General features: G+C 49.0%; 49 protein-coding genes and 1 tRNA gene (1 of these 50 running past the window's edge). 26 read left to right on the top strand and 24 right to left on the bottom strand.

Going from position 1 to position 57,671, the window contains the following annotated elements; all coding sequences use genetic code 11:
- The 9 genes from LZD49_RS23680 to LZD49_RS23640 form a co-directional block, all read left to right on the top strand.
- Positions 1-1,542 carry the 3' portion of a TonB-dependent receptor gene (locus LZD49_RS23680; protein ID WP_234670160.1) on the top strand. Its footprint begins 684 nt before the window's first position, so 1,542 of the gene's 2,226 nt are visible here — the last part of the coding sequence; its start codon lies off the left edge, out of view; the stop codon is at positions 1,540-1,542.
- Positions 1,543-1,958: 416 nt separating this feature from the next.
- Positions 1,959-2,525 carry an RNA polymerase sigma factor gene (locus LZD49_RS23675; RefSeq protein ID WP_234670159.1) on the top strand — a complete coding sequence of 189 codons (567 nt, stop codon included), beginning with the start codon at positions 1,959-1,961 and terminating at the stop codon, positions 2,523-2,525.
- Positions 2,526-2,529: 4 nt separating this feature from the next.
- Positions 2,530-3,240 (top strand): hypothetical protein, encoded by a 711-nt coding sequence (locus tag LZD49_RS23670; protein WP_234670158.1) that lies wholly within the window; start codon positions 2,530-2,532, stop codon positions 3,238-3,240.
- A 22-nt stretch (positions 3,241-3,262) separates the two neighbouring features.
- Positions 3,263-3,832 carry an FHA domain-containing protein gene (locus tag LZD49_RS23665; RefSeq protein ID WP_234670157.1) on the top strand — a complete coding sequence of 190 codons (570 nt, stop codon included), beginning with the start codon at positions 3,263-3,265 and terminating at the stop codon, positions 3,830-3,832.
- Between the two features lie 87 nt (positions 3,833-3,919).
- Positions 3,920-4,687 (top strand): hypothetical protein, encoded by a 768-nt coding sequence (locus LZD49_RS23660; protein ID WP_234670156.1) that lies wholly within the window; start codon positions 3,920-3,922, stop codon positions 4,685-4,687.
- Positions 4,688-4,711: 24 nt separating this feature from the next.
- Entirely contained in the window at positions 4,712-5,287 is a 576-nt protein-coding gene (locus LZD49_RS23655) for an FHA domain-containing protein (RefSeq protein ID WP_234670155.1), read from the top strand.
- Positions 5,288-5,294: 7 nt separating this feature from the next.
- A complete protein-coding gene (locus tag LZD49_RS23650) occupies positions 5,295-6,335 on the top strand; it encodes a PP2C family serine/threonine-protein phosphatase (RefSeq protein WP_234670154.1) in 1,041 nt (346 codons plus the stop codon).
- 53 nt (positions 6,336-6,388) lie between these two features.
- The gene (locus tag LZD49_RS23645; protein ID WP_234670153.1) at positions 6,389-8,332 is read left to right on the top strand and encodes a serine/threonine-protein kinase; all 1,944 of its coding nucleotides are present in this window, start codon (positions 6,389-6,391) and stop codon (positions 8,330-8,332) included.
- Positions 8,333-8,372: 40 nt separating this feature from the next.
- Positions 8,373-9,254, top strand: a complete 882-nt coding sequence (locus tag LZD49_RS23640) for a caspase family protein (RefSeq protein WP_234670152.1) — start codon at positions 8,373-8,375, stop codon at positions 9,252-9,254.
- Between the two features lie 128 nt (positions 9,255-9,382).
- Here LZD49_RS23640 and LZD49_RS23635 read toward each other — a convergent pair whose 3' ends face one another.
- The 3 genes from LZD49_RS23635 to LZD49_RS23625 form a co-directional block, all read right to left on the bottom strand.
- The gene (locus tag LZD49_RS23635) at positions 9,383-10,927 is read right to left on the bottom strand and encodes a hypothetical protein (protein WP_234670151.1); all 1,545 of its coding nucleotides are present in this window, start codon (positions 10,925-10,927) and stop codon (positions 9,383-9,385) included.
- Positions 10,927-11,460 (bottom strand): RNA polymerase sigma factor, encoded by a 534-nt coding sequence (locus LZD49_RS23630; RefSeq protein ID WP_234670150.1) that lies wholly within the window; start codon positions 11,458-11,460, stop codon positions 10,927-10,929. Before LZD49_RS23630 ends, LZD49_RS23635 begins: the two co-directional genes overlap by 1 nt.
- Positions 11,461-11,526: 66 nt before the next feature.
- Positions 11,527-12,171: a hypothetical protein gene (locus LZD49_RS23625; protein ID WP_234670149.1), complete on the bottom strand. Its 645-nt coding sequence runs from the start codon at positions 12,169-12,171 to the stop codon at positions 11,527-11,529.
- A 195-nt stretch (positions 12,172-12,366) separates the two neighbouring features.
- Here LZD49_RS23625 and LZD49_RS23620 point away from each other — a divergent pair, with 195 nt between their 5' ends.
- On the top strand, positions 12,367-13,542 hold the full coding sequence (locus tag LZD49_RS23620) for an alpha/beta fold hydrolase (RefSeq protein WP_234670148.1): 1,176 nt from the start codon (positions 12,367-12,369) through the stop codon (positions 13,540-13,542).
- On the opposite strand, the gene LZD49_RS23615 is transcribed toward LZD49_RS23620, so the two are convergent.
- The 4 genes from LZD49_RS23615 to LZD49_RS23600 all read right to left on the bottom strand — a co-directional run bounded on the left by LZD49_RS23615 (position 13,543) and on the right by LZD49_RS23600 (position 18,557).
- Positions 13,543-13,959, bottom strand: a complete 417-nt coding sequence (locus tag LZD49_RS23615) for a hypothetical protein (protein WP_234670147.1) — start codon at positions 13,957-13,959, stop codon at positions 13,543-13,545. It abuts the gene before it with no gap.
- Positions 13,960-14,014: 55 nt separating this feature from the next.
- Positions 14,015-16,462: a TonB-dependent receptor gene (locus LZD49_RS23610; RefSeq protein WP_234670146.1), complete on the bottom strand. Its 2,448-nt coding sequence runs from the start codon at positions 16,460-16,462 to the stop codon at positions 14,015-14,017.
- A 91-nt stretch (positions 16,463-16,553) separates the two neighbouring features.
- The gene (locus LZD49_RS23605) at positions 16,554-18,161 is read right to left on the bottom strand and encodes a M56 family metallopeptidase (protein ID WP_234670145.1); all 1,608 of its coding nucleotides are present in this window, start codon (positions 18,159-18,161) and stop codon (positions 16,554-16,556) included.
- A 12-nt stretch (positions 18,162-18,173) separates the two neighbouring features.
- Complete coding sequence (locus LZD49_RS23600) at positions 18,174-18,557, bottom strand: BlaI/MecI/CopY family transcriptional regulator (protein ID WP_234670144.1); 384 nt, start codon at positions 18,555-18,557, stop codon at positions 18,174-18,176.
- A 181-nt stretch (positions 18,558-18,738) separates the two neighbouring features.
- On the opposite strand from LZD49_RS23600, the gene LZD49_RS23595 reads away from it, so the two are divergent.
- Positions 18,739-18,966 (top strand): hypothetical protein, encoded by a 228-nt coding sequence (locus tag LZD49_RS23595; protein WP_234670143.1) that lies wholly within the window; start codon positions 18,739-18,741, stop codon positions 18,964-18,966.
- Here the strand turns inward: LZD49_RS23595 and LZD49_RS23590 are convergent.
- Together LZD49_RS23590 and LZD49_RS23585 are read right to left on the bottom strand one after the other, a co-directional pair.
- Positions 18,963-19,361: a hypothetical protein gene (locus LZD49_RS23590; RefSeq protein ID WP_234670142.1), complete on the bottom strand. Its 399-nt coding sequence runs from the start codon at positions 19,359-19,361 to the stop codon at positions 18,963-18,965. The genes LZD49_RS23595 and LZD49_RS23590 overlap by 4 nt on opposite strands.
- 277 nt (positions 19,362-19,638) lie before the next feature.
- Positions 19,639-19,712 (bottom strand) — tRNA-Ile (locus LZD49_RS23585).
- Positions 19,713-19,819: 107 nt separating this feature from the next.
- Between LZD49_RS23585 and LZD49_RS23580 the strand changes: the two genes are divergently transcribed.
- The 4 genes from LZD49_RS23580 to lpxA all read left to right on the top strand — a co-directional run bounded on the left by LZD49_RS23580 (position 19,820) and on the right by lpxA (position 24,423).
- Positions 19,820-21,055, top strand: coding sequence for an HD domain-containing protein (locus LZD49_RS23580; protein WP_234670389.1), 1,236 nt, complete (start codon positions 19,820-19,822; stop codon positions 21,053-21,055).
- Between the two features lie 80 nt (positions 21,056-21,135).
- Positions 21,136-22,176, top strand: a complete 1,041-nt coding sequence (lpxD, locus tag LZD49_RS23575; protein ID WP_234670141.1) for a UDP-3-O-(3-hydroxymyristoyl)glucosamine N-acyltransferase — start codon at positions 21,136-21,138, stop codon at positions 22,174-22,176.
- 46 nt (positions 22,177-22,222) lie between these two features.
- Positions 22,223-23,614, top strand: coding sequence for a bifunctional UDP-3-O-[3-hydroxymyristoyl] N-acetylglucosamine deacetylase/3-hydroxyacyl-ACP dehydratase (locus tag LZD49_RS23570; protein WP_234670140.1), 1,392 nt, complete (start codon positions 22,223-22,225; stop codon positions 23,612-23,614).
- Positions 23,611-24,423: an acyl-ACP--UDP-N-acetylglucosamine O-acyltransferase gene (gene lpxA, locus LZD49_RS23565; protein WP_234670139.1), complete on the top strand. Its 813-nt coding sequence runs from the start codon at positions 23,611-23,613 to the stop codon at positions 24,421-24,423. Before LZD49_RS23570 ends, lpxA begins: the two co-directional genes overlap by 4 nt.
- 57 nt (positions 24,424-24,480) lie before the next feature.
- Here lpxA and LZD49_RS23560 read toward each other — a convergent pair whose 3' ends face one another.
- The 4 genes from LZD49_RS23560 to tsaD are packed head-to-tail and all read right to left on the bottom strand — an operon-like array spanning position 24,481 to position 29,285.
- Positions 24,481-25,284 (bottom strand): MOSC domain-containing protein, encoded by an 804-nt coding sequence (locus LZD49_RS23560; protein ID WP_234670138.1) that lies wholly within the window; start codon positions 25,282-25,284, stop codon positions 24,481-24,483.
- A 2-nt stretch (positions 25,285-25,286) separates the two neighbouring features.
- Positions 25,287-26,624, bottom strand: a complete 1,338-nt coding sequence (locus tag LZD49_RS23555; RefSeq protein WP_234670137.1) for an IPT/TIG domain-containing protein — start codon at positions 26,622-26,624, stop codon at positions 25,287-25,289.
- Complete coding sequence (locus tag LZD49_RS23550) at positions 26,621-28,255, bottom strand: T9SS type A sorting domain-containing protein (protein WP_234670136.1); 1,635 nt, start codon at positions 28,253-28,255, stop codon at positions 26,621-26,623. The genes LZD49_RS23555 and LZD49_RS23550 overlap by 4 nt, the downstream gene beginning before the upstream one ends.
- A 31-nt stretch (positions 28,256-28,286) precedes the next feature.
- On the bottom strand, positions 28,287-29,285 hold the full coding sequence (tsaD, locus tag LZD49_RS23545; protein WP_234670135.1) for a tRNA (adenosine(37)-N6)-threonylcarbamoyltransferase complex transferase subunit TsaD: 999 nt from the start codon (positions 29,283-29,285) through the stop codon (positions 28,287-28,289).
- Positions 29,286-29,354: 69 nt separating this feature from the next.
- Here tsaD and LZD49_RS23540 point away from each other — a divergent pair, with 69 nt between their 5' ends.
- On the top strand, positions 29,355-33,956 hold the full coding sequence (locus LZD49_RS23540; protein ID WP_234670134.1) for a translocation/assembly module TamB domain-containing protein: 4,602 nt from the start codon (positions 29,355-29,357) through the stop codon (positions 33,954-33,956).
- Here the strand turns inward: LZD49_RS23540 and LZD49_RS23535 are convergent.
- Positions 33,946-34,473, bottom strand: a complete 528-nt coding sequence (locus LZD49_RS23535; protein ID WP_234670133.1) for a thioesterase family protein — start codon at positions 34,471-34,473, stop codon at positions 33,946-33,948. The two genes, LZD49_RS23540 and LZD49_RS23535, sit on opposite strands and share 11 nt — an antisense overlap.
- A 28-nt stretch (positions 34,474-34,501) precedes the next feature.
- Positions 34,502-34,897 carry a hypothetical protein gene (locus tag LZD49_RS23530; RefSeq protein ID WP_234670132.1) on the bottom strand — a complete coding sequence of 132 codons (396 nt, stop codon included), beginning with the start codon at positions 34,895-34,897 and terminating at the stop codon, positions 34,502-34,504.
- A 211-nt stretch (positions 34,898-35,108) separates the two neighbouring features.
- Between LZD49_RS23530 and LZD49_RS23525 the strand changes: the two genes are divergently transcribed.
- The 3 genes from LZD49_RS23525 to pafA (LZD49_RS23515) all read left to right on the top strand — a co-directional run bounded on the left by LZD49_RS23525 (position 35,109) and on the right by pafA (LZD49_RS23515) (position 41,474).
- The gene (locus tag LZD49_RS23525; protein WP_234670131.1) at positions 35,109-37,919 is read left to right on the top strand and encodes a pitrilysin family protein; all 2,811 of its coding nucleotides are present in this window, start codon (positions 35,109-35,111) and stop codon (positions 37,917-37,919) included.
- 130 nt (positions 37,920-38,049) lie between these two features.
- Positions 38,050-39,744, top strand: a complete 1,695-nt coding sequence (pafA, locus tag LZD49_RS23520; RefSeq protein WP_234670130.1) for an alkaline phosphatase PafA — start codon at positions 38,050-38,052, stop codon at positions 39,742-39,744.
- A 104-nt stretch (positions 39,745-39,848) separates the two neighbouring features.
- On the top strand, positions 39,849-41,474 hold the full coding sequence (gene pafA / locus LZD49_RS23515; protein ID WP_234670388.1) for an alkaline phosphatase PafA: 1,626 nt from the start codon (positions 39,849-39,851) through the stop codon (positions 41,472-41,474).
- A gap of 74 nt (positions 41,475-41,548) precedes the next feature.
- Here pafA (LZD49_RS23515) and LZD49_RS23510 read toward each other — a convergent pair whose 3' ends face one another.
- From LZD49_RS23510 to LZD49_RS23495, 4 genes are all read right to left on the bottom strand, one after another.
- Positions 41,549-41,983, bottom strand: a complete 435-nt coding sequence (locus tag LZD49_RS23510; RefSeq protein WP_234670129.1) for an NfeD family protein — start codon at positions 41,981-41,983, stop codon at positions 41,549-41,551.
- 2 nt (positions 41,984-41,985) lie between these two features.
- Complete coding sequence (locus LZD49_RS23505; RefSeq protein WP_234670128.1) at positions 41,986-42,897, bottom strand: SPFH domain-containing protein; 912 nt, start codon at positions 42,895-42,897, stop codon at positions 41,986-41,988.
- Positions 42,898-43,018: 121 nt separating this feature from the next.
- Positions 43,019-45,736 carry a glycoside hydrolase family 9 protein gene (locus LZD49_RS23500; protein WP_234670127.1) on the bottom strand — a complete coding sequence of 906 codons (2,718 nt, stop codon included), beginning with the start codon at positions 45,734-45,736 and terminating at the stop codon, positions 43,019-43,021.
- A gap of 144 nt (positions 45,737-45,880) precedes the next feature.
- A complete protein-coding gene (locus LZD49_RS23495) occupies positions 45,881-47,047 on the bottom strand; it encodes an acyl-CoA dehydrogenase family protein (protein WP_234670126.1) in 1,167 nt (388 codons plus the stop codon).
- A gap of 213 nt (positions 47,048-47,260) precedes the next feature.
- On the opposite strand from LZD49_RS23495, the gene LZD49_RS23490 reads away from it, so the two are divergent.
- Together LZD49_RS23490 and LZD49_RS23485 are read left to right on the top strand one after the other, a co-directional pair.
- Positions 47,261-48,577 (top strand): UDP-glucose/GDP-mannose dehydrogenase family protein, encoded by a 1,317-nt coding sequence (locus LZD49_RS23490; RefSeq protein ID WP_234670125.1) that lies wholly within the window; start codon positions 47,261-47,263, stop codon positions 48,575-48,577.
- A gap of 36 nt (positions 48,578-48,613) precedes the next feature.
- Complete coding sequence (locus tag LZD49_RS23485) at positions 48,614-49,606, top strand: UDP-glucuronic acid decarboxylase family protein (RefSeq protein ID WP_234670124.1); 993 nt, start codon at positions 48,614-48,616, stop codon at positions 49,604-49,606.
- Positions 49,607-49,715: 109 nt separating this feature from the next.
- Here the strand turns inward: LZD49_RS23485 and frr are convergent, their stop codons facing one another.
- The 4 genes from frr to dusB all read right to left on the bottom strand — a co-directional run bounded on the left by frr (position 49,716) and on the right by dusB (position 52,596).
- Positions 49,716-50,276 carry a ribosome recycling factor gene (gene frr, locus LZD49_RS23480; RefSeq protein ID WP_234670123.1) on the bottom strand — a complete coding sequence of 187 codons (561 nt, stop codon included), beginning with the start codon at positions 50,274-50,276 and terminating at the stop codon, positions 49,716-49,718.
- 24 nt (positions 50,277-50,300) lie between these two features.
- Positions 50,301-51,023 carry a UMP kinase gene (gene pyrH, locus LZD49_RS23475; RefSeq protein ID WP_234670122.1) on the bottom strand — a complete coding sequence of 241 codons (723 nt, stop codon included), beginning with the start codon at positions 51,021-51,023 and terminating at the stop codon, positions 50,301-50,303.
- A gap of 62 nt (positions 51,024-51,085) precedes the next feature.
- Positions 51,086-51,613, bottom strand: coding sequence for a biotin/lipoyl-containing protein (locus LZD49_RS23470; protein ID WP_234670121.1), 528 nt, complete (start codon positions 51,611-51,613; stop codon positions 51,086-51,088).
- On the bottom strand, positions 51,607-52,596 hold the full coding sequence (dusB, locus tag LZD49_RS23465; protein ID WP_234670120.1) for a tRNA dihydrouridine synthase DusB: 990 nt from the start codon (positions 52,594-52,596) through the stop codon (positions 51,607-51,609). Before dusB ends, LZD49_RS23470 begins: the two co-directional genes overlap by 7 nt.
- Before the next feature lie 188 nt (positions 52,597-52,784).
- Between dusB and LZD49_RS23460 the strand changes: the two genes are divergently transcribed.
- The 4 genes from LZD49_RS23460 to LZD49_RS23445 all read left to right on the top strand — a co-directional run bounded on the left by LZD49_RS23460 (position 52,785) and on the right by LZD49_RS23445 (position 55,724).
- Positions 52,785-53,744 (top strand): CPBP family intramembrane glutamic endopeptidase, encoded by a 960-nt coding sequence (locus LZD49_RS23460; protein ID WP_234670119.1) that lies wholly within the window; start codon positions 52,785-52,787, stop codon positions 53,742-53,744.
- A gap of 31 nt (positions 53,745-53,775) precedes the next feature.
- On the top strand, positions 53,776-53,997 hold the full coding sequence (locus LZD49_RS23455; RefSeq protein ID WP_234670118.1) for a DUF2007 domain-containing protein: 222 nt from the start codon (positions 53,776-53,778) through the stop codon (positions 53,995-53,997).
- Positions 53,969-54,802 (top strand): phosphatidate cytidylyltransferase, encoded by an 834-nt coding sequence (locus LZD49_RS23450; RefSeq protein ID WP_234670117.1) that lies wholly within the window; start codon positions 53,969-53,971, stop codon positions 54,800-54,802. Before LZD49_RS23455 ends, LZD49_RS23450 begins: the two co-directional genes overlap by 29 nt.
- A 166-nt stretch (positions 54,803-54,968) precedes the next feature.
- Entirely contained in the window at positions 54,969-55,724 is a 756-nt protein-coding gene (locus LZD49_RS23445; RefSeq protein ID WP_234670116.1) for a carboxypeptidase-like regulatory domain-containing protein, read from the top strand.
- Here the strand turns inward: LZD49_RS23445 and LZD49_RS23440 are convergent.
- Entirely contained in the window at positions 55,721-56,530 is an 810-nt protein-coding gene (locus LZD49_RS23440; protein WP_234670115.1) for a UDP-2,3-diacylglucosamine diphosphatase, read from the bottom strand. The two genes, LZD49_RS23445 and LZD49_RS23440, sit on opposite strands and share 4 nt — an antisense overlap.
- Before the next feature lie 216 nt (positions 56,531-56,746).
- On the opposite strand from LZD49_RS23440, the gene LZD49_RS23435 reads away from it, so the two are divergent.
- Positions 56,747-57,490, top strand: a complete 744-nt coding sequence (locus LZD49_RS23435) for a hypothetical protein (RefSeq protein WP_234670114.1) — start codon at positions 56,747-56,749, stop codon at positions 57,488-57,490.
- Positions 57,491-57,671: the final 181 nt, after the last annotated feature.

Here is a 57,671-nt window from a genome sequence, read left to right as displayed (position 1 = left end):
CGCAAGAATGCGAAATCCGATGCGGAATCGCAATATGTGAGTTTGATATACGAATTCAGCAAATCGTTCCGCATTAAAGCGGAGCTGGGCCGTTCGGAATATGTATACCAAATCCCCGGCCCGCTGACCGACGCGATGTTCAACGAAGATCCGAGGCAGTCGACGCGCTCGCGCAACTATTTCAACCCGGACATTTATGTGCCTTCGATCGTCATAGATTGGAAAGTCAATCCGAATACGCAAATCAAGTTCACGAACTCTGGAGTTTACGGCGCACGCAACAGTGTAATGTTCGATGCATTTGCCAACGTGCCGGATACCATTAGCCGGGTAACGAATGCGTACCGCGCTCGCCAGGTGGATATCGATAATTTCAAGAGTTTCACTTCGGAACTGCGGCTCACGCACCAGTACGATATCCTCGGTTTCCGAAATGTAGTTTCTGGCGGCATTCAGTATATGCACAACAAACTTCGCCGCCGCCAGCTCGGCAAAGGCACCACCGGAAGCGATTTCGATCTGGCGGTAACCGACCCGCAGTTCGGCCGTGATATGTACATGACTACCGATAACATCGCTTTGTTTGTAGAAAACCTCATTTTCATCACCCCGCGCCTCAGCTTTTCGCCCGGCGTCCGTGTCGAGAAAGGCAGCACGGATATGACCGGCAAGATCACCTATTACGATCCGCAGAACTTGCCGAACACGATCAAGCATAGCTTCCCGCTATTCGGGATCAGCTCGCAATACAAGCTCGGCACCGACGGCCGCCTTTATGCAGGCTTCTCGCAGGCTTACCGCCCGGTCGTTTTTAAAGACATTATCCCCGGCTCCGTTTTGGAACAAGTTGATAAAAACCTGAAAGATGCCACCGGCTATAACCTCGAAGCGGGCATCAACGGGAATATTAAGGACGTGTTGAAATACGACATCGGCCTGTTCCAGGTGCTGATCAACAACCGCATGGGAACTGTATCGATGAAGGATGCAAGTGGCAATGCCTATCTGTACCGCACTACCACCGGCGACAGCAAAACCCGTGGCGTGGAGGCATATTTGGAATACACCGCATTCAAACGGTACAACGGTGCGGAGGCACAGACCGAACTTTCATTCTTCACGGCGACGTCCTATTTCGACGCCAAATATATCCGTGGCAACGCAGTGCAAAACAATGAAAACAAAAGCGTAGCCGGCAACCGCGTGGAAGGCGTCCCGACCTGGATTTCAAGAAATGGTATTCAGTTCCAGCACAAGAAACTTTCGGTAACCGCCCAATACAGCTACGTAAGCTCCAACTTCGCCAATCCGCTTAACACGGAAAAGCCCTCGGCAAATGGTACTATCGGAAAAGTATACGGATACGGCCTCCTCGACGTGAATGCAACCCTGTACCTCGGTCAGAATTACAAGCTACGTTTCGGCGTGAACAACATCACCGACAAGCAATACTTCACCAAACGCCCGACCATGTACCCCGGCGCGGGTGTGTGGAGTTCGGATGGCAGAAGCCTGGGGATTTCGTTTGGCGTTAAAATCTAATTTTGAATGACTGAATGAGTAAATGACTGAATGACTGAATGAGTGAATGAGTGAATGAGTGAATGAGTCAGGAGGTCAGTAATAGTTATGTATTGTTCAAATAAGCAATAAAACAGCTCGCAACGCCAGACAACACTTGACAGCCCCTTGCTATTCATCATTCCAAGGCGAACCATTCACTCATTCAGTCATTCACTCATTCAAAAATAGTTAGAACTAAGTATTGACCCTTACTTCAAAGACGGGCAAATTTACATAGCCTCGCACGAAGGACAATCCGATATAAACAGGTTACTTTTTGTAACCGATTTTGTATCAGATTGTCCTTTAATTATTTATAATCAATGTGTTATGGTTGTTTGACTAAAATAGTTTTAAATCAATAGTGACGTTTTCCTCTTCTTCACGACCTACCCATGATAACAGAAATCGGTTCTCCGGATTTTCCATTGATCCAGGCTATCAAAAGTGGCAATGAAAAGGCTCTTGGGCTTTTTTATAAGGATAACTATGGGAAAATCCTGCACCTGGTCCTGAAAAACAGCGGAAGCGACGACGACGCACGCGACGTGTACCAGGATTGCATGACGGAGGTGGTTTTACAGATCAGGCGTGGTCGGCTGGATCAATTGGGCAGCAGGCTTTCCACCTATTTGTATTCGGTTTGCTATTACAAATGGATCGACCGGTTACGGCAGAAAGGGAAAATGATGCAGGCGGGTTATGGCGACGATCTGGAAACGGCGGTGATCGAGGAGGACGACAGCTCACCTTACCTCCAGGCGCTTGAAAAAGTGCTCGGGCAGATCGGTGAAAAGTGCATGATGTTGCTGAAAGCCTTCTATTACGAAAAGCTGACGATGACCCAGATCGCTTCGAAGCTCGGTTTTGCGGACGAGAATTCTGCCAAAAGTCAGAAGAACAAGTGTATGGACAAAGCGCGGTTTCTGGGAAAAAATGTGCTGAAACAACATTACAGCTGACCAGATGGAAAACGAAGACAGAACCGAGCGCATCGACCGTTACCTCGAAAACACGCTCTCCCCCGCGAAAAAAATCGCATTTGAAAACGAAATGGCGGCCAACGCCGACTTCCGGCTGGAAGTGGAAGCGCAGGAAGCCGTGCGGAACCTCATCAGCAGCCAGGCGGAAAAAGAGAATCTCCGGCAGCTCTTCGCGACTTTTCATGCGGAAATGGAAGCGATGCCGACCGGCAAGGAAGAAAGTCAGGTTAATGAGTATTTGCAGAATAAGAAAGGCATACAGCGGCAGTTGCAATGGAGCAATTGGTCGTATATGGCTATCGCAGCGTCCGTGGCGATCCTGATCATCGGTGTGTGGACTGTTTGGAATAACACAAAACTCACGGGCGGATTGACGGGCAACAAATCGGAAATCCGTGTAGACGAACGCAATGAAGTTTTTCGCGTGCCCATGCTGAGCTGGAAAACGGAGGGGTTTAAACCGGTTTTGCAAGACCGGCGAATGATCGACGTGACGATCGTCCGAAGCAAGGAATACCACTCGCATTACCGTTTCACCGACATTCTTGAAATATACTCCGACAAGCTGACTGAAAAGCAGCAGAAGATCAGCATTGCGTATGATGTGGATTTGCAACAATACCGCCTCCACATCGGGAAAAGCAGTTACACCATCCGCAAAACGGAGCAGATTGCGCCTTTGAGGCAACCCTGAAAAATATAGACCCAATTCTACCATGAGTCCGCAGAAATTACGCATTGGCCGCAAGCCGGATAATGATATTGTGGTGGACCATCCGAGTGTGAGCGGTTACCATGCTCTGGTGACGCTCGGGCCTGATCGCTCCGGCATTCTGGAAGATAATGACTCTTCGAATGGCACTTTCGTGGACGGCGTTCGGATTCGCAAAACACAGCTTACTCCGCGCAGCAGCATTCTGCTGGGCAAAATGCCTTTTGAGGCCAGCAAGATTTTTCGCTTCGACAAACAGCCCGACGACTACGCATTTGAATTTGGTGAAATGCAGTACGTGTGGCAGAAATTAGAAGACGAGCGCGTTGCGATGATCAATATTCAGAAAAAGATCGATGTCATGCTCGCCATTCCGTATATCGGCCGGGTGATCATTCTGCTGATGAACAGGCATTACGGGCTCGAAAACCGGCGGGTGAAATGGAAGGAAGATATGCGCCGCCTGTGGGTGTGCCCGGCCTGCCAGCAGCCGCTCCGGGATTATGACTGGCTTACATGGAACGACTGCGAGCACCTCAAAAAATGCCCCAAATGCAAGGTGAGATGGTTTTAGAAAAATTTTGAAAAAAAATCGGTGACCTTCTCCGAGTGCCGCCGATAAAGGTTCAAATGATCTGAAAACTTCTAAAATCTAACGACCATGTCAGAGCAAACACAAATTATCGGCGAAGACAGCGAGCTGCTGCCCGAAGCACTGGTAACCCCTAAAAGAGCAAAAAGTAAGGCAGGTGGTGCTATCGCGGCGGGTGCCGCCGCGGGTGTAGGTGCCATTGCATACGACTCCTATGCTGGAGATGACACCAAAAAGGATGAAACAACACCGTCGGGCATTCCCTCGGCGGACACCGAAAACAAAACAGACAGCACCGCTACCGTACCTGCCGACTCGGAGGTGATTGAAAACAATCCTGCGCAAGACACCATTCCAGCCCACCAGCCAACGGCTGTTTTGATCCCCGATCACCTTAGCATCGTGAATGCGCCGGACAATATGAGTTTTGATGAAGCATTTGCCTGGTCACGCGAGGAGGCGGGGCCCGCACAGCTCTTCGAATGGAAAGGCGAATTGTACCACACCTGCCATGCCCATGAATACGCTGCACTCCCGACCGAAATGAAGGAGCTGTTCCAGGATATGTGGTTGGACAATGCATTCGGTTTTTCGGAACTGCCTGCGGAAGGTTATATGGTGAGCTACGATTACGATATGAGCCCGGCCGTTGAGTCGAGTGAGGTAGCGGCAGACACGACTACCACAGATTCTACTGCAACCGATGCTACCATTGTGGCTGAGCAGGACAGCGTGAGCATGGACACCGACGAATACGGCATCGTATACACGCAGGAGGATTATGATAATGATTTCGAAGGTGTGGACGAATGGGTTAACCCTGAGGACATTGCTTGATAGCCACATTCAACCGCTGAACTTATGATCGTCGTTTGTCCATCGTGCCAGGCCAGGTTGAGGGTGAATGAAAAGGCATTGTCGCCGCAGAACCCTGTGATTGCATGCGTCCGTTGCCATTCACCCGTTCGCATTGGGCTACCTGCGGCAGAACGCCAGGCTTCTGAGGAGGCCACATTGATATTCGAACCTGCGGAGGTAGGTTGGGTGATCGTCCATGATGAATATACCGAATCGCAGACCCTTCCCCTGAAACCCGGCTTGCAGATCGTGGGCCGGTTTTCGGAGAGCAAGCCCTGCGAAGTGATGATCCAGTCGCAGGACCGCTATATGAGTCGGCGGCATTTGGTGATCGAGGTGGTGAAGAGCAGGGAAGGGGTTTACAAATATTGGGTGTCCGAACATCCCGATTGTACCAATCCTACCTTCATCGATACCTATCCGCTCAAACGTGGGACGACAGTCGAACTCGTGGACGGCGTGATCATGCAATTGGGCAAAACCAAAGTGGCATTGAAAACCGCCGCCGCTGCCGGAACTGCCAGGAATGCCTCTGAAACCGTAGCGAGCAGCGATTTTGCTAAAACAGTATTATTCTGACAACCTTATGAAAGTTCAGATAAATCAGCCCGTCTCGGTATATGGACTCGGTAAACGGACCAATAATGAAGATAACCTTTTTCCCCCGCCGGGTGCAGCTTCCGTCAGTGACACACTGTTTATGGTATGCGATGGAGTAGGGGGTAGCGAGAAGGGTGAGGTGGCCAGCGAACTGGCGTGCCGGTCGGTTTCGGGCTACTACCAACGTCACCGCATTACGGTGAGCGACGATGCCTCGGTGTATAATGCCATTGCTTTCGCACAGGCCGAAATGGAACGGTATGGAAGGGATAATCCCGGATCGCAGGGAATGGCGACGACGCTTACGTTCCTGCATCTGCACGAGCGTGGGGCCACGGTGGCGCACATCGGCGACAGCCGCGTATACCATGTGCGTAACGGGAAAGTGCTATGGAGCACCCGCGACCACAGCTATGTGAACGACCTCGTTAAAGCCCGTGTGATCACCGAAGAGCAAGCCCGTACACACCCGCGTCGCAACGTGATTATGCGTGCGCTGCAAGGTGGCGATCCTGATACACAAGCTGATGTTCATCATATTGCCGACCTGGCTGGGGACGATTACTTCTTCCTTTGCTCCGACGGCATCCTCGAAAGCTTGGATGAAAACGCGCTGCTGGAAATCCTGTCGGCGCCTGCGTCGGACGATGCGAAAATGGAACAGGTGCGCAAGCTATGCGAGCAGTTTAGCAACGACAATTTTACGGCCTATCTCGTGCCCATTCATTCCGTGGAAATGCTTACGGTAGAATTGCTGCCTCCGGAAACATCTTCTAAAAAGAATGAAACGGAAAACGAATCGGCACAGAAGCCTTTGAACATGCGTGTGTGGGTAATATTTGCTGTGCTGATGTTTTCGTCGGGTTGGTATTTCTGGCACCACCGCAAGCCCGAACCGGTTCCTGTAAAACCTCAGCCTGCTCACGTAGCCGTTGCCAGGGATTCGGTCGTCGTATTGCAGCCGGTGAAGCCGGTCAAGCAAGGCAAGCAAAAACCGCATTTGAAAAAAGATAAAAAAATCCGGTGACCTCGCGACCATGCCTTCGATAAAGGGCAAAAGAACTTCAAATCCCTAGCATCATGACTTACGAAGAATTTTTGAAACGATACGAGTTCGATACCCAGGATCAGAAAGCGATGCTCGGCGCGGGTGGTTTCGGCTCAGTTTACAAGGCCTTCGATACGGTACAGAAACGTTTTGTGGCCATTAAAGTGGCCGAAGTGAAGCATGAGAAATTTAATTTGCTTTATGAAAAACAGATCGTCGACGAGCTCGACTCCCACGAGAATGTGGCGCGTTACGGCAACTGCTACCGGTTCCAGTTCATGCCTGTTCGATACGATTTTGCCGTCCTGACTTTTTATCAGGAAGGCAACCTGGCCGACGTTCTGAGGAAATACGCACTGACCATCCCGCAAAAATACCAGATCCTCGAAGGAGTGCTGAAAGGCGTGGGGCATTTGCATAAACACCACATCATCCACCGCGACATGAAGCCTCAAAACGTGCTCATGGAACGTCAGGGTGATCGCTGGGTGCCTAAGCTAACCGACTTTGGATTGAGCAAACTGACCGATACCAATACCCGTTCGGTGGAAAATTCATCAATCGGACTGTCGATCGCTTACGCCGCTCCGGAGCAGATCCAAAACCGCGAGATCCGGCATAATGTCGATTTGTGGGCCGTGGGGATCATCGCTTACCAGATGTTTATCGGCGACCTGCCATTCGACGCTTCCCGATCGATGAGCCAGGAAAGCTGGAACCTGGAAGTGAGCAAGCTGATCGTGAAAGCGAAAGTATCTGATAAAGTAAGTCAGATACCGGAGCCATTCAGGACCATTATCAAAAAATGCCTCGTGCCCGATAATGCGAAGCGTGTACAGCAGGCGGAGGAGTTGCTGGAAATACTTGGTAGCCCTCCTAGTCAATCGCAGGAAAAAGTGCCCGCGAATGATGAGAACACGATCCGGATCGATGAACCTTTTGCCAATACCCAAGAGCTCACCATCCGCGCCGATCATCTCGTTCAACTCGCAGAATCGAAAAAGGGTTTTGAAAAAGAACAAACATTGCGCGATGCCATCGGTTTGTATGAAGAAATCCTCCGCATCGATCCCGGGCATATGCACGCCCGGTTCCAGATCGGGCAATGCAATAGCAAGCTGAAACAGAAAACGTCTTTTAAAATACCAAGGTTACTCTCGAAAAAAGTAATGCTCGCAGCTGCGGCGGTGATGGTCGGAATGGGCTCGGTGTATTTTTTTTTATGGCGCTCTGCTGCCCGTAAAGAACTGGCTTGGGCAAAGTCTGCAAACAATTCGAACATCCTTCCTGCCGACTCTGCGAATACTTATCAGCAAATGTTCCAAATCCTTGACAAATATGCCGGTACGTTCGCGATGGACGACACTACGAACAACATCCTCGGAATTTTTTACCAGAATGGCCGGGGAGGAGCGCAGCAAAGCTTTGAAAAAGCAATGGAGTTCTACGAAAGAGGTGGTGACTTTGAATGGGCGAAATACAATATCGGCTATCTCCATTTCTGGGGAAAAGGGACGCTTAAAAATTTCGAAACTGCTGCGGAACATTTCAAAGAAGCTTACGACAAAAAACAGCTTGCTGGCGCAGCCGATTACCTGGGATACATTTATGAAGAGGGCGGCTACGGTGTTACCAAAGATTATAAAATTGCCAAAAGCTGGTTTGAAAAGGCGGTAGCGGGTGGTTCGAGCTACGGACAGTTTGAACTCGGGAAAATGTACCAGTTGGGGCGCGGGATGGCCGCTAACGAAGCGCGCGCCAAATATTACTACACATTAGCGGCCAATCAGGGTAATTCCAATGCCCAGCAAGCATTGAACAATATCAATCGCGGCCGCCCGAACAGCGCTCTGGCGCACGCATCGAGCCCCTATCAATATAACAACAAACCCAAACAGGCGCGGCAGAAAAACAATGCCGGTGCATTCTGGGAAAAAGTGGGTAACGAGCTTTTCAAACAGGCCGTACGGAGATAATAACTTAAACGGAATCGATCACTTTTTGACCTTTACTACAATGAAAAATATAACCAATATCCTCATTTTCGTTGCCGTAGCTGCCGGGGTTTTCTTCGGGTACAAATGGCTGAAAGGCGCGAAGTTTGTCGGAACCCAGGGTCACACCTACGCCGTGATTGTCGGGATCTCCGACTACCTCAATGGCTCCGATCCGCAAAGCGGCATCCAGGCCCAGCTCAACGACCTGCGGTACTGCGACGATGACGCACGCATTTTCTATGATTTCCTCAAAAGCCCCGCAGGAGGTTCGGTGCCTGCTGAAAATATTGCATTGCTAATAGACGGACAGGCCAGCAAGTCGCAGATCATCAGTCAGATGGAAGTATTTTTTGCTAAATCCGGCCCCGACGACCGCGTGATCTTCTATTTCGCAGGCCATGGTGCCAACGGTTTTTTTGCGACTTACGATATCGATATGCGCAACATGAATACCAGCCTGAGGCACAAGGATGTAAAAGAAGTGTTTAAAAAATGCCGCGCTAAAACCCGGCTGTGCTTTGCCGATGCATGTATGTCGGGAAGCATGAAGAACCGTGCGAGGGAAATGGAGGAGGCGAAGCCGGTCCCCGTGTCGGTGCGGTCATTTGAAGATGAAGAATCCGGCCTGGTGGTGCTGATGGCGGCGAGATCTTACCAGTATTCCAGCGAAAACGATAAAATTCAGCACGGCTATTTTACCAAATATCTGGTCGATGGCTTGCAGGGAGAGGCCGACAAGAATAAGGACGAACTGGTGACGATCAAAGAGGCATTTGACTATCTTTACCTGCATTTGGCATCGCTTCCTAAAAGTGGCCCCGAAGATAAAGGACAGATCCCGGTGATTTTCGGAAAATATGACCCGGAAATGCCGGTGGCGAGGTTGAAGGGGGCGGCGTGAGGCCGCGATGGCCGACGGCTGACCGCCGACCATGGACCGCCGACCATGGACCGCCGATTGCGGTGTGTGATAATGAAAGTAGGTCGCCAGAATGGCTTTATCGGGGCTGTTCTGACGACTTTTGGTTGTTAGCGGATGAGGAACCTTAGGAATAACTGGCCGTTGAATGTGTTTATTTTGATTGCCTTGTTCTGGGAGAGGTTTGATACCGGTAGGATTGCGTTGGCACCGATTTGTAGTTTTCCATTTAATGCAAAAGGTGGATGGAACAGTATCCCGGCGCGTATTGTCCACTGTTGCTGGCGGATATAGTTTCGGGTGGCTTCTCCGCCACTGGTACTGAGTAGCGAGCCTGGAATGAATACACCGAGACTGTTTTCCGATTCTTTTCGGAATAATGCACCTGAAAACCTGGCGTAGGAAAAACCGGTTGTGGCCGAAAACCAAGGTGTGATTTCATATTGATATTGCAATGTGAAATTCAGGCCCGCCGCTTTGATGAAGTTGGTATTGATGTAATATTTAACAATTGACGAATCAGGTGCCGATTGTATGGAATCCAGTTGCTGAACGAGTTGTTCATTCTTGCCAAAATAAGTGTGGGTAGGTGCGAATGAGAATGTCAATGCATGTCTGTTCCAGCTATTGGAAATAAAGAAACCGGGAATTGCCAGTCGGGCAGGGCGTTTGATGCTGTCGGCTCCGGTAAATAGAAATGGGCTTGCGTCGTTGGTAGCGGGCCATTGCATATTCCATTCAGGGCCAAAATGAATGCTTCGCAGAAAGGATTTTTGAACTTTGGCAGGTGATTGATGTGCCGGTGAAGGCTTTTTAATCATTCCATTCCAATTGAAGGGTCTATTATTAAAATGCCCCGGCCGCGGGTCCAGGTTCTTCACGAGATATTGAGGCGATGTGCTATGGCTGCCTGATGCGTGACCTGTCGGACCAGTTTCTGGAATGGATGCGCCATTCCTCAAAGTCGTTGGGGACACGGGCTTATAGTCGCTATTCAATAGCTCGCTGGACGAGTGTCCGGCAATTTGGTCGGACTTCCGGATCGACTTCGCTTGCTGTCTGCCATTTTTCGTCACTGTTGGACGATTAGATACGTGTTTTGCATTAAATGGGAGGTGGTTAGAAGACGATTTATTGGAATGAGAAAGGCTTTCACGCACTTTTCGAGGATTATGTGTTCCTGATCGGGAATTATGTACTCCTGATTTGGCATCGGGTACTCTAATCTCTTCTCCATTTGCGGGCACAGTTGTCTCCGCGCTTGCTATGGGTTTTTCCACTTCGTGCTTTTCCGGGGCGGCAGATGTTGCAGGTGTATTTTTCACGTCCTTATCGATTTCGTGTACAATGGCAGTCGAAGCAGGTGAAAGTGAAATGGACCGTGTTGGGGCTGATTGATTGTCCGAAGGCTCAACGAAAACGAAAAGGGTAACCAATACCGCCGATAGGAGCATGATGGGCAATGCAATGAGCAGGCCTTTGAAGCTGGTTGCTGAGCTCAGTAACTTTTGTACTCCACGAACGTCTGAATGTGCACCGGCCTCCGCACCATTCAATACCTCGTTCATATTGGCCCAGGCCTCATCGGCCGGTATTTCTGGATCGGGAAACGAGCCTTTGCGATATTGGTCGATATGGTTGTTTTTCCTTTTCATCAGAGAGGGTTTTCGAGGATTGTTTTTAGCCGGTTCCTGCTCTCATTCAAATGCCATTTGACGGTGCCTTCGCTGATCTCCACGGCTTGCGCTATTTCTTTTATCAAAAACCCATCCAGATAATACAGGCTACAAATCCTTCGGGTGGCAACGGGCAGTTGCATGAGGTATACGTGAATATCATTGCCTGAGAGTTGTTCAAAAGGGTTCTCTCGGGATACAAATCCCATCGTGTCGTTCAGTTCTACATAGTCGAATGTCTGTGTCTTTCGGTCGCGGAGCATGGTGAGCGCCGCATTACGGACGGTCGTATACATCCAGCTGAAAAATTCACCTTTCTCGGGATTGTATTGATGGATATTTGCAAACACTTTAAGCATACCATTGTTAATCGCCGTAAGGATATCATGCTTGTCGTCGAAGAAGTTTTTGCATAATGCAAACAGGACAGGGTAAAATTGGCGGTACAATTTTTCCTGCGCCTGGCGTTCCCCGCGACGGCATCCTTCCAATGTGCGGTTCAATGTATTCAACTGGCATTATTTTGCATGGCTGGCAAAATAACGCCAGCCATGCGATTGTGATATTATAAAGATCGTTTACAATGATTTTTTGGTAATAACGACACGGCTTTCATCGGGCCAGGTGAATTCATAGGTTGATACCCCTGTACGTTTGATAAAACCCTTGTATACCTTCTGATTTAACCGAATTTCGAGGCCGCCGCTGAATTTGGCAGGCATATCGGTAATAACCGCCGTCCCCAGTCCCTGGGACTCACTGCCCGGCGAGCAGTTGAAACCCTGGATGATGTTATCGAAATCAATCAGATAGGCGTTTTCTGCCGCTGTTAAATGCGTGACCAGAATGTTGTAGCCACATGGGTATTTCTTATCTGTGGCGCATTGAAATAACAGCCAATTTGCGGACGAATCGGGTTCTACAATGGGTGTTATTCGCACGATATCATCAGCAAGCATCGATTTCCCTTTGCTAGGGTCGTAATGGGAACTATCGGTTCCTGTGCTGTCATTGGTCCAGGTGCTGTCAATAATAATCGTGTCTTTCCCTATGCTATCCTTTACGATGCTATCTTTCCCTATGCTATCTTTTCCGACGCTATCCGCATTCGCCCGCGCCGCAATCGGTGCCGGCGCATCTTCGTTCAGTTTGCCCTTTTCACAAGCGACCAATTGCACAACCCATAACACAATGCACAATACCAGCCATTTTTCTCTTTTCATGACATTAAATGTTTAAAATTTAAATAATGGAAATCAGGAGGCCCCCTGTCAATAAAATAAACTACACGGGATGGCCGGGAGGTTGGGTGGCTATTGAAAAAATCTTTGGAAAGGCTGATTAGCATTTGCATTGTCAGTAAAAACGAGTCATCCGGGCGTTTTTGTTTTGAATTGAATAACCTGACTAACCGCCTCATGAGAAAGGGAATTATTTACTGTCTGCTGCTGCTTGCATCGTTTTCGGCAGCGCTTGCCCAGAATTACGATGAATCGAAAGTACCGCTTTATGTCCTGCCCGATGTTTTGAAGACAACCGGCGGAAAAGTGATCCGTAGTGGAGAAAAATGGGAAAAGTTGAGACGCCCGGAAGTGTTAAGGCTTTTCGAAGATAATATTTACGGCCGAATGCCGGTGGATTATGACAGCATCCGTTACATGCTCACACAAGACGACGTCCCCGAAATGGATGGGAAGGCGGTTTTGAAACAAGTGACAGTAACCGTTTTCAGGAACAAGCAATCGGTGCAGATCAATGTGGTGCTATTTGTACCCACGCAACCGCGCAAACCGGTGCCGGTATTTCTGTTGATCAATAACCGGGGCAAGGACAACACCGATCCTACACGGGTTAAAAAGAGCGAATTCTGGCCGGCTGAAATGGTGGTCGACAGCGGTTTTGCCATCGCGGCCTTCCACGTGAGCGATCTCGCCCCGGACGATAAGGAGACGTACATGACCGGTATTTTGGAAAAACTCTACCCTGAGCAACTGAACATGGATAATGGCATGAAAGCGATAGGCGCCTGGGCCTGGGGCGCAAGCCGGGTGATGGATTATTTCGAAACGGACAGGGATATCGACGCCAAAAAGGTCATTGTGGTAGGGCATTCAAGAGGTGGAAAGACCTCATTGTGGGCCGCCGCGCAGGATCAACGCTTTGCCGCTTGTGTCACCAACTGCTCGGGCAATACGGGTGCGGCGTTGGCGCGGAGGCAGTTTGGGGAGCGGATTAGTCGGATCAATACTACATTCCCACATTGGTTTAATAACAATTACAAACAGTTCAACGACAAAGAAAGCGCCCTGCCGGTTGATCAGCATATGCTCATAAGCCTTATTGCGCCGCGCCCTGTGTACGCGACCAATGCTTCCAAAGACCTCTGGGCCGATCCCACAGGCACTTTTCTGGCGATGAAGGCGGCTGAGCCGGTTTATGCATTATACAATATCAAGCCGGAGCTCCCCAAAGATCCTCCGGGCATTAACACGCCGGTAATTGGTTCGCATTTCGGTTACCACAACCGCGAAGGCGAGCATAACATGACCGCTTACGATTGGGGAAATTTTATCCGTTTTGCAAAGAAGTTCTGATTACTTGCGCAGGGCTTTCTTTTTCGTAAAGACAATAGGTGAATCGAGCGTCGCGCTGAACCGGGCCTCTTTATGGGGGATAATCATGGGATCGATGTAAATGAAGGAATTGAACGCGTATCTTACATAGCCTTCATTTTTGACCACCTCAAAGGGTTCTCTTTTAAACATTCGATAAAGACGGCCCTTCTTGTCCCTAAAGCCCCAAACAGCGTCTTTAGGGACTTTTGTTTTTACACCATTTTTGTATTTGATAACCATATACCTGCCAAATTTTTGAGGCCAGATGTTGCGTATGGAACTATCCGGTTGGGTGGTCTCTATGTCGGTGCTGCGATATAACAATGCGGCACGCTGTCCCAGGGCATTTCCAGCCACGAGCAGGGCGAATCCGAAAATGAGTTGAGATGCTTTCATGTTTCAGTTCATTGATTTACATAAAATTAACGGATTATAAGTGACTTGTCAATGCCTAATTCTTAACCCGCTGTTCCTCGGTGCCCGAGCCACCAACACTTCGTTTGCGCTTGCTGGAAGTGCCTTTGCTGAAATTATAGGTAAATGAAGCTACTACCGCTCGGGTGTCGGCGTCGTTGTTGTAAGATGCCCGTGCATTTGGGATGTTGAGAATCCGACCGTTGGGTTCCAGGGAGCTGAAAACGTCGCGAAGCGCAAGTTTGAAGATTCCTTTGTCCTTCATGACCTTTTTCTGGACAGCGGTATTGACGAGGAAAAGGTCGTTTTTATCAAATTGGGCGCTCTGGCTTCTGGTGATGTAAAAGCCGCTCAGTTCGGCGCTCCATCCGTTTTTGAACAAAAACTGGTTATTGGGGCTAATGTAGCCGTATGTCGAACCCGTGGTACGGTCGGGGTCGCCGGGCATGCCGCGGAAATTGTTCCGGATCAGTTCCGCGTAAAAGTTGCAAGTCCACCAGTTGCCCGCTTTGAGCTGCGCTGACAGGGTAATACCGCCCCAGATAAGTCTGCTGATATTTCCTGTCCGGCTGATGAAGACATTCCCGGATTGCTCGATTACCTCACCCTGCATATTTCGGACATAATTATACAGAAACGACAGGTTAAAGCGGTTTTTGTAGCTCAGTGAAACCTGGAATTTGTTGCCTAGCTCGGGTTTCAAATAGGGGTTTCCGGCGAAGTAGGAGAATTTATCCAACAAAAAAACAAAGGGATTGAGGTCCTGATAATAGGGGCGCCCGATTCTTCGTCCATAGGAAAAATTCAGACGGGTATTATTGGTGTCGAGTTTGTAGCTTACATAGAGCGTCGGGAACAGACTGGTATAATGCAATGTAAATGAAGAATCCGACTTAAATGCATTGCCCAGTTGATGTCCATGGACATTGGTATTTTCGGCGCGGAGCCCTGTTTGCAAGGAAAATCGGTTAAAATCCCTATTGAAATTTACATAACCTGCATTGATGTTCTCGGAATAACGGAAGCGATTGGTTTTATCATAATCTATGGAAATGATCTCTGCCTCGTGTAAAAAGTAATTGGCTGCATTGTCTGTCTTCACCAGACTTGTTTTAAAACCGCTTCCCAGCTTACCTTTTCGTAGCGGGTGCTCATAATCGGCTTTGGCGGAGTAAATGTTGATGGAGGAGGGCAGGTCTGTGGTGATCTTTTCCTGCCTACTAAAATTTTGATCGCCGTCGTAAAAATTGTTTAGGAAAGTCTGCCGTGCATGAATGCGATAATTGATGTAATCGGCATCGAACGTGAGCAACCGACCGGTACTGTCAAATTGATGGCTGAAATTGAGGTTAATACCGTTTTGCCGGAAGCGGTTCCTTTCGCTATTGTCGGCCTGGATCAGTGAGTCGATGCTACCAGCCGCATTCCGCACAATGCTCGCGACAGGGCGTTGCTCTCGCGAATGCGTATACGCGCCGGTATAGACCAGTCCCCAGGTTGTCTTTTCATTCGCATAGAAATCGACACCGGTTTTCAGGTTGACAGTCCTGCTTTTGGGATAAAAATAGGTGGTTTGATCAAATGAGGAACGCAATGCCCCGGTTTCATCGTAGTATCGCCGCTGGACATCGAGTTGTCGCCACTGGTCTACGCTGTTGAAACTGGCATTGGCAAACAGGTTGAAACGGTTGTTGCGATAATTAACATTGGTACTCTCATTATGCCGCCAATACCGCGACCGCGCCGGACTGAGGGTGATGCTCCCATTGAGGCCGTGAACTTTGTTTTTACGCATCCTGATATGGATGATCCCCGCGCTCCCGGCTGCATCGTAACGCGCCGGCGGGTTCGTGATGAGTTCGATCTTTTCGACAGAATTGGCCGGTAATGAGCGCAGATATGCGGCCAGCGCCGTTGCGACCAGGTAAGTAGGTCGGTTGTCGATCATCACTAAAACGCCCGGTTGTCCTTTCAAACTGATATTTCCGCTCTGATCTACCATCACACCTGGCGATTTTTCCAATACTTCGAGTACGTTGGCGCCTGCATTGGAAATGAGTGCATCGACGTTTACGATCGTCCGGTCGATCTCATACTCTACAAAATTCTTTTGTCCGGTCACCTTTACTTCATTGAGCTTGATGTTGGATGCTGATAAAGTGATGATTCCCAGGTCAGTGCCGACGTTGTGTCCTGCGATTTCAAATTTTTGACTATTAAAACTGATATATCCCAGCATTGTGACGGATGCGAAATAACTTCTGTTGTTGAGATTGGGAATGCTGAACGTACCGTCCCGACCAACTAATGCGGTTTTTACAAGACTGGAATCCGTCGCCGAGAGTACCGATACAACTGCGCCTTCCAGCGGGTTACCATCCTTCGTAACAACTTTTCCTTTCAATTGAGCATGGGCATTTCCAAACGCTGCCAGCAAGGCAACAGCGAGCCATAGGGTGAATTTCACCCGATCAATGGTTTTCATGATGGACTATTAAGGTTATTTATTTTCGTGACTAGCGGGCGTAGCTTTCCCGCCCTACTGCTGTAAGTTTTTTAAAATTATTGAGGATCAATTACTTGTGACTTCCGTATGTAAAATTGATGATGTCGCCGGGGCCACTCAGGACGGCGCTCAATATGCCCTGATGAATAGTCTCAGGTTGTTTGATTCCGTTGATAATGAGCTCTGTATTAGTGATTTTAAATGTGATGTCAGTTCTGGAAATGACTACTCCCTGCAATTCAATTTCAGCAAGGATCTTCTCGCTAATGGAAAGCGATTTTGTGGAAAGCGGCTTGTCCTCGAACAATGGCTGATAGGTTTGCAGCGGTTGCATTTCATAGGTCTGAACGTATGGCTGCCTCAAGACAGGTGCCACTCTTCCCTTACCAGATGAATCCGACAGTGTCAATGATGCGGGCTCATAAATCGGCGACAACGTATTTCGCAAGGGCCGTAATGTGTCGTGAATTGAGAGGTTTGCAGGGTTAGGGGTATTTTTAGTATTTTGATTAACTAGGTTATTGGCAGCTTTTTGTGTGCTGTTTTTGTCTGTCGTTACTTTTACTCCTGAAGTGTTTTTTAAAGGCACCTGTTGCGACGTAACTTTTTCGAAACGATGGACAGGCGTGTCAATTTTCTGCGGCTCGTGTGATTGCGCATACAGAATGGAAAATGTAAAAAATGCGAGCATAGTGAATGCCAATACGGTTTTTTCGACTGTACCCAATGTCGAATTCGAGCGCGATGCGATTCTTTTTGCCCGTTGTATCAGACCACTTTTTCCTGTGAACGCTAATTCATATACGCCGTTAGAAAGCTGGTATTCCCGGAAAGACAGGAGCGCATTGATATAAACCGCCTGATTGCCGGAGTACCTGAGTGCCATGTCGTCGCAGCAATGCTCCCGCTCTTCCCGGATAAGTCTGGAAATCCAGAGAATGCCCGGATTAAAGAAAAAAAGCAGCTCGGTAATCCGTTGTATGAAATTAACAAAGAAGTCGAGGCGGCGGATGTGTGCCAACTCGTGCAGCAGCACCATTTCGATCTGGTCGGCCGGAATGGAGGTAATGGCCCCCAGCGGAACAAGGATAACCGGTTTGAAATGCCCCAGTACCATAGGCACCTGCGCCAGACCGGACTGTAGTATGCGGACAGGCCGCATGATTCCCATAGCGGCTGCAAACTTTCCGACACGTTGCTCCCAATGCCGTCCGATGCTGTAAATCTGTTGGGTTTTGAGTTGATATAAGCGATAAAAACCCAACACAAGGCCAGCACTCCTGGCGATTACTACTATAAGCCATAGCAGTGTGATGAGATGGATATTTGTCGCCAGGAACTCTCTAACGATCGCAATGGAACCGGGTTGCCGTAGCTGAGCTTGTGGAGAGGTTGTGATCGTTGCTGATTGGTAAGAAGATGCCTCGCCAAGTAGCTTGGCGCTGGAAGAGAAGGCTTCTCCCGATCGCAGGAATGCAATGGTGGTGGCAGCAAGGAACATTAGCATAAGGCCGGTAAGCAAGTTGTACCGTACTTCCGGTCTGCTACGGCGGGTCAGTATAATGACCATTGCGGCAAGGGTAGCGACAACTGCGCCGATCCAAAGCGAATGACCAAGTGCAATACCGATCCTTTGAATGAGCGCGCTGACGTTTTCTGAATTAAGATAGCTGTTCATGGCTGACACGGTTTAAGAATTCTTTCTTTCCAATTGATCCAAAACTGCGCGGATCTCATCCAGTTCGGCCTTGGAAGCCTTCTTATTATCTAGCAACTGCATTACCAGATTGCTGGCCGAGCCGCCATAAATATGATCTACAAAACGGTCGAGCAGCAGGCTTTTGGTTTTTTTCTCCTCTTCGATGGCCTCGTAAATGTGTTTCATGCTGCTTTCATCCCGACGGAGCAGCCCTTTTTCCGCCATCAGCTGCATCTGTTTAAGGGTAGTCGTATAATTTACTTCCTTAAAAGCATTGAGCTGGTCGTGCACGAAGCGGACAGTCGAAGGGCCGTGCTTCCAGAGTATTGTCAGGATATCCAACTCCGCTTTGGTCGGTTCGTTTTTCTCATTCATGGCAAGGGAAATTCAGTACATTACAAAGGTACGATTAAAATCGTACGATGCAAATGGTAGTTAAGAAAATACTGGTGATCATCATTTTAATCCTGCCAAATGTCGATCAGGCATAAAATTTGAGCGTTTTGGAAGTAAATAAAGAGGGGATTAACTTCTTTTATACATAAAAAGCAAAGTGATGAAAGACAAAAAGCTTCCAGAAGATCAGTCGCTGGTACTGTTTACAGATCTAAACGGAATACCCCGGGAGGGGATTTACAAAAAGGCCTCAAAGGCATTTATTGAAGCCATCGGCGACGAGGGGCCGGAAGACACAGGGAATATTTATCCCGAAGAAGATATCGTTACCTGGGAATATCTTGAAAAAAAGGACCGGCCCAATCCGGACATTATGGTGATTCTCTAATTGGCTGGCAAGGGAATTTCACCTGTTGTTGCCGACGGTTTGGATTGTATGGACGATTTTCGGACGATCATCACATTACGGTGATCGGCAGGATCGATATCTACGGTGATCACTTTGCCGGTCATTAGTTCGCGGTATTCGGGATAGGAAGCATCGTGATCAAATTCAACGACGACCGGTTTTTCTCCCAGAAGCTGCACCCTCAATCTTAGATTTTCGGTGCTGAATATGGAAGGCTTGATAGGCTGCGTGTCGAGTATCAGTGCCTCATATTCACGGCCATCCCTCAATACTTTTTTCAATTTTCTGCTTTCATGGGCCCGAAGCCATTTGCCGCCGCTGATCAGCGTCACCGTGGCAAAAGCCAATGCAGCGATAGTGTAGAGTGTGAGCATTTCCATAGTGGATAATCGTGTAAAGGAAATGCGAAATTGCAGCGCTGGCAGCAAAGTGGCAAGAAACAGTTACTGAACGGGTGCCGTATGTTTGCGATCTCGGACCTTTAACATCACACAACCCCTTAATCCATCTAGAATTCGGGATGATGTTTTGGGGCAATTTTGTCGCGATGTTTTTGTTCGCATCCTATTAATCTGGGCCAAATAAGCGATCTATGTTTGCAAACAAAAAAGCACTTACAAGATATTCTCTCGTAAGTGCTTGATTTTCAAGTGGGCCCACCTGGAATCGAACCAGGCACCTACTGATTATGAGTCAGTTGCTCTAACCGAATGAGCTATAGGCCCATTTCTTTGGAGTGCAAAATTAGCGAATCGCTTCAATTCTCCAAACGAATACAACAAGATTAGCTTCTTTTGTCCGTTGCTTGTTTATTACTTTTGCCAAAAAATCGATTTTGAATAAAAGGAAAATCATTAACGACCCGGTTTACGGATTCATTTCCATCGCATCGGATCTGCTCTACGATCTGGTCGACCATCCTTACTTTCAGCGTCTCCGCCGCATTCGGCAATTAGGCCTCGCCGATATCGTTTATCCCGGTGCCCTGCATACCCGTTTCCATCATGCCCTCGGTGCCATGCATCTGATGAGTCAGGCATTGCGTGTATTGCAGGAAAAAGGGCATATGATCTGGGAATTGGAGGTGGAGGCTGCACAGGCGGCGATTTTGTTGCATGATCTCGGTCACGGTCCTTTTTCACACGTGTTGGAAAGTGTGGTCATTCCCGACGTTCCGCACGAGGCGATTACGCTGGCAATGATGAAGGATTTGAACCGGCAGATGAACGGCAGGCTTGATATAGCTATCCAGATGTTCGAAGGCACTTATCCGAGAAAGTTTTTCCATCAGATGATCTCAAGTCAGCTCGATATGGACCGGATGGATTACCTGAACCGCGATAGTTTTTACACGGGTGTCGTCGAAGGATCCATCGGTGCCGACCGGCTGATCAAGATGCTGGATATCGGTCACGATCAACTGGTGGTGGAGGAAAAAGGTTTGCTAAGCATCGAGAATTTTCTGCATGCGCGCAGGCTCATGTACTGGCAGGTGTACCTGCACAAGACGCTCCTGAGCGCCCAGGCTATGCTAACGCAGATCATGCACCGCGCCCGCGAACTGGCGGCGGCAGGAGATCAGCTTTTCGCAACGCCCGATTTTGCTCGCTTCCTGTATCATCGGGTTGCACTCTCGGATTTTTATGGTGAACCCGATTTGCTCGAAGCATTCAACGGATTGGATGATAATGACGTATGGGCATCAGTGAAAGGATGGAAAACCCATCGTGACCCCGTATTGTCAACCCTGTGTGAGATGCTTCTCAACCGAAATCTATTCAAAATCAGCTTTTTCAGTGAACCACCGGGAGAGGACGTACTGACGCCGATCAGGGCACAGCTGATGGCAGCAGGGGTGTCTGAAGATGACCTGGATTATTTCCTGATCACCGGCGAAACCACCAACTGGGCCTACGCGAAAGAGCAGGATCCGATCCGGGTAAAAATGAAAAGCGGAAATTTACTCGACATTGCCGACGCATCTGATCTCCCAACCATCGAAGCCCTGACTAAGATTGTACGCAAGTACTATGTATGTTGGGGTAAAAATGTATCTTTGCGTGGTTAATCAGGACGCTAAAAAGAAAGCTGAATTAATAAAATACACGACGTACTCGAATACTATTACCTGAAATTAGCCGATAAAATATGAAATTTACTGTCAGCGAGATTGCTCAAATGCTGAATGGAACTGTTGCTGGAAATGATCAGATTACGATCAATTCGGCTGCAAAAATTGAAGAGGGCCTGCCAGGTTGTATTTCTTTTCTGGCCAACAGCAAATATGAGCAATATATTTACTCCACACAGTCTTCGGCAGTAATTGTCAGTAAAGATTTTGTCCCTAAAAAAGAGGTCTCCGCGACGTTAATCTACGTCGACAATGCCTATACTGCCTTCACGATCCTGCTGGAAGAATATCAGAAACGTCTCTCCGATAGCAAGTCAGGCGTAGAACAACCCAGTTTTATCGGGGAAAACAGCGAGACAGGTGAGAACTGCTACCGCGGCGCCTTTTCCTACATCGGCAAAAATTGTGTCATCGGAAAAGGGGTTAAGATCTATCCGCATGCCTATCTGGGCGATGGCGTTGAAGTAGGCGACTATTCGGTAATCCACCCCGGTGTGAGGATCTATGACAATACCTTGATCGGGAAGAATTGCACGATTTTTGCCAACACAGTGATCGGCAGCGATGGCTTCGGCTTTGCACCGCAGCCCGATGGAAGCTATAAAACGATTCCGCAGCTTGGAAATGTGATCATTGAAGATAATGTAAGTATCGGTTCCAATGCAACAATCGATTGCGCAACGATGGGCTCCACGATAATCCGCCAGGGCGCAAAAATTGATAATCTGGTTCAGATCGCACATAATGTAGAGATTGGAAAAAATACCGTAATTGCGGCCCAGTCGGGAGTTTCCGGTTCCACCACTGTCGGCGAGCAATGCATAATCGCGGGTCAGGTGGGAATAGTAGGCCACATTACGATAGCAAATAATACGAAAATCGGTGCACAAAGTGGTCTGGGCAAATCCATTAAGAAGGAAGGCCTGTCGCTGTCGGGCTCTCCGGCCAGGGACCTGAACGAACATTTACGGTCCATGGCATTGGTGCGAAGGCTACCTGAGCTGGAAGAACGGCTGAAAGACCTGGAACGCAAGCAGGAAACCTCCGATTTTCAGTGAAGTGATCCCGCCGAACGCGCCTTATTTAGAAAAGGAAATAAATATAATGAACGAAAAACAACAAACCATTTCCAGGTCTGTATCCGTAACAGGAGTGGGTTTACATACCGGTGTTGTGGCTACAATGACATTTGTGCCCGCACCAGCCAACCACGGATATAAGTTCCAACGTATTGATTTACCGGACCAGCCGATCGTCGATGCAGATGTCGATAATGTTGTGGACCTTTCACGTGGTACAACCATCGAGCAGAACGGGGCCAGGGTTCATACTGTTGAACACACATTGGCAGCGCTTGTAGGCTTGCAGATCGACAACGTCCTCATTCAGCTCGACGGCCCGGAACCTCCGATCATGGACGGCAGCTCGATCAAATTCGTAGATGCATTGCTGGACGCGGGTATCGAAGAGCAAAATGCTTACCGCAATTATTTCGAAGTTCCGGAATACGTACATTATAAAAATAAAGAGAAGGATACCGAACTGGTAGCCCTTCCGCTCTCGGATTATCGTCTGACAGTGATGGTAGACTACAATTCAACCGTCATCAGCAGCCAGCACGCTTCTCTGAATGATATTACGCTTTTTAAAGACGATATCGCAGCCTGCCGCACGTTCGTGTTTTTGCATGAGCTCGAAGCACTTTACAAGCAAAACCTGATTAAAGGCGGTGACCTCACGAACGCGATTGTGATAGTGGACCGTGAAGTCCGGGATGGCGAACTCGATCATCTGTCGCAGTTGCTCAACAAACCGAAGGTGAGTGTCGACAAAACAAAGGGTATCCTCAACAATGTAGACCTGCATTATTCCAATGAAATGGCGCGGCACAAGCTGCTCGATCTCATCGGTGACCTTGCATTGGTTGGACGACCTATTAAAGCACAAATTCTTGCCGCCCGCCCGGGGCATGCGGCCAACGTAGCATTAGCGAAAAAGATCAAAAAGCTGATCAAATCGGGCAAAGGCGATATTCCGCAATACGATCCTAACAAGGCCCCGGTCTTCGATATCAGCCAGATCGGCCAGTTGCTGGCGCACCGTTATCCTTTCCAGATGATCGACAAGATCATCGCATTGGACGAGAACAGCGTCGTAGGCGTAAAAAATGTAACGATCAACGAACAATTTTTTCTGGGGCACTTTCCGGGTAACCCTGTAATGCCTGGCGTCTTGCAACTGGAAGCGATGGCTCAAACGGGCGGTATCCTCGTCTTGTCTAGTGTTCCCGATCCGGATAATTACTGGCCGTACCTAATCGGTATCGATGCCTGCCGTTTCCGGCGCAATGTTTTTCCCGGTGACACAGTTATTTTTAAATGTGAATTCACGTCTCCCATGAAGAGGGGGATCGTTAAAATGAGTGGCCGGGGGTATGTAGCCGGACAACTGGTATGTGAAGCGGATATGATAGCAAGCCTGGTAAAGAAAAAATGACTCAATCATTAGCATATATCCATCCTAGCGCCAAGATCGCTCAGAATGTAGAAATTGAACCTTTCGCGATGATCCATGGAGACGTCGAGATAGGGGAAGGATCGTGGATCGGCTCACACGCTGTAATCAATTCAGGAGCGCGGATTGGCAAAAACTGTAAAATCTTTCCAGGTGCCGTCGTTTCGGCCACGCCCCAGGATTTGAAATACAATAATGAATACACACTGACGATCGTCGGCGACAATACGACTATCCGTGAATATGCAACGATCAGCCGAGGCACCGAAGAGCACTGGAAAACGGTGGTTGGTTCCGACTGTCTGATCATGGCTTATGCACACGTAGCGCATGATTGCCGCGTTGGAAGCAACTGCATTATCGGTAACAATGTGCAGATGGCAGGCCACGTCCATGTGGGCGACTGGGCCATTGTCAGCGCGTTGAGCGCCGTGCATCAGTTTGTAAAAATCGGTATCCATGCATTCGTTTCAGGTGCATCCCTGGTGCGGAAAGATGTTCCTCCATTCACCAAAGCAGCCCGCGAGCCTATTTCCTATGTAGGGATTAATTCGGTTGGCTTGCGGAGAAGGGGGTACAGCAATGAGAAGATCGTCGATATACAGAACATCTACCGTTACATCTATATGAAGGGCCTTAACAATGCCGAAGCACTTCAAAAAATAGAGCTGGAAATGCCGCCATCCAACGAGCGCGACGAAATTATCAACTTCATTCGCAACTCGGAAAGAGGGATTATGAAAAGTCCTTTCCAAACAAGCGGAACCAGCGAATCGGAAGCGCAATCCTGATATATTTAATATCAATAAAAATGCCCCCCAAAGTCAGATACTTATTGGGGGCATTTTTTATGTGTGGACAACAACCTGGTCGCCCTCTTTTATTTCCCCGAAATCGCGGACAGTCACATTCTGGCCAAATAATATCTTATTACCATTCCGGCGATAGCTGGCTAGCGTCTTCAAGGGTTCTGGTCCTTTCACGGCTGTTTCCGGGTTAATGGTCGTCAATACACATCTTGCGCAAGGTTTAACTACTTCAAAACGGAGATTGCCAATGCTAATGTGCTTCCATTGATCCTCCGCGAACGGCTCGGTGCCGCTGATGACGAAGTTAGGGCGGAAGCGTCTCATCGTAATCGGCTCCGCCAGACGGCCGTTTAGCTCGTCCAGCGACGCTTGCGAAATCACCAGATAAGGGAAACCGTCGGCGAAACTGACATTCTCATTATGCTCAGCATAACGGGGATCGGCCTTTCTTTGCGTCGATTCGGGCATCATAACCAGCCTTAGATTCAATCCAAGCTGATGGCTGAGCCATGCATCAGCTTCTTCGGAAACAGTAACAGCCTCAACTGTATCGTCCCATACTTTCACGGTCACGGGCAATGCGGTTGCCGGCTCATAGGGCACCGTCACGGAATCTTCCGGGTTATTTCGGAGGAATATTTTCAATCCGTTTTCCAGTAATGCCACGTCGATGAGCGCCATTTGGAGGTGCACGCGTTGGGTGATGAAAACGTTTTCTTCGTCGATGACCATCCATCGGCGGTCATATTGTAACCCTCTTTCTTCGGTGAGTGCTTTAGTAAGCCTGATTCCGCCCAGTGATTTGACGGGATAGATCCATATTTCAGATAATGTCATGGCCATGATTATTCAATAGTCAGCTTGCGGACGCGTTGATTCGCCGAATCTGTAACAAAAAGGTTTTCATCTTTGTCCAGGGTACTTCCCTGAGGATGGTAAAAAAGGGCATTTTCTCCCGTGCCTTCCTTATAACCGGACGTCCCGCCTTTGCCTGCAAGCGTGATCACGTACCCATCCGGGTACACGAGCCTAATGCAATGGTTCCACAAGTCGGTCACGTATAAATTACCCAGCTTATCAACCTGAATATTGCTGGGCTGGTTGAACATCGCCTGAGCGGCCTCGCCATCCTGATATCCGTTTTTGGTAGGAACGCCGGCCAGGGTTGTAATCATTCCTTCCGGCGTGATTTTCCGGATGCAATGGTTGTGCTTATCAGCGACGTACACATTGCCAATGTTGTCAAAATTGAGATATGCAGGCATGTAAAATTTGGCATCCCTTAGCTTCCCATCCGCATAGCCCGGTGTGCTTCCTGCAAAAGTCGTTACCTGCCCTTCTTTGGACAGCTTTCTGATGACGCCGTTTTCGGTGTCGCAAATCCACAAAACACCTGATTGATCGAACTTTACACCATAAGGCTTTTTGAATTGGGCTGATGCAATATCCCCGTCCACAAGGCCAGGGCGATCGGGATGGCCGGTGACAGTAATGAGCGCGCCGTCGGGCAGTACTTTGCGGATCGCATTGTTCTCGTGGTCGGCGATGTAAATGGATCCGTCCGCGGCCAGTTCGATGCCGATCGGGAACTTCATTAACGCCTGGTCGCCTTTGCCGTCTTTGAACCCTGAATGTGGCGTGCCTACGATCGTGGAGGTCGCGCCGTCGGTGTCGATGCGCCTTACCATGCAGTTCCCGAGATCGGCAGCGAACATGATGCCCTTGCTGTCGGTCGCAATGTTGTACAGTGTTCTGAATTTGGCTTTTTGCGCCGGGCCGTCTTCGTAACCAATCGAGCCGCCCGCGAAGTAGGTGGTGGTAGCCGAATACAAATACCTGAAAGAGGCTTGCGAAGTCAGTTCTTTGCCGTTCACGGTCAGTACCAGCTTTCCGAGGCCACATTTGGCAGGAACAACAGCTGTTATTTCCGTATCTGTAACCGCATTGATTGTTGCTTTTAACCCATTGATCTGTAAGGAAACTTTGGAAACGTCTGTCCCGAAATGCTTCCCTTGCAGTTTTACCACAGTCCCCTTCTTGCCGCTACCCGGACTAAAACCCGTAAACTCCGCAACCAGCACCGGATCGCCTCCGTTCACCGGGGGCTTCGGCGATTCCGGATCGCCGCATGACAGCCATAGGGCAGACAGGGCTATCAATGCAATAAAAATGAATGCTTTCATGGGTTGATCAGAAATCGGGTAGTAACCTGTTGCTTTTGAGATTCGGCTTGAAGCACGTAAATGCCCGCCGGAAGTTTCGAGACATCCAGTTCCGCTCTGCCATTTTCCGCTTTCCGGCTTTCGCGGATCAGCGTGCGGCCTGTCATATCGGTCACGGTCAGTTTGATGTTTTGTTGTGAAACGGGGCATTCGATATGCATTTTGCCGCGTATCGGATTGGGGTATACGCTCAATGCCGCATGAGGTTGCTCGGTTCCGGTCAACACTTCTTTCGGGAATGTAATTTCCCAGATCTGGCCATGTCCTTCGAGCACATACAGCTTGTTAGCCACAATTTCAGCGTCGGTCGGCTCGGTAAAATCGGCGGCAATGCGGTGGGCATTCAGGGAATAATTGTCGCCTGCTGCATTTTTCTTCAAATCCAGCATCAGCAAATCTTGTCCTGTTTCTTGCATTGGGCCATAGTTGGCCGAGCCCGCCTGATAACTTAATACAAATCCTTTTCCCTTGTATTCCCCTCCGAAACCGGATTCCGTATCGATTACCAGCCCCAACGGCGAACGATGTGCGGTGAATGTCGCAATGCTGGTGCCATTATCGCTTGCGTCCATGATCGTGCCCGTCGCCGGGTCGCGGTACTTATCGGCATCCGGGCCCGCATTCAGGATCGGTTTGCGATAGGTCAGATTTTGAGGTTTTTTGGGATATTGTTTGTCTTCATGAAAAGCCCCGATCTGGTAAGCCGTGTAAGCGCGGTTAATGAGCTTGTCGTCCTGCGGCTTGTAGCCCGGAAACTGCATTGGTGTATCGTTGCCGCCCATTTCCCAGGGAAATCCGTAATGCGCGCCGGGCCTGATCCAGTTCATTTCTTCCGGATCGTCGCGGTCGCCGGAGTTTTCGACGCTGAACAGGTCGCCGTTGGCTGCAAAAGCCAGGCTGAATGCGTTGCGGACGCCCCGTACATAGATGTAAGGCGCCAGCGCGGCTGAGTCGTTGGGCAGCAGCAGGTTTTCGGTATTAGCCGGGATTTTGAAAATGCAGCTCGTCAAAGGCACTTCGCGCAGCCCCGCATAGAGGCCTTCATTGTCCTTCACCTCGCCATGGTCGGTGCGAGAGCCGCTGGCGATGAATATATCCTTTCCATCGGGCGAAAAGCAGATGGCGCTGAATGCGTGATCGTACAATGTTTTGGAGGAAGCGTGTTCAGCGGTTTTGAAGATTTCCGTCCAGGTGAGCTTATTCGCGCTTAGCTTGGCTTTCACCGCTTTTCCATAACCCGAAACTCCCTGTGTGATCACGACATTGCCTGCCAGGTAAACATAGCCGTCGTGCAAGGCCATTCCCTGCAAATAGTTGATGCCATGATCCTGGGCCGAAGCGATCCTTTCTGCGGCATAATTTCCCTGGGCATTGGCTGTCAGATGAAAAAGGTCGCCATTCCAGGCGATGGTGTAAAACGACTTGTCAGAAGCGTCATAAGCGATCCGCGCCTGGGTGTCGGTGCCTTCAATACGGAAGAATGGCTCAATCGTGAGATCTTCCCGCAGCATCCGCGCAGTCTGCGCATGAATGGAATGGCTGGTGCCGGATGGAACGAGTGTCAACAGAAAGCACAGCCAGAAGTGTTTCATACAACCGCATTTAGTCTTGATATTGTTATTATTAAAACTCCATTCTCGCCAGCGGGCTCACCGTCTGATCGCAGAACTCGCCTGCCTCATATTTGAAATGAGCTGCCATGGCGATCATGGCCGCATTATCGGTACAGTATTCGAATGCAGGAATATACACATTCCAGCCGAGCTGGTCACCCATTTCCCGGAGCGAATTGCGTAATCCCGAGTTAGCGGAAACGCCACCAGCGATCGCGATTTCCCTGATGCCAGTTTCCCTGACCGCTTTTTTGAGCTTTTTAAGTAAAATATCTATGAGGGTATATTGAATGCTGGCGCAAATGTCTTTGATATTTTCTTTGATAAATCCCGGATTCTGACGGACTTGTTTTTGAAGAAAATAGAGAAAAGAAGTCTTAATACCACTGAATGAAAAGTCCAGCCCCGGCATTTCCGGAAGCGGGAACGGGTAGGCTTGCGGATTGCCTTCCGCGGCATACCTGTCGATGAGCGGGCCGCCGGGGTAGGGCAGGTCTAGCAGCTTGGCAGTTTTATCAAATGCCTCGCCTACGGCGTCATCCCGCGTTTCTCCGATGATTTCCATGTCCAACGGGCTGGTCACTTTCACAATTTGCGTATGTCCGCCGCTTACGGTCAGGCACAGAAACGGAAATGCTGGCTTGGGGGCATCGATGAAATGGGCCAGCACGTGGGCCTGCATGTGGTTGATCTCGATCAGCGGAATGGCTAGCCCCAGCGCCATCGATTTCGCAAACGATGTGCCTACGAGCAAAGCACCCAGTAAACCGGGTCCCTTGGTAAAAGCAATGGCATCCAGGTCTTTTTTTCCTATTTTTGCATCATTCAATGCTTTGTCCACCACAGGTAGGATGTGTTGCTGATGGGCGCGCGAAGCCAACTCCGGAACAACACCGCCATATTGGGTGTGGATCAGTTGTGTAGCGACAACATTAGAGCGGATATTCCCGTTTGTTATTACAGCTGCGGAGGTTTCGTCACACGACGATTCAATAGCGAGGATATTCATATTGTGGAAAATATTCGCAAAATTAAGCATTAACAATAAGATAAGCAGTATCCCGCTGCGAAGCTGTATATGTTAAAATTCCTGAAGGCACTAGGTAATGGTCTGATCGTGGTTGTCATCTTCGTGCTGCTGGCGCTCGGGATCGCTACCACGGCATTGCAGCTCCCTTCGGTGCAAACCTGGGCCGTAGGCTATCTCACTACCGATATTTCCGGCAAGCTTGGTTATCCCCTCACCATCGAAAAGGTCAATATCAAATGGTTTGACGTAGTTTCGCTCGAAGGCGTTTCGGTGAAGGACTCGTCGGGCGCAGATATGATCGACGTTGGCCGGATCGATGTCAATCTGAACGTCAACAACATCATCCGCGATTCGGCGAAAGAGATATTTCTGGATGAAGTCAATGTGTTCCAGCCGAATGTCCACCTGGTAATCGTTCCCAAATCCGGTGATCTGAATATCGACGGCTTCATTTCCCGCATCAATGAACTCACCGCTCCCTCGGTGCCGCGGCCTCGCAATGCACCGGAAAACAATACCCCTTTTATTATTGGAAAGGCAAAAGTGATCGATGGTACTTTTGGCTATGACGATCCGCGCAGGCCGCGCGACCGAGGGGCGAGGGTGTTCGACTATTCACATTTCAGCCTGAAACATCTCTACGGCGAGCTCAACGATTTTCTGGTCCAGGGCGATACGATTTCTTTTTTGGCTAAAAATCTGAAAACGGTCGATAAGCAAACAGGTCTGGAAATGCATGACCTCGATACCCGCTTTCTGTTTTGTCAGAAAAAGATGGAGCTGAAAGAGCTCGACGCACACATCGGAAATTCGCATTTGAAAGATGAAGTCATTTTCTTCTATAACCGGTCGGGTGAATTGGGTGACTTTAACCATAAAATCCGGATGAAAGGCCACCTGGTTGGCAGCCGTGTCGATTCTCAGGATCTCGGGCTGTTTTCAAGTTACATCGACGGACTGAATGAAACCTGGCAGATCTCGGGCGATTTCAATGGGAAGGTGGATGATTTCTTGCTTTCCAACACAGATCTTCATTTTGGTAAAAACAGCCGCCTGGTAGGCGATATTGGTTTCAAAGGATTGCCGACGATACAAGGCGTAATGATGGATATCCGGTTATCGGTATCCAAAATTGATCCGACCGACCTTGTCCAGTACTATCCGGAATGGGATATGCATCCCGATTTACAAAAGTTCGGCTACACGCTTCTGGACGGGACATTCAAGGGCACACTGGAAGATTTCGCGGTAAATGCGTCGGCTTCTTCAGAATTAGGTGAATTGTCGGGAGATCTTGTATTCCATATCGCCGACGCGAAAACAACCACCTATTCGGGACAGGTAAAGACTTCCTCTTTTGGGCTGGGAACGCTGCTGGAAGACGAAGACAACTGGCAGGAGCTGGATTTCGAAGGTAAGGTGTATGGCAAGGGTTTGGAGTTGTCATCAGCTTCCGCAGACATGAACGCGGTCGTCCACCGGATCGGTTTCCGCAATTACGATTATAAGAATATCCAGCTGAAAGGAAATTTGCAAAACCAGTATTTCAACGGGCTTGTCAGCACACGCGACAGCAATCTGGTGGTTACCCTCGACGGCGAATTTGATCTTTCGAAACAACAGAATATGTTCGACGTCAAAGGCATCATCGAGAAGGCAAATTTAAAAGAGTTGGGCTTCAGTAAAGATCCGATCACATTGCGAACGCAACTGAATGTGAACGTGTCAGGAAATACGGTCGACGAGCTTGTGGGGGACGCTAAATTGCTGGATACCTATCTCGTAATGCTCAATAAAGAGCGTAACCTGGTGGTAGATACGCTAGTGCTTTCTTCAAGGAATCAATTGGGTAAGCGGCGTTTACAGCTCAACAGCGAGTTCCTGACGGCCAAAGTGGAAGGGAATTTCCTGCCGACACAGGCGTGGAAGGACGTGAGCCAGGTCCTGGAAGAATATAAGCTCTACTTTTTCGAGAATGAAGCTGCCCGTAACGACTATTATGCCCAAAAGCCATTAAAGTCATTGTCGCGACGCTACCAGATCGACTATACGGTTGAAACACACAACCTGTCACGTTTTCTGGCATTTCTGAGTCCGGATATTTACATCTCGAAAGGGGCCAGGGCCGAGGGCGTTTTTAAAATGGATAATACAGCCTTTCTGACTTTTAATGCACTATCTGACACAATCAGCTACGGGAAAAACCAGTTTATGAAGGCCGAAGTGGATGTTACGACCTCAAAATTCGTCAACAGTGCAGAAGTACTTGCGTCGATCCTCGCCACGTCGGATAAGCAGCAGATTAGCAAGATGATGCCAACCGAGCGGATGGAACTGGAAGGCACCTGGGATGTCGATCATATCGACTTTAACGGTGCGGTCCATCAGGTCAAAAGTACCAACAGGGCCAATCTTGCAGGTGAGATCCGTTTTTTGCCGGCTGGTCTGGATATAGGGTTTAAAAATTCTAAACTCTACCTTTTGGATGAAGAATGGAATGTGCCTTCCGAAAGCCTCATCTCGATCGTCGGAAATGACATTACCATGTCGAACCTCGGGCTGGTAAGTGGCAAACAGCGTATTTTCCTCAGTGGAACAGCTTCTGAGGACGTTGAGAAAAGTCTTTTGCTGGATATCAAGAACTTCAAACTGGCGAGCTTAAATCCGGTATTTAATACAAAGTTGTCGGGCATTATGGACGGCTCGGCAAAGGTTAAGGACATTTACAACAGCGTGATCCTGGACGCCCGTTTTGCCATAGAAGGGTTGGGCTATGACCAGTACGAATTCGGGAACCTTGCAGGCAGCGGAGATTGGGATCAAACGACCAGCGAATTGCAGATTGACGCACAATTGAACAAGAATGCACGGCGAGTCTTCAACCTTGTCGGGTCTTATCACCCCAAACTTGAAACAAATACCCTGAACCTGAAGGCGGTTTTCAACCAGGCGGATTTCAAGGCGATAGAGCCATTTGCGGAGGGCCTGGTTTCAGACGTGAGCGGTACGGCGCAAGGCGTGGTGTCCATCCGGGGTGTGATGGATTCCCCGGTGCTGGAAGGCTCTCTCTCCGTGGATAAGGGACGGATGAAGTTCGACTACCTCCAATCGGTATTTACATTCAGCGACAAGATCAACTTCACGGAGAGCGAAATTACTGTAAATAATATCCTTGTTGCCGACACCGACGGAAACACCGCGACCTTACGCGGCGGGGTCTTTCACGATGGTTTCAAGTACTTTTCGCTGGGCTTCAATGCCGACCTTCGTAATTTCAAAATATTGAATACCAATGCGAAGAACAATGATATTTTTTACGGAACTGCGTATGTAACAGGCCCTGTGGCGGTATTTGGTCCCATCGATAATCTCAATATAGAAGCCAATGTGACCAGTAATAAGGGCACGAGGATCCATATCCCGTTGGACGGGGCTACAGAGGTGGCAACGCAGGAGTATATACAATTCGTCAGCAAAATGGTGCCTGCCGACAGCACGGCCGGAGCACCTGCGGATTCGATCGCAAAAAGCCAGATCGCAGGCGGGATTAAAATGGATTTCAATTTCAACCTTACACCCGATGCAACCTGCGAAATCATCTTCGACCGGCAAACCGGCGATATATTGCGCGGAAATGGCAGCGGGCGTCTGAACCTGAATATCGATACCCAGGGCGACTTTACGATGGCCGGGACCTACGAGATCGAAAAAGGGGAATATAATTTTACCCTTCAGAATGTGATCAATAAGAAGTTCAGCATTAAGCCGGGAAGCAGGATCGTGTGGTCTGGAGACCCATATGGTGCGATACTGGATATCAAAGCCGGATACACCCAAATGGTATCGCTGGCCGGGGTGCTGCCGAATACGAGTAATCTGGGCGGTAACAGCGGAGATGCATTGTCGAGACGATACCCGGTGGAGGTTACTATCGGCTTGTCGGAAAGACTGATGTCGCCTACCATCCGTTACGATCTCAAAATCCTGGATAACCCATCGCTCAGTACTTATCGTGGTCAGTTGGAAGCGTTTCAAAACAAACTGAAATCCGATGAACAGGAGCTGAGCCGACAGGTGAGTAGTTTATTGGTGGTAAACCAACTGTTGCCGGAAAGCAGTCTGGCGGCGGTAGGTAGCCAGAATTTCCTCGGGAGCAGCATCAGCGAGCTGGTTTCGAATCAGATCAGCCGTTGGGCATCAGGTATTAATGAGAACCTCGAAGTCGGTGTTTCGGGCCTTTCACTGGACCAAAATGCCTGGAATAACCTCCAACTCCGCTTTTCTTACCGGTTCCTGAACGACCGTTTCCGCGTGACGCGAGACGGACGTTTCACTTCGGGAACACAATCGCAAACAGGCTCGTCGCAATACGATGCGGCAAGTTTACTAGGCGAATGGACGTTGGAGTACTGGCTGAACGCCAAAGGTTCCGTGCGCGTGAAAGCCTATAACCGGAATATCCAGAACAACCTCATGTTCAACAGCGGCACATTTACGACTGGCGGTGTGAGCATGCAATTTACCCACAGTTTCAATCGCTTCACCCGCGCCCCGAAACCCGGCGTGCGGGTCCCGTTCCTACCCGATTCGACCCGGCAGGATACGACTTCCGCGAAGAAATTGCTTTCAGAAAAAGAATCTACACGCTAGCGCCCTGCACCAGCTCCTGTTTGATCGCGTGAATGCGGTCATTGAAATGCAGCGCGGGGAAATCGATGGCCGGTACACAGGTTGCATCCAGGTAGTCCATGATCTCCTGCGGATGAGGTACCCGCTGTCCGGTTGCAACATTGATGTGCTTCGAAGTGGTCCACAGCACGGTTTTTAGCTCGGTACGCAAATCGTTGGTCATAAAATACTCGGTAACCATCGTATCTTCGTTATAGTGGATCACGCGTGACGTAATACGCACCCACTCGCTGATCTTCGCGGGCCTTACGTAGGCGATCTGGTGCTGGTATACCACCCAGCTAGTCCGCAGCTCGCGGAACATCGCTTCAAAGCTGAAACCATACAATTTGGAAACCTGGTCCTCCCGCGCATTGAAGAAATAGTCAAAATACTTGGAGTTATTCAAATGCATCAACGGGTCGCAGTCCTGGAAACGGATGATTACCCGCGATTCCGCCTCAACAGGCATGTCGGATAGTTTGGCAGTAAACAGCATGGTGTACGGATTTATTTTGTTAGAAGTGTTACTCCCCGCGATAGCGCACGGCCAATCCGCTTAGCATATAGCCTTCCTTGTTGACACTCGTGTAATACTTATATTTCACGTTAATAATCGCATCCGCGCCTATCTTCTGCGCTTTCATCACCAGTCGGGCGGTCAGTAACTCTTTTGTTTTAGCATCATTCCCCCTAAACATCATCCTTTTGTCCTGCGTTTGCCGTTCCGTCAGCGAATCCTCGCTGCCGATCTCCACGACGGCGATCTCGGAATAGGGTCGTTCGAGTGGCTGAGTATCGTACAGGACTTCAATAGGATATTTGGTGTTGGAAGAAATCGGGATACCGTTGCCGGCGCAGGCGGATAGCATCAAAGCAGCCAGAAGGGAAAACAAAAGCGGGACATTTTTAATCAGGTTCATTCTCTTGAAATGAGGGGATATATTTTAAACTGTTAGCTGCTGCAGAGCATTCCGTTGGACGATTTCGTGGTTGCGGCATGCAACCAATACACGCCTGATACGACATTATGTTGCAACGGACATTATTTTGCCATTTGTCACCAATCCATTGTTAAATGCGATATTCTGCATTATTTTCAAGGATTATAAATCTAAACTAATTGATTTTAGCATGGTCATGAAATCTGGAAGAACAAATTTGTTTAGGCAAGGCTCATTGGTCGGAATGATGCTGGCTGCGATGCTGGCGATGCCGTCGCAAGCACAGCAGTTGCCGAAAGGAATCACGAAAGTCACGTCGGTTGAAGGGATTACCGAATACAACCTGGAAAACGGCCTGAAAGTACTGATGTTCCCCGACCCCTCGAAACCTACCATTACGGTGAATGTCACCTATCTCGTTGGATCGCGTCATGAAGGTTATGGTGAAACCGGGATGGCCCACTTGCTCGAACATCTTGTGTTCAAGGGCTCGCCGAAGCACACCAATATTCCGCAGGAGCTCACCGAGCACGGCGCACGGCCCAACGGGACTACCTGGTATGACCGTACCAACTATTTTGAGACATTCTCAGCCTCGGATGAAAACCTGAAATGGGCGCTAGACCTGGAATCTGACCGGATGGTGAACTCATTTATCGCTAAAAAAGACCTCGACAGTGAGTTCAGCGTGGTGCGGAACGAATTCGAATCCGGAGAGAATGACCCTGGCCGCGTGTTGATGCAACGCGTAATTTCAGGAGGCTATCTTTGGCATAACTATGGCAAATCGACGATCGGCAACCGGTCGGATATCGAACGGGTGCCCATTGAAAACCTGCAAGCATTTTACAAAAGATATTACCAGCCTGATAATGCCGTGCTGACTGTGGCAGGTAAGATCGACGAAGCGAAAACGCTGACACTTATCAACGACTATTTCGGGAAACTCCCAAAACCAACCCGTGTGTTGCCAAAATCCTACACAATCGAGCCCACACAGGACGGAGAGCGTTTTGTAGAACTGAAACGGACAGGCGACGTGCAAATGCTGATGGCAATGTACCATATCATGCCAGGATCGCATGCGGATTATCCGGCTATGGAAGTGCTGACGGAGCTGTTGACCACCGAGCCAAACGGAAGACTTTATAAAAATCTGGTCGAAACCAAAAAAGCATCATCCCAATTCGGCTTCAGTTTTCAGCTGTACGACCCGGGGCTCGTATTGTTCGGTGCCGAGATATTGAAGGAAAAATCGCTTGATGAAGCCAAAAAGGCCTTCACCGCAACACTCGACTCCACAGCAATCCTGAAACCTTCGAAGGAAGATGTGGAAAGAGCTAAAACGACCCTTCTTAAAAACTGGGATCTCGAATTCCGGAATTCTGAAAGAGTGGGGCTGAGCATTAGCGAATCCATTGCTACCGGCGACTGGCGGCTTGCATTCCTTTTCCGCGACAATATCCGCAAAGTAACACCCGAGGATGTGTTCAGGGTGGCTCAATTCTATTTCAAGCCATCAAACAGAACACTCGGAACGTTTACGCCGGAATCCAATTCGGTCCGGGCTGAAATCCCCGAGGCGCCAAACGTAGCTGAGCTGGTTAAAAACTATAAAGGAGAAGCTGTGGTAGCGGAAGGAGAGGCGTTCGACCCGTCACCGGCAAACGTCGAAAGTCGCACGACCCGGGTGGAGAAGGCCAATTCTATTGAAACTGCATTACTTCCTAAAAAGACACGTGGTAATGTCGTAGCCGCCCGCATTACTTTGCGTTACGGCGATGACAAGAGCCTGCAAAACAAAGCTACGATCTCCGACCTGACGGGTTCCATGCTCGATAAGGGCACGAAAACGAAAACCCGCCAACAGGTCAAGGATGAATTCGATCGTCTGAAAGCGAGGGTGAGTTTTTTCGGGGCAGCCAACCAGGCCGGTGCCAGTATTGAAACGACAAAGGAAAACCTGCCGGAGGTAGTGAAGCTGGTAGCTGAGGTTTTGAAAACCCCTGCATTCGATGAAAACGAGTTTGAAAAATTGAAACAGGAAGAGCTCGCGGGCATCGAGTCGCAACGCAGCGAACCGCAGGCGATCGCATTCAACCAATACCGTCGTCTGGTATCGCCGTATCCGAAAAGTGATATCCGCTACATAGGTACTTTTGATGAGGATGTGGCAAGCATCAAGGCCGCTAGCATTGATCAGATCCGTCAGTTCCACAAGGATTTCTATGGTGCTAACAATGCGTCGGCGACTGTCGTGGGTGATTTTGATAAAGATGCTATCCAAAAAATCCTGAACGACGAGTTCGGAAGCTGGAAAAGCGTAAAGCCATTCACCCGCATCGCGTCGCCATATCAGGTTGTAAAAGCCGAAAATAAAGCCATCGAAACGCCTGACAAAGCGAATGCAATGTTCGTGGCAGGCTTGAATATGCCATTGCAGGACACAGACGCTGATTACCCTGCATTAATCATGGGTAATTATATGCTTGGAGGTGGGTTCCTGAACTCGCGCCTGGCAACCCGCATTCGCCAGAAAGAAGGTTTGAGCTATGGCGTGGGTTCGCAATTCTCGGCCAGCCCGCTCGATAAGAACGGTACCTTTATGTCGTATGCCATCTACGCGCCTCAAAACGCTGAAAAACTGGAAGCGGCGTTCAAAGATGAAATCGAGAAGGTGATGAAGGAAGGGTTCACAGCCGACGAATTGAAGGCGGCGAAATCGGGTTACCTGCAATCCCGGCAGGTAGCGCGCTCGCAGGACGCTTCTCTGACCAACACATTGACCAGCAATCTTTATCTGAACCGCACCATGCAATGGGATGCCGATTTTGAGAAAAAGATCGAGGCGTTGACGCCGGATCAGATCAAGGCGGCATTCAACAAGCATATCGATTACAATAAACTTATAATCATCAGGGCCGGCGATTTCGAAAAGGCTAAGAAAGGCGCCCCTACCGCCGGAGCACCTGCGCAGCTTGGCGGAAGCGAGAAGAAGTAAGGTTAAAATAAGGTTAAGATTCAGAAAGCCGGTCGTGAAAAGCGCGCCGGTTTTCTGCTTTTAACCGTAGTACATCTTTATCTTTGCCGCGTATTTGTACAGAACTTTAACACTGTTATCGGTATCTCTAATGAAATTAATCACGCACACGCTTGTGAGAGCTCTGCTCGCCGGAATGGTTCTTTGCCAACCGGTTTTTAGTCAAACGAAAGCCAAAACGGGCACCGGAGCTCGGGGAATTGCAGCTTCCGCCAATAAGCTTGCAAGGCCCAAACTAGTAGTCGGAATGGTCGTCGATCAGATGCGTTACGATTATCTCTACCGCTATTACGATAAATACAAAGAAGGGGGTCTGAAAAGGCTCATCAATGAAGGTTTCAATTGCCGGAACAACCATTATCACTATGCATTGACCGTGACGGCTGCCGGACACTCGGCGGTTTATACCGGTTCGATGCCAGCCATTAACGGCATTGTTGGTAACGACTGGTACGATACAGGCCAGGGTAAAAATGTCTATTGTACGGATGATAGTACGGTTGCGACGGTCGGGAGCAATAACCTTACGGTAGGTAAAATGTCGCCCCGGAACTTGCTGGTCAGTACGGCAACCGACCAATTGCGGGTGGCTACAAATTTCCGTTCCAAGACAATCGGCGTAGCGATTAAAGATCGGGCGTCTATTCTACCTGCCGGTCATGCTGCTTCCGGGGCCTATTGGTTTGACTCTAAAACTGGCAATTTCGTGACCAGTACCTATTATATGAACGCTCTGCCATCGTGGGCGACAGACTACAATAACCTTAAAAAGCCTGCCGAGTATCAGCGAAAAGGGTGGAATGTCTTGTTGCCTGTCGGGCAGTATACGCAGAGCACCCCGGATGACGTAGCCTGGGAAGGTAAACTGCCAGGTGTTGAAAAGCCGGTTTTCCCTTACGATTTGGCAGGTAACTCGGGGGATGCATACGGACCGCTAACGACCTCGCCGTGGGGCAATACCATTACTAAGGAAATGGCTATTGCCGCTATCAAAGGCGAGAATCTCGGAAAAGGTGAAGAAACCGACTTTTTAGCCGTGAGTTTTTCATCGCCCGATCGAATTGGTCATATGTTTGGCCCCAATTCGGTGGAGCAGGAGGATGACTATCTGAAACTGGATATGGAGTTTGCCGAATTCTTCAGTTTTCTGGATAGCTGGGCCGGTACAGGCAATTATACTGTTTTCCTGACGGCCGATCATGGAGCAATGGATGTTCCAGGGTTTTGGAAGGAACATAAGCTCCCCGCTGGCTTAATGGGAGCAACCATGTTGACTAGGACAGTAGTGAAAGCCCTGAACGATGCTTTCGGGGAAGCCGAGTACGTGACCGCTTTTGAGAATTATCAGATCTACCTCAACAAAGCAATTTTAAAGGAAAAGAAAATTACAGTTGATATTGCTTATCAGGTAGTGCGCGAAGCCATATTACCTCTCAAAGGTGTTGCAGACCTGATAAATTTACACGATATGGGGCGGGCACCTTTGAATACATATCAATTGGAATTATTCAAAAACAATGTCAACGCGAAGAGAAGCGGCGATTTACAGGTTCTTGTAAGACCAGGATGGTTTGCGGCCACTTCTCCAACAGGCACCGACCATGGCACACCTTACAACTACGATACACACGTGCCGTTCCTCCTTTATGGCTGGGGGATTAACAAGGGCGAAACGCTCCGTCGGACTTCCATCGCGGATATTGCGCCTACTATTTCGGCATTGCTGCACATCCTGCCTCCAAGTGGTAATGTCGGTAACCCGGTGGAAGAAGCATTGAAAAAGTAACTGACCAATATGTTTTCCTGCGGGCCGGTCACGTGTCCCGCAGTTTTTTGTTTTAACTAAATTCCTGAACTGTGAGAAGATTATGTTGCTGGGTGTTGGCTGCGATGGCTACCACGGCCGTTTATGCGCAAACTCCCAAGAAAGCGGCCCTCGCAAAGGCGTCGACCATTACCCGTCCCAAAATCGTTGTCGGTATTGTTGTGGACCAGATGCGCTATGATTACCTGTACCGCTATTACGATCAGTACACAGAGGGAGGTTTTAAACGCATGATGAATGAGGGTTTCAATTGCCGAAACAACCATTACAGCTATGCATTGACAGTTACTGCTGCCGGACATGCATCTGCCTACACAGGCTCCATTCCGGCGATCAATGGTATTGTTGGTAACGAATGGTACGATCCGATTGCAAAGCAGGAGGTATATTGTGTGGAGGACAGTACCGTCAAAACGGTAGGTGCCAATAATGTGGTCGTTGGCAAAATGTCACCGAAGAATTTGCTGGTGAGCACAGTAACCGACCAGTTGCGCATTGCCACCAATTTTCGCTCCAAGACGATCGGTATAGCCATTAAAGACCGCGGGTCGATCCTGCCAGCGGGCCACGCGGCGAACGCTGCTTACTGGTTCGATTCCAAAACCGGCAACTGGGTCACCAGCACTTATTATATGGATGACCTGCCGCAATGGGCCAAGGATTACAATGCGAAAAAGATGCCTGCCGAGTATTTGAAAAAAGGCTGGGACCTGCTGTTAACAGCAGATGCATACACTCAGAGCTCCCCCGATGACGTGGCTTGGGAGGGGAAGCTTCCAGGCGCTAAGAAGCCGGTATTCCCGTATGAATTGATGGGCATGTCCGGCGATGCGTTTGGTATCGTGACAGATACGCCATGGGGTAATACCATTACCAAAGAGATGGCTATCGAGGCCATCAAAGGCGAGCAACTTGGCAAAGGCAAGGATACGGATTTTTTGGCGATCAGCTTTTCATCCACGGATAAGATAGGCCACCGTGTAGGTCCCAATTCGATCGAGCAGCAGGATGATTTTCTTCGTCTGGACCGCGAATTTGCCGATCTTTTCAACTTCCTTGATGGCTGGGTAGGAAAAGGGGAATATACCGTGTTCCTGACCGCCGATCACGGCGTGGTGGATGTGCCGGGTTTCGCACAGGAGCACAAGTTGCCTGCCGGCCTGGTGGATCGTAAATTGCTGACGAATGCGGTTACCGACGCTTTGAATGAAGCATTTGGCAAAGACAAATACATCGTTGCGACCGACAACAACCAGCTCTACCTCGATCATAGCCTTTTGAAAAAGAAAAACATCACCATCGCAGCAGTTCACAGCGTGGTGCGGGATGCTTCTTTAACAGTTCCGGGCATCGCCGAGGTAATCGACCTGACCGACATGGGCAAAGCACCGTTGAATACCTATCAGCTCGAACTTTATAAAAACAATGTGAATGCCAAGCGAAGTGGCGATCTGCAGGTAATCTCACAACCAGGCTGGTTTTACGGGACTTCGACCGGGACTTCGCACGGCACACCCTATAACTACGACACTCAGGTGCCGTTTGTGATGTTTGGCTGGGGTATCAAGCCTGGCGAAACGCTGAGAAGAACATCCGTTTGTGATATTGCGCCTACCATCGCCGCACTGCTGCACATTCTGCCAGGTAGCGGAAATATTGGCCTGCCTGTTGAAGAGGCATTGAAAAAGTAATTTGGTGTGAAAAACAAAAGCCGTGGGGTTCGATCGATCGTGCCCACGGCTTTTGCTTTAACTGTATTTCAAAATCAGGATTCTTCTACGATCAGTACAATACCATCCGTTTTCTTGATAACGACCTTGCTGCCTGCGGGTATAATCTCATGATTTTCCGAAACGGCTTTCCATTCGGCACCGCGGTAATAGATCCTGCCTTCGCCATTGCCGGGAATATCGCGGATTACCATGGCCGTTTCGCCGGTGAATTCACTGTATTCGGGAGAGGAGCGGCGTTCGAGGAGTTTACGGGCTTGCTTTCGCAAAACGAGCAGGGAAATCAGTGAGATGGCGGAGAATGCGAGTATCTGGCTTTCGGTGCTAGGCAATAGCCCGAAGGTGGTTAAAAGGGATGTCAGCAAGGCACCTATTGCGAAGAAGACGAATACAAGCAGGACACTGACCAGTTCCGCGAGAAGCATCACCAGCCCAACAATAAGCCAAATCTGAGGTAATGTCAAATCCATTGCTATTTCTTCGGTTCAGATTTGACGACTGTTAGTGCGGTCGCAATGAGCGAACCCATATCGGCGAGGTTTGCGGGGAGGATCAACGTATTGCCGGCTTTGGCCAGCTTGCCAAATTGTTCCACATAGTTTTCGGCCACTTTCAACTGTACCGCTTCCGCACCCCCTTCTTCGCGAATCGCCTGTGCAACGAGCCTGATACTTTCGGCAGTTGCCTCTGCCACCGATTTCAATGCGGAAGCTTCACCTTCTGCTTCGTTAATTTGCCGTAGCCGGATACCTTCCGATTCCAGCACAACTTTCTGTTTTTGACCCTCCGCCACATTAATGGCCGCCTGCTTTTCACCATCCGATTGCAATATTACGGCACGGCGTTCGCGCTCGGCCTGCATTTGCTTTTCCATTGCAATCAAAACGCTCTGCGGCGGGGTAATATTTTTGATTTCATAACGGAGCACCTTCACCCCCCAGCCCGTAGCAGCCTCGTCGATAGACTCTACCACCGCACGGTTGATGGTCATACGTTCCTCGAACGTTTTGTCCAGATCCAATTTGCCGATCTCGCTCCGCATGGTGGTTTGAGCAAGCTGTATGACCGCGAAAGTATAGTCTGCAATGCCATAAGCCGCCTTTCTTGGATCGATTACCTGAATGAATATAACGCCGTCCATGCGTACCTGTACGTTGTCGCGTGTGATACATATCTGCTCCGGAATGTCGACAGCCGCCTCTTTCAATGTGTATTTGTAGGCAATGCGGTCGAAGAATGGGATGATGAAGTTAATGCCAGGTTGAAGGACGGCATAGAACTTTCCCAGACGTTCCAGAATGTAAGCACTTTGTTGCGGGACAACCTTGACGGTCATCAAAATGGTAAGGACTACCAGTACAAGCAAGACAATGAAGGGGGTCATAACAAGTCGGTTTAAGGTCTATGGCGAAAATAGCATGAAGCGTTCTTCATTCCTACCGGTCTCGGACTAGTGTAAGGTAATGGTGCCCGTCGGTCGAACTCCCGGATAAATGGTTCTCTGGTTATGGGATCAGCAACCTTCTGCTTCCGAAATCTTCGCCCGCACCACCGCGAAGTCGTACAATGTACACACCCGAAGCCAGCCCGGAGATATTGAATGCCAAACCGCGGCCAGGCAACGTTCTTCTGACCACCGAGCCTTGTAAGTTGTAAAGCTCAGCCTGATATTGTGCAGCCGGAGTATCGGTTTTATTCTTAACTAAAATGCTGTAAATATGCCTGTTAACAGGTGTTACGGACCATTGGACTTGCCTGCACGCCAGTCGGGCGAAACGGATCGACGAGTTTTCAAATGTCCTGTCGGCATCGACCATTTTAAGGCGATAGTAGTTGACCGATTGCGGGGAAGGGTCTTCAAAGTCATAATGCCTGATGGAATTGGATGAACCGGCGGCATCGATCCGACCTATTGCGGTGAAATTTCGGCCATCGGCACTGTGCTCAACGGCGAAGTATGCGGCATTCACTTCTTCGGAGGTGCGCCACTGCAATTTAACCTTGCAGTCTGCTATTTTTACCTCAAATGCTTCTAACCGCACTGGCAGCGGATCGGCTGCAATATTGCTAAAAAACGCAAAAACCGCCGCCGTCACACTGATCTCCTGCACGGTAAATTCGGACATTTCAACGGCTTGCCGAGCATCGGTGTAGCGCCGAAGTACGGGGTAGGGATCCTCTTTGCGATAACCATTCGGGTAACGGTTCAGTAAATCCTGAATGGCAAAGCTCGAAGGCCGGTTCATCAGCAGCGAAGCTGCTGGCCCGAAAACCGGCACACCAGGAACCGGCTCCGCAAATCTGCCAGGTACGGTCGACCAGTGCAATGGATATTTAGGAGAATGCTTGCCAGTTCCGGTTATAAAGCACTGGGACAGGGGATTGTTACCCAGTGGGATATCAAGCTGAATTTTGGCATAATCCAGCAGTTCCGGTTTTTGAAGCAGCGAGGCAAACAGAATATAATCGAAGGCATAACTCTGTGCCATCCCAAACGTTCCATAACCGACATAGCCTTTAAAATGATGGTAGGCACCGTGGTAGGCGTGGATTTTCATGGTGCGGTTGTAATAATTACCTAATACTTCACTGTTTAATCTGCTTTTAAACTCCTGTACAAATGCGGCATCCGTTGGGAACGAAGTCGTAGCATGTGCCCAGGCGGCTTTGAAAGTATGCTGTTGCCAGCTCATTGTCGCATGGAACTGGTGGGGAATCTGGCCGTACCAGTTCTTGAAATCCGCGTTGTATTGCGGCTCTCCGGTAGTTTTGTAAAGTTCTGCTGCTGCCCACGCCCGGTTATCGGCATCGATCGGATCGGGATAGGATCCGGCGTTGATGCCTGGCACGCTAACCGGTGGGGTTGGTGTGAGATGATCATTCAGGAACGACCACGCTCTACGGGCTTTGTCGAGGCACGACGCCGAGTAGGCAGGATTGTATTTCTTGAAATTTCGGGCCGCCATGGCCATTGATGCCGCGAAAAGTGCCGTGGATTGTGTGGTTTTTTCCGAAATAATTAGTGTGTTGTGCTCGTCGCCTGGCAGGCCCTGCGGCCATGTCGCGGGTGTGACGCGGAAGTAGACGGCGCCGTCGGGAGCCTGCATTTGCATCAGCCAGTCGGTTTCGTATTTGGCCTCGTCGAGCCAGTCGGGAATACCGTTTCCGCTTTCCGGGAGGTTCAGGTGACTGTCGGGGAATTTCTGAGGATAGCGTTCAAAGGCCGTGAAAAGGATGAACAACGCGCTGGCGGCTGTGGGTACATAGCGCCCGTAATCCCCCGCATCCAGCCAACCGCCTTGCATAGGAAGCTGCGTCCCTGGCGGATGATCAGATGATGAGTAAAGCGGTGAATTGGTGTGTGAAGTATGGATTTGCGCTGTTTGAGAGGGCAAGCCTTCGCGGGCCCACGCTCCACTATAGACGCCTTCGAGCTTCCCCGAACGCTGGTAATACAAAGCCCTTGCCGAGTTATAATAAAGTTCATTATAGCAGTCGGCCGAGATGGTAAAAGTTTCTGACCTGCCGTAGCCAGGGACGTAAATGTGATATTGGCCGGGCGTTTGCCATGCCGAAAAATCAATGTCAAAGACCCTTTCGCCACTGAATGCGGAATCGGATTTGAGATATTTACAATTCCCTTCAAAAACAGCTTGCTGATCTGCCCCGATAATCTGGAACGGCGGCGGCGAAATAGTATCGATGGGCATGAACCAGGCGTCGCCCAGGAACCTCCCCAATTTCCCAAGCTTAGGCCCTTCCGGCAAGTAACCAACCTGGTTGGCCTTTACATTGCCGAGGATGTCGGTGTCGCTGAAAGTAAATGTGGTATTCAAAACGGTTGCATTGCCGTCAACATCCTGAATAGGCTCGGCTTGCATATGATAGGATTTGCCGTTTTTGAATGGTTTGTCAAAAATCAGATATAGCTCAAAGACAATATCCGGCTCGCCGTTGGTTGAAAGTCCTTGTACAAAGCTATGCCGACCAACACGGACAGGATTGGTCGTAGCTTGATAGTCGGGATCAGTCGTGGATTGCAACCAATATCGCTTCGGATTATGGCATCCTGTGGTGTCGAACCGCTCGCTGACCGTCAATAATGCGACGCGATCGGAAACGGGCGAGTAAGTGATTGTGGGGGCACCCGGCAGGGAGCCGGCTTTTTGGGCATATGCATAGCCGCTAGCCAGCATGAACAGCAGTAAGATCGTCTTTCCCATAACAATTGCGTTAGTTTGGGGCGGGAGTAACGATATTTGTGCCTCTTTTTGAAAATTTGGATATTAAAGTCCAGCCGGTCAGGTTCAATTATTAGCCGGTTGGGATGCACTCATTTTTACTTAACTAATAATGGATGTTGGGATTTAATTCCTCAAAATCTCTTTTGAAATCACCATTTTCTGAATCTCACTGGTGCCTTCACCGATGGTGCAGAGCTTACTGTCGCGGTAGAATTTTTCGGCAGGGTAATCTTTGACAAAACCATAACCCCCGAAAATCTGCACGGCCTCATTAGCGATGCGCACCGCCGTTTCCGATGAATGGTATTTCGCTACGGAGCTTGCCAGCGTCACTTTTTCGCCAGCATCTTTCAATGCAGCAGCATGGAATGTGAGCAAGGATGACGCTTGTGCGTCCGTGTACATATCTGCAAGTTTGAATGCGATGGCCTGGAAGTCGCAAATGGCTTTGCCGAACTGTTTGCGTTCTTTGGAATAAGCCAATGCTGCTTCATATGCACCCCATGCAGTACCGACCCCCAAAGCGGCGATGGAAATGCGGCCGCCATCCAGTATTTTGAGGGATTGGATAAATCCGTCGCCGATCTCTCCCAATCTCTGACTGTCGGGGATGCGACAATCCTGAAAAAGCAACTCCACCGTTTCAGAAGCACGCATTCCGAGCTTATCTTCTTTGCGACCCGCACTGAAACCGGGCGTATTACTGTCGATCACAAATGCAGTGGCGCCGTGCTTATCACCGGGCTCGCCGCTTCGGGTTATCACTACGAGCACATCAGCACTTTTTCCATTGGTGATGAAGTTTTTAGACCCATTAATTACCCAGTCGTTCCCATCTCTGACAGCCACTGTGCGCATATTGCCGGCGTCGGACCCGGTATTCGGCTCGGTAAGGCCCCAGGCGCCCACAAGCGTCCCCGAAGCGAGGCCGGGCAGGTATTTTTGCTTTTGTTCGTCGTTACCGAACATGTATATATGATTGGTACAAAGAGAATTATGTGCAGCCATCGACAATGCGATGGAAGGGTCTACCTTAGCCAGTTCTATGATTGCCGTAACATATTCCCGGTAGCCCAGACCGGCTCCGCCGAGGCTTTCCGGAATGACCATTCCCATGAGGCCGAGATCGCCCATGGCTTTGAAAAGTTCTTTTGGAAAATGCTGCTGCTCGTCCCAGGTGCGGGTATGCGGCTTAAGGTGAAGCACGGCGAAATCCCTGACGGTTTCCTTGATAAGGTCACAAATCTCGTCAGAAGGGTTTTTAGCTATCTCTTTTTCTCGTGTGTCCATAGGTGTTGATGATTATATTTGTGTGATTACCCAATGATAGTGAGAATGCGACAAAATCGCTAGCCTCTAACGAACAAATCGAAATGGCGGAGGTGAAGATTCGCTTAAAAAAATTACTTTTGCAACCATCCATAGACTCTGGACTTAGTTAAGTACAATTCCCGGATTTTTATTAAACAAGTGCCGAAACAGCTATACAATAATTAATCGTTTATGAAAATTGCAGTAGTAGGAACAGGATACGTTGGCTTGGTGACAGGTACGTGCTTTGCCGAGACAGGCAACCAGGTAACTTGTGTCGACATCGACGTTAGAAAGGTGGAACGCCTTCAAAAAGGAGAAATACCCATTTACGAGCCGGGCCTCGACGTGCTTTTCGACCGCAATGTGGCGGAAGGGCGATTGTTGTTCACAACCGACCTGCTCGAAGGTATCAAAGATGCGCAGGTAATATTCCTCGCATTACCAACCCCTCCCGGTGAAGATGGCTCCGCCGACCTCAAATATATTCTCAAGGTGGCCGACGACCTCGGTCCGATCCTTGACCAGTATGCGGTAATCATCGACAAAAGTACGGTTCCTGTGGGGACGGCCGAAAAAGTGCGTGCAGCGATCGCTAAAAATGCGAAAGTTGATTTCGATGTGGTGTCCAACCCTGAATTCCTTCGCGAGGGCGTAGCCGTGGAAGATTTCATGAAACCCGACCGCGTAGTGGTGGGTACAACCTCGGAAAAAGCCAAAAAGGTAATGGAGAAGCTTTATGCGCCATTGGTGCGTCAGGGTAACCCTGTTATCTTCATGGATGAGCGATCGGCTGAAATGACCAAATATGCGGCGAACTCGTTCCTGGCGATGAAAATTACTTTCATGAATGAAATCGCGAATCTTTGCGAGAAAGTCGGTGCCAATGTGGACGATATTCGTCGTGGTATCGGAACAGATAGCCGTATCGGCAAACGCTTCCTTTTCGCAGGAATCGGCTATGGTGGTAGCTGTTTTCCGAAGGATGTACAGGCATTGGCCAAAACATCCAAAGATTTTGATTACGATTTCCGCATTCTGAAATCGGTGATGGATGTGAACGATGACCAGAAGAGGAAGTTGCTTCCGATGGTGGAAGGCTATTTTGCAGATGGTCTTAAGGGCAAAACGATCGCAGTTTGGGGATTGGCATTCAAACCTTACACTGACGACATTCGTGAAGCACCTGCATTGGAAAACATCGAAGCATTGCTCGCGGCCGGGGCGAAAGTAGTAGCCTACGATCCGGAGGCAATGACCAACGTAAAGGGTGTCTTAGGCGATAAAGTGACATTCTGCCACACGCCCTACGCGGCGCTCGACGATGCGGATGCATTGATGATCTTTACCGAATGGCCCCAGTTCCGTACGCCGGAATTTGAAAAAATGAGTAAACTGCTGAAAAATAAAGTGGTTTTTGATGGCCGGAACCTGTACGAACTTGATCAGATGCGCGAAATGGGGTATACTTATTACAGCATCGGTCGCGAGAAGGTGGTGCCGGCCTGATCATAAATTAGTAAATACTCTAACTTACTCATCTTAATGAAACGTGTTTTAATTACGGGAGCAGCAGGTTTCCTGGGTTCGCACCTCTGCGAGCGTTTTCTAAAGGAGGGAATGTATGTGATCGGGATGGACAACCTGATCACGGGTGATATGCGCAATATCGAGCATTTGATGCCAGACCCGAACTTCGAGTTTAACCATCATGATGTGACTAAATATGTGCACGTGCCGGGCGAGCTCGACTACATCATGCACTTTGCATCCCCAGCAAGTCCGATCGATTATCTGAAAATCCCTATCCAGACGCTTAAAGTAGGAGCAATGGGAACGCACAACCTGCTGGGATTGGCCCGCGCCAAAAAATCACGTTTCATCATCGCTTCCACTTCGGAAGTGTATGGCGACCCGCTGGTACACCCGCAAACCGAGGAGTATTGGGGCCACGTGAACCCGATCGGCCCACGCGGTTGCTACGACGAGGCGAAACGTTACCAGGAGGCGATCACGATGGCATACCACCGCTACCATGATCTGGAAACCCGTATTGTCCGCATCTTCAACACCTATGGGCCCAGAATGCGCCTGAACGACGGACGCGTATTACCGGCATTCATGGGCCAGGCATTGCGTGGTGAGGACATTACTGTGTTTGGTGATGGTTCACAAACCCGTTCATTCTGCTATGTCGATGATTTGGTGGAAGGGATTTACCGTTTGCTCATGAGCGATTATTCTTTACCTGTCAACATCGGTAACCCCAGGGAAATCACCATCGGGCAGTTCGCAGAAGAGATTATCAAGCTGACAGGCACCGATCAGAAAGTGGTCTATAAACCTCTTCCGCAGGATGATCCCAAACAGCGCCAGCCGGATATTTCGAAAGCAAAGGAAATCCTTGGATGGGAGCCAAAGGTGTCGCGTGAGGAAGGTTTACGCATTACTTACGATTATTTCCGCAGCTTGCCGAAAGAGCGTCTGTACGAGGAGTCAAATCACCGCGGTTTCGAAGGATTCAGCGCCAATAAATAAAAAGTATCTTCAGTGGTCGGCCGTCGGCCGCCTATTTTCTAATAGATTCATATCAAAAAACCCGCGTAAAGCGGGTTTTTTGATGGTTAAGGTAGGGAATCAGTCGTTGTTATACTTCCATGATCTCCTTTTCCTTGATGGAGAATATCTGTTCAATCCTGGCAATGTAGCTGTCTGTCAGTTTCTGAACGCGGTCCTCACTGGATTTTACCAGATCTTCGGAAACGCCTTCTTTTGTCAGTTTGCGCAAGGAGTTGTTGGCGTCCTGACGTATGTTACGGACATTGATCTTCGCTGTTTCGATCTCATTTTTGGCACGTTTTACCAGCTCGCGTCTGCGTTCTTCATTCAATGGGGGAACAGAAATCCGGATCATTTCGCCATCATTGGAAGGAGAAAAGCCTAGGTTACTGTTACGGATGGCCTTTTCGATGTCGTTGATGATCTTTTTCTCAAAAGGCTTGATTGCCAGTGTCCGTGCATCGGGCGTATTGATCGTCGACACGTTCTGGATCGGCGTCATTGAACCATAGTATTCGATCTGAAGACCTTCCAGCATTTGTGGAGATGCTTTTCCGGCGCGGATTTTACCTAATTCGATGATAAGGTGTTTGATTGCGCCTTCCATGGTATCCTTGGCGTCGTCCAGATATAATTCTATCTCTTCCATTGTGTTATAATAAGCTGTATTTTTCTATTGGTTCGAAATCAGCGTTCCGACTTTTCCACCCATTACCAGATCGTATAGGTTACCGGGCTTATTCATATCGAATACGATGATCGGAAGATCGTTTTCCTTGCACAATGTAAATGCGGTAAGGTCCATGATCTTAAGATTTTTGGATAGCGCTTCGTCAAACGAAAGCTGGTCATATTTGGTAGCGGTCGGGTCCTTCTCCGGATCGGCCGTGTAAACGCCGTCAACACGGGTTCCTTTTAATACCACTTCCGATTCCGACTCGATCGCGCGAAGGCCAGCCGTAGTGTCGGTTGTGAAATAAGGATTACCAGTTCCTGCCCCGAAAATTACCACACGCCCTTTTTCGAGGTGACGAACTGCGCGGCGGCGGATCAATGGTTCGCAAACCTGCTCCATTTTGATCGCAGACATCAAACGCGTGTTCATACCATGTTTTTCCAATGAGCTCTGAATGGCCATCCCGTTGATCACGGTTGCCAGCATGCCCATATGATCGCCTTGAACACGGTCTATCCCTGATTTTTCCACGGAAGCTCCGCGAAAAATATTCCCACCACCAATGACGATTGCAACCTGTACGCCAACCTCAGTAATCCTTTTGATTTCCTTTGCGTAATTGTCGAGAATGTTAAAGTCGATGACCTGGGCTTTATCGCCCCCGTTGAGTGCTTCTCCGCTGAGTTTCAGTAATAAACGTTTGAATTTTGGTTCCGGCATGGTTGGGATGTGGTGTTTTGATCTGTAAAAATAAGCGGACGAAGTTCAGATTCACAAGTTATTTAGTGAAACTCCAATAATACCTGGTTTTTTTCCACAATCTGCCCGGGTGCTACTTTCAGGGTTTTAATGACACCACTACCAGATGATTTGATCACATTTTCCATTTTCATCGCTACCAGCACGAGCAGGTTGTCGCCTTTGGCAATGCTGTCGCCCTCGGCCACGGCAATGGACTGGATCAGGCCCGGCATGGGTGCTTTTACATTGTTGATTTTTTGAGAAGCGTTGTTTTGCATACCCATTTTTTCGAGCAGAAGATCAAGGTCGTCCTTGGCCGAAGTATAGTAATGCTGCCCGTTGATGAGTAGATGAGTCGATTTCTCCGCCGGATTGCGGTCGATCACTTCGATATTGTATGATTTATTTTTCCAAATAATGTGGAACCGGTTATGACCGAGGGCGACAATATCGCCTTCAAAAGCTTTTCCATCGATAAACCAGGCATTCTGCTGATGATCTATGTCAAATGTATTGCCGTTTTCAGATTGCTCGCCCTGCGGCTTGTTGCCCACGTTTATTTTTAGCATACTATTTCGCTGTAATCGTTCGAAATTTCTTTGAGGATACTTTCGAGTTCGTCAAATGTAGGTGCTTCCACGAGACGCATGCGGTAGGGCTTAAAGTGTTCCAGCCCTTTGAAATAGTTGGTATAATGCCTTCTCATTTCAAAAACACCGGCCACCGGGCCTTTCCAACGGATCGAGAATTCGAGGTGCCTGCGGCAAACGTCCACGCGCTGCTCCATCGTAGGAGGCGGCAGTTTTTCGCCGGTTCTGAGATAATGCTTAATCTCGTTGAACACCCAGGGATTGCCAATAGATGCACGGCCGATCATAATGCCGTCGACGCCATATCTGTTTTTATATTCCAAAGCCTTTTCGGGCGTATCGATATCACCATTACCGAAAATAGGGATGGTGATGCGCGGGTTTTCCTTCACTTTGGCGATCAGCGACCAGTCGGCGGAGCCTTTGTACATCTGCACACGGGTTCGTCCGTGAATGGACAATGCCTTAATCCCAATGTCCTGCAGACGCTCTGCTACTTCTTCGATGTTCCGGGTATTATCATCCCAGCCCAGCCGCGTTTTTACAGTCACAGGCAAATGCGTCGATTTAACAACGGATTCGGTCATTTTGACCATCTTAGGAATGTCCTGCAATAATGCAGCCCCTGCGCCACGGCAGGCGACATTTTTGACCGGGCAGCCGTAGTTAATATCGATGAGGTCGGGGTTGACGCGAGAAGCGATCTCCGCACATGAGCCCATCGTTTCCACGTCGCTGCCGAAGAGCTGAATGCCCACCGGTCTTTCATATTCAAATATATCCAGCTTCTGAACGCTTTTGGCTGCATCACGGATCAGACCTTCCGACGATACAAACTCGGTATACATCAAATCTGCACCGTTTTCCTTGCAAACTGCACGGAACGGTGGGTCGCTCACATCTTCCATCGGAGCCAGCAGCAGCGGGAAGTCACTCAACTCAATATTTCCAATCTTAACCATAAGCCATCATAAGCACTTCGCAGTAGTATGTCCCGGAGTGGAACTCCCGGAGTGGAACTCCCCGGAGTGGAACTTCCCGGAGTGGAACTTCCCGGAGTGGAACTCCCCGGAAGGTAACCCCTTTACCCGGGCCGGTTTGCGAAGCCCTTGTTTACAAATTGATAATAAACTGTAAATTTACACCAATTATGCAAAATAGTAACCCGAATCTGGCCGTATCCCGTGTACCCGGCACCTGGGGCAGCTTATTGGTATTAGTCGGCTTCATGCTTATCGGGATGGCTGTGGGAAATGTGCTGGCTGTAATGGTCCTTGCCGTTTACCTCAAAGCGGATACTGAAAGCGTTACATCATTGCTCACACAGTTATTTGCCGAGCCTGAGAAAATACCGGACGGGTGGAATGCTTTAATGATCATGCAAGGTACCGTCCACTTTTGTTCTTACCTGCTGCCGACGCTGATTTACTGGTTCTATATCGAACGCCGCAATATCAGGCAGTTCAGCACCGAACGGACTCCGGCCTGGCACATCTGGGGACTTGCTTTTTTGCTAGTACTTGCATTTATCCCGGTGAACAGCAAGTTTATCGAATGGAACGCAGCCATGGATTTGCCGGATGCATTATCGGGGCTTGAAAAATGGATGCGTGATAAGGAAGATCAGCTTTCTGTCATGACTGATTTTCTCACTGGGTATGATAGTTTAAGTCAACTTTTGATTGCGTTGTTTGTGGTGACCCTCCTCCCGGCGCTGGGAGAGGAAGCACTTTTCCGGGGTGTTATTCAAACGAAGCTTTTCCAGGAATTGCGTAATATCCACGTCGCGGTGTGGCTGTCTGCGGCTATTTTTAGCGCTATTCACTTCCAGTTTTACGGTTTTCTGCCGCGGATGATGCTTGGTGCATTGTTCGGCTATCTGTATTATTGGACGGGAAACATTTGGGTGGCTGTGCTTGCGCATTTTGTAAACAACGGTTTTGTGCTGGTAATGATGTACTTGCATAATGTGGGGATTGTCAAAATCAATATTGAGGAGGCTAAGTCGATGCCGTTTATACTAATTCTGGCGTCGCTGGTGGTTTCCACGGTCATACTCGGGGTGATCAAAAAGAACGGAGAAACGGCGAAAACAGGTTTTACCACATAACTTTTAAGAAAATTTAACATTTCAGAAATTCATGGAGGAGAATTGGGCGAAGGCCTACCAGAGCGGACAAATGATCCGGGCCGAAATAGCCCGTGAAATCTTAGAACAGAACGGAATCGCAGCGGTGATAGTCAATAAGCAGGACAGCAGCTATCCGATTTTCGGAATGTGTGAAGTGCATGTGCCCGCGGCCGACCTTGCAACGGCTCAAACCATACTGACGAATGAAGAAGCGCTTAAACAGTCTGAGTAATTTACAGCAAAGGACCATCACGGGGCTTGCAGGCGTATTTGTCATTATCAGTTGCATAATTTACAGCGAATGGTCGTTTTTACTGCTTTTTTGTGCTATCAGCTCTTTAACGCAGCTCGAATTTTATAAGCTGCTTGGCCTCGACGGTAACCAGCCGTTGACCTATTATGGCACCTTCTGTGGCACAGTCATGATACTTCTTGCGTATCTGATAGAACAGGATATTGTTGAGTTTGAAAACTACTTCATTATCAGTCCGTTGCTATCAATGATCTTTTTTATCAAACTGTACAAAAAGAATGACCTGAAACCTTTCACGAATATCGGGTTTACGTTTCTGGGCATTATTTACGTGGCATTACCTTTCGCGCTGATCATTGTGATGGCTTTGCGGGGCGGAACATATAATTATGAGATCGTTCTGGGCAGCCTGCTGTTGCTTTGGGCTTCTGATATTGGTGGGTATTTCGCAGGTACCAAGTTTGGGAAAAGAAAACTGTTCGAACGCATTTCACCTAAAAAATCCTGGGAGGGTTCGATCGGCAGTGCAGTTTTTGCGGGGATTATTGCATTTGCGCTCGGGCAATATTTCCGTACCTTCGAACCCTGGAAGTGGTATTGCATCGGGGCGATTATCGTCGTGGCGGGCACGTACGGAGATTTGGTAGAGTCGTTATTTAAGCGGAGCATCGCGATCAAAGACTCCGGAACCAGCATTCCCGGGCACGGCGGCTTTCTCGATCGCTTCGATGGACTTTTGCTGTCGGCACCATTTATTGTTACTTTTTTAAAGTTATTTTCCTGAGTAAAGCAGCTTTGTATAAAACGTGGGGCAATCCGCGGTTACTTGGGTCGTTTGTAAAATGAGGAACGAAATTTTACACGCTTTTCGCAGACACTATTCGAAGGGAAACTTATTATGCTAATCAAAGCTCTCGGGGGTGTCAATCCCGGAGCGTAATCTGGAAGGAATGAAACGGAGTTTTTTTATATTTTTCCTCGTGCTTGCGGGAATGTTGTGTGGCCGGGAGGCATTTGCTCAGGGTGAACAAAAGGCGATTATCTTCTCCGGCGTGGTTGTGGGAGGCAAAACCACCGAACGATTGCCGGGTGCCACTATTTTCATCGTGAACGCGGGACGGGGAACGCTTGCGAAAAGCGATGGTTCTTTCACAATTCCTGTTTTCCCGGGCGACAGCATTGTGTTCAGCTATGTGGGCTTCAAAAAGCAATACCATATTGTACCCAGAAACTATAATTCCGAGCTGTATTCAGCGATTGTTGCATTGCGGGAAGATGTTGTAACACTTTCGGGTGTAACAATTTACCCGTATTCAACCGAGGAAGAATTTAAAAAGGCTTTCCTCGCACTCAAGTTGCCTGATCAGGCGGAACGCGACGCTTTGGCGAAAAGTACCGATCCCGATTATATCAATCGTATGGCTGCCCAGGTGCCTAATAACGCGCAGACAAACTATCGGTATTCTATGGACCAGTTAATGTTTGGACGGGAATCCGCTGCCAATAAGGGATTTGCTACGAGTTTCCCGTTCCTGAACCCGTTTGCATGGGCTAAGTTTATCAAGTCGGTTAAAAATGGCGATTTGAAGCAAAAGGATTGGAGCAAGGAGCTGAATGCTACGCCGCGTGAGAATATCACCAAGCAGGATTTCATTATACCAAGCCCGAGCGAAGTAGAAGCTGCAAAGAAAAGGACCAGTAATTAATGGCCTGCCAGTTCAAACTTTTTTAACTGCAATTCATTTCCATCGAACACAGCATAATGCTGCTGTGTAACCCATTCCCCCAGATTAATATACCGCGAGCGGGCGCTGACATGCATATCCAGCACCAGGTGCCGGTGCCCGAATATGTAGAAATCATGGTGCATCGACGCCTCCACCTCGCGACAATATTGAAACAACCATTCATTGTCTGCGCCAAGAAATCTTTCTTCGCCCTTGTTTACATTAGCTAAACGGCTGCGCTTCGACCACTCGGAGGCGATCCACATGCCTACGTCCGGGTGCACGATTCGGAATAGCCCCTGAAAGAACCGGTTTTCGAATACTTTCTTCAAAAACTTGTAAGTATTGTCCCCGGGGCCGAGGCCGTCGCCATGCCCCACAAGCAGGTTTTTCTCGCCTGCTTGCGATCTGACTTTAAAATCAACCGGATTTCGGTAAACAGGAGCGCCTAGTTCTTCTGTCAGGTAGCCCGACATCCACATGTCGTGGTTCCCTGTAAAAATGATCAGTTCGATCCCTTCGTCAGTCAATTCGGCCAACTTCCCCAGCAAACGCACAAAACCCTTGGGAACAGCGCGATTGTATTCAAACCAGAAATCAAAAATATCACCCACCAGAACAATGGTCTGTGCATTATGCCGGATAGAATCAAGCCAAGTTACAATGCGTTTTTCACGTTCACGGCTTGCGGCAGCGGTGGGTACTCCAAGGTGAAAATCCGAAGCGAAGTAAATGCGGCGACCTGGCGCAAGTGTAATGTTTTTTGTCTGGAATTGAAGGCTCATGGGATATGGCAAATGCGGTGCAATTTACACTGTTCGCGTCAAATGCTCGCATGAGACGCGCTGTCGACCAGTAGCTCAAATAAAATCAGTGGGTTCTGCCGGATGTGTAAATTTAATATAGTGTTCACCCGACGTGTGCAATTCGGGAAATTGTAGCGATGGTATGGTTTTTCGACGGGCTCTTTTTAGCTTGCATTCATTTTAAATACCTGTGAAATGAAACGATATTTAACCATTATAGTGCTTTTGGTCGGCTTGTTGGGTGCTATTGCCCCAGCGATGGCGCAAGCGCCAAAGAAAATTCCTGCCGACAAGCAGCGTGCATTGCTCTGGAAGCCAGATAAAGGCCAATATTATTTTAGTCATGCCCTGGTTTTCGATTATCAAAACAAAGCCGACAAGTCCAGTGGCGCCCTCAAAATACATTTGGATCCTGTAACCGGCGCTATGTGTTTTGTGAAGGAAACCAGCTTTGGCCAGGGTGGTAAAAGCTTTGATTTCGTGATTGCCTTTCCCGATGGCAGATATATTTTCTGCGGAACGGACGAGGATGGGAAAAAGGTCAGGGTCAACGAGGTGGTGAAGGAGTTTAAGCCGGATATAGATACCAAAAAGCAGCAACAGGATGATTTTAAGACTTATGTCGTTCCCACGGAGAACAAAAGGGAGGAATTCGGCTTTACCAGCACTGAATACGACCTGACCTACGCAACTTCGGGAACACAGGAGAAAATCTGGCTGACTAAAACGCCATTCAGCGTGTATCCACTTTACGGCCTCGAATTTGTAGAAAGCGCGGTAAGTCTGCCCGTTTCGTTCGATTACATGAACCTGTTGCCTTCGGACCTGCTGCTTTCCGAAATCAATTCCAAGGATGTGGTGTTGAAATTGAAAAGTTTTGGAAAGGACCCTTATACAGCGAATACCAAAGGCTATTCAACGCTAAAAGTTAATGACTAATGTTTGGCACGTTGCCCCGAGCAGGTTTTTGTCAGTTTGAGCACAGTCGAAGGGCATGCACGTGCTGTCTTCGACTGCGCTCAGACTGACATTTGTTATAGCCAGACTGACATCTGTTATAGCCAGACTGACATTTGTTATAGCCAGACTGACATTTGTTATAGCCAGACTGACATTTGTT

This window comes from Dyadobacter sp. CY261 (genome assembly GCF_021440085.1).
Taxonomy (GTDB): domain Bacteria; phylum Bacteroidota; class Bacteroidia; order Cytophagales; family Spirosomataceae; genus Dyadobacter.
Note: the sequence above shows the minus strand (reverse complement) of the source record. Positions and strands in the feature narration are given on the sequence as shown.

What these genes read in the sequence shown, in the direction of transcription:
- pyrH (WP_234670122.1), bottom strand. Translation starts at nt 51,023, where the DNA reads ATGCCGGAACCAAAATTCAAACGTTTATTACTGAAACTCAGCGGAGAA.
- LZD49_RS23645 (WP_234670153.1), top strand. Translation starts at nt 6,389, where the DNA reads ATGACTTACGAAGAATTTTTGAAACGATACGAGTTCGATACCCAGGAT.
- LZD49_RS23485 (WP_234670124.1), top strand. Translation starts at nt 48,614, where the DNA reads ATGAAACGTGTTTTAATTACGGGAGCAGCAGGTTTCCTGGGTTCGCAC.
- LZD49_RS23435 (WP_234670114.1), top strand. Translation starts at nt 56,747, where the DNA reads ATGAAACGATATTTAACCATTATAGTGCTTTTGGTCGGCTTGTTGGGT.
- LZD49_RS23505 (WP_234670128.1), bottom strand. Translation starts at nt 42,897, where the DNA reads ATGACCCCCTTCATTGTCTTGCTTGTACTGGTAGTCCTTACCATTTTG.
- dusB (WP_234670120.1), bottom strand. Translation starts at nt 52,596, where the DNA reads ATGGTTAAGATTGGAAATATTGAGTTGAGTGACTTCCCGCTGCTGCTG.
- lpxD (WP_234670141.1), top strand. Translation starts at nt 21,136, where the DNA reads ATGAAATTTACTGTCAGCGAGATTGCTCAAATGCTGAATGGAACTGTT.
- LZD49_RS23570 (WP_234670140.1), top strand. Translation starts at nt 22,223, where the DNA reads ATGAACGAAAAACAACAAACCATTTCCAGGTCTGTATCCGTAACAGGA.
- LZD49_RS23500 (WP_234670127.1), bottom strand. Translation starts at nt 45,736, where the DNA reads ATGGGAAAGACGATCTTACTGCTGTTCATGCTGGCTAGCGGCTATGCA.
- LZD49_RS23535 (WP_234670133.1), bottom strand. Translation starts at nt 34,473, where the DNA reads ATGCTGTTTACTGCCAAACTATCCGACATGCCTGTTGAGGCGGAATCG.
- LZD49_RS23460 (WP_234670119.1), top strand. Translation starts at nt 52,785, where the DNA reads ATGCAAAATAGTAACCCGAATCTGGCCGTATCCCGTGTACCCGGCACC.
- LZD49_RS23470 (WP_234670121.1), bottom strand. Translation starts at nt 51,613, where the DNA reads ATGCTAAAAATAAACGTGGGCAACAAGCCGCAGGGCGAGCAATCTGAA.
- LZD49_RS23605 (WP_234670145.1), bottom strand. Translation starts at nt 18,161, where the DNA reads ATGAACAGCTATCTTAATTCAGAAAACGTCAGCGCGCTCATTCAAAGG.
- LZD49_RS23445 (WP_234670116.1), top strand. Translation starts at nt 54,969, where the DNA reads ATGAAACGGAGTTTTTTTATATTTTTCCTCGTGCTTGCGGGAATGTTG.
- LZD49_RS23670 (WP_234670158.1), top strand. Translation starts at nt 2,530, where the DNA reads ATGGAAAACGAAGACAGAACCGAGCGCATCGACCGTTACCTCGAAAAC.
- LZD49_RS23455 (WP_234670118.1), top strand. Translation starts at nt 53,776, where the DNA reads ATGGAGGAGAATTGGGCGAAGGCCTACCAGAGCGGACAAATGATCCGG.
- LZD49_RS23650 (WP_234670154.1), top strand. Translation starts at nt 5,295, where the DNA reads ATGAAAGTTCAGATAAATCAGCCCGTCTCGGTATATGGACTCGGTAAA.
- LZD49_RS23625 (WP_234670149.1), bottom strand. Translation starts at nt 12,171, where the DNA reads ATGAAAAGAGAAAAATGGCTGGTATTGTGCATTGTGTTATGGGTTGTG.
- LZD49_RS23635 (WP_234670151.1), bottom strand. Translation starts at nt 10,927, where the DNA reads ATGAAAAGGAAAAACAACCATATCGACCAATATCGCAAAGGCTCGTTT.
- LZD49_RS23525 (WP_234670131.1), top strand. Translation starts at nt 35,109, where the DNA reads ATGGTCATGAAATCTGGAAGAACAAATTTGTTTAGGCAAGGCTCATTG.
- LZD49_RS23540 (WP_234670134.1), top strand. Translation starts at nt 29,355, where the DNA reads ATGTTAAAATTCCTGAAGGCACTAGGTAATGGTCTGATCGTGGTTGTC.
- LZD49_RS23595 (WP_234670143.1), top strand. Translation starts at nt 18,739, where the DNA reads ATGAAAGACAAAAAGCTTCCAGAAGATCAGTCGCTGGTACTGTTTACA.
- LZD49_RS23600 (WP_234670144.1), bottom strand. Translation starts at nt 18,557, where the DNA reads ATGAATGAGAAAAACGAACCGACCAAAGCGGAGTTGGATATCCTGACA.
- LZD49_RS23440 (WP_234670115.1), bottom strand. Translation starts at nt 56,530, where the DNA reads ATGAGCCTTCAATTCCAGACAAAAAACATTACACTTGCGCCAGGTCGC.
- LZD49_RS23610 (WP_234670146.1), bottom strand. Translation starts at nt 16,462, where the DNA reads ATGAAAACCATTGATCGGGTGAAATTCACCCTATGGCTCGCTGTTGCC.
- pafA (WP_234670130.1), top strand. Translation starts at nt 38,050, where the DNA reads ATGAAATTAATCACGCACACGCTTGTGAGAGCTCTGCTCGCCGGAATG.
- LZD49_RS23495 (WP_234670126.1), bottom strand. Translation starts at nt 47,047, where the DNA reads ATGGACACACGAGAAAAAGAGATAGCTAAAAACCCTTCTGACGAGATT.
- LZD49_RS23675 (WP_234670159.1), top strand. Translation starts at nt 1,959, where the DNA reads ATGATAACAGAAATCGGTTCTCCGGATTTTCCATTGATCCAGGCTATC.
- LZD49_RS23660 (WP_234670156.1), top strand. Translation starts at nt 3,920, where the DNA reads ATGTCAGAGCAAACACAAATTATCGGCGAAGACAGCGAGCTGCTGCCC.
- lpxA (WP_234670139.1), top strand. Translation starts at nt 23,611, where the DNA reads ATGACTCAATCATTAGCATATATCCATCCTAGCGCCAAGATCGCTCAG.
- LZD49_RS23555 (WP_234670137.1), bottom strand. Translation starts at nt 26,624, where the DNA reads ATGAAAGCATTCATTTTTATTGCATTGATAGCCCTGTCTGCCCTATGG.
- LZD49_RS23550 (WP_234670136.1), bottom strand. Translation starts at nt 28,255, where the DNA reads ATGAAACACTTCTGGCTGTGCTTTCTGTTGACACTCGTTCCATCCGGC.
- LZD49_RS23450 (WP_234670117.1), top strand. Translation starts at nt 53,969, where the DNA reads ATGAAGAAGCGCTTAAACAGTCTGAGTAATTTACAGCAAAGGACCATC.
- tsaD (WP_234670135.1), bottom strand. Translation starts at nt 29,285, where the DNA reads ATGAATATCCTCGCTATTGAATCGTCGTGTGACGAAACCTCCGCAGCT.
- LZD49_RS23665 (WP_234670157.1), top strand. Translation starts at nt 3,263, where the DNA reads ATGAGTCCGCAGAAATTACGCATTGGCCGCAAGCCGGATAATGATATT.
- LZD49_RS23590 (WP_234670142.1), bottom strand. Translation starts at nt 19,361, where the DNA reads ATGCTCACACTCTACACTATCGCTGCATTGGCTTTTGCCACGGTGACG.
- LZD49_RS23490 (WP_234670125.1), top strand. Translation starts at nt 47,261, where the DNA reads ATGAAAATTGCAGTAGTAGGAACAGGATACGTTGGCTTGGTGACAGGT.
- LZD49_RS23560 (WP_234670138.1), bottom strand. Translation starts at nt 25,284, where the DNA reads ATGGCCATGACATTATCTGAAATATGGATCTATCCCGTCAAATCACTG.
- LZD49_RS23615 (WP_234670147.1), bottom strand. Translation starts at nt 13,959, where the DNA reads ATGAAAGCATCTCAACTCATTTTCGGATTCGCCCTGCTCGTGGCTGGA.
- LZD49_RS23640 (WP_234670152.1), top strand. Translation starts at nt 8,373, where the DNA reads ATGAAAAATATAACCAATATCCTCATTTTCGTTGCCGTAGCTGCCGGG.
- LZD49_RS23655 (WP_234670155.1), top strand. Translation starts at nt 4,712, where the DNA reads ATGATCGTCGTTTGTCCATCGTGCCAGGCCAGGTTGAGGGTGAATGAA.
- LZD49_RS23510 (WP_234670129.1), bottom strand. Translation starts at nt 41,983, where the DNA reads ATGGATTTGACATTACCTCAGATTTGGCTTATTGTTGGGCTGGTGATG.
- LZD49_RS23530 (WP_234670132.1), bottom strand. Translation starts at nt 34,897, where the DNA reads ATGAACCTGATTAAAAATGTCCCGCTTTTGTTTTCCCTTCTGGCTGCT.
- frr (WP_234670123.1), bottom strand. Translation starts at nt 50,276, where the DNA reads ATGGAAGAGATAGAATTATATCTGGACGACGCCAAGGATACCATGGAA.
- LZD49_RS23620 (WP_234670148.1), top strand. Translation starts at nt 12,367, where the DNA reads ATGAGAAAGGGAATTATTTACTGTCTGCTGCTGCTTGCATCGTTTTCG.
- pafA (WP_234670388.1), top strand. Translation starts at nt 39,849, where the DNA reads ATGGCTACCACGGCCGTTTATGCGCAAACTCCCAAGAAAGCGGCCCTC.